Here is a 57,671-nt window from a genome sequence, read left to right as displayed (position 1 = left end):
TCAAAATCACTTCCTTTTCCTCAAAAAATCCGCTATAATCATTCGTATTGGAGGGATCGCTTTGCACACCCTTTTTGAAAATTGTACGCTTTGTCCCCGCGCCTGCGGGGTAGACCGCACGCGCGGGCAGACCGGCTTTTGCGGGGCAAGCGATACCATGCGCGCGGCGCGCGCCGCCCTGCACTTTTGGGAGGAGCCGCCGATCTCGGGTTCGCGCGGCTCGGGCGCGGTGTTTTTTTCACACTGTACGCTCGGCTGCGTTTACTGTCAAAACCGAGAGATCGCACGGAGAGAGGCGTTTGGTCGGACGATCTCCCCCGCCGCGCTCGCGGATACCTTTCTCGCGCTTGAGGCGGAGGGCGCGCATAATATCAACCTTGTCACGGCGGCGCATTACGCGCCCCATGTGGTACGGGCGCTTGCCCTTGCCAAGCAGAAGGGACTGGCCGTGCCTATCGTGTATAATTCCAGCGGTTATGAAGCGTTGGAGACTTTGCGCCTGCTGGAGGGGTATATCGATATCTATCTGCCGGATGATAAATACTACAGCTCCTATTATGCCGCCCGCTATTCGGCCGCGCCCGACTATCACGAGATCGCCATTGCCGCGATAACGGAAATGGCGCGCCAGACCGGCGCGCCTGCGTACGGCGCGGACGGCCTGCTGCTGCGCGGCACGGTGGTGCGTCATCTGATGCTGCCCGGCCTTGCGGGCGATACCGCGCAGGTACTGCGCGACCTCGCTTGCTGCTTTGGCGACAGCATACTCGTCAGTCTGATGCGGCAGTATACCCCGTTTGACATGCGGGACTATCCCGAGCTTGACCGCGCGGTGACCGAAGCGGAATACGCCGAAGCCTGCGAGCGCTTTCTCGCGCTTGGCCTGACCGGCTTTTTCCAAGAGGGCGAGGCGATCAGCGAAAGCTTTATCCCCGCTTTTGACGGCACCGGGCTGAGAGGAGAACCATAAATGAAAACCGTTTTATCCATTGCGGGCTCCGATCCCTCCGGCGGCGCGGGAATCGAAGCCGATCTAAAAACGATCGAGGCGCACCGCCTGTACGGCATGAGCGTGATCACCGCGGTTACCGCGCAAAACACGTTGGCCGTGCGCGGCGTGCATGCGGTGCCGCCAAAGTTTGTAGCCGAGCAAATAGACTGTGTGTGCGAGGATATCCCGCCGGACGCGGTAAAGCTCGGCATGCTGTACGGTGCGGATACGATCGCCGCGGTCGCGGAGCGTCTGCGGCTGTATAGGGCGCGAAACATAGTTTTAGACCCTGTCATGATCTCGACCAGCGGCCGCGCGCTACTCGCGCCGGACGCGGTGCGGGCGCTGGTCGACGCGCTTTTGCCCCTTTGCGACGTGGTAACGCCCAATCTGGCGGAAGCCGCCGCGCTATGCGGCCACCCGGTCGAAACACGCGAGCAAATGGTATCGGCCGCCAAGGAGATCAGCGTCAAAACGCCGGGCGCGGTACTCGTCAAGGGCGGCCATTTGACGGACTGCGCGGATGATCTGCTGTATTATAACGGCGCGATCCAGTGGTTGGCCGCCCCGCGCATCGAAAACCCCAACACGCATGGCACCGGCTGCACCTTGTCCTCCGCCATCGCCTGTGGTCTGGCGAGCGGACGTTCGATACCGGCCAGTGTGCAAAGCGCCAAACGCTATCTGACCGCGTGTATCCGCGCGGGACTAGACCTTGGGCAAGGCGCCGGCCCGCTTTGCCATCATATCGAGTGGGAGGATTAGGCATGGGCGAGCTTCGCAAGATCCCCAGTGTGGGCAAGCAAACGGAAAAAGATTTACTGGCGCTCGGTTATACGACTATCGATTCCCTGCGCGGCGCGGACCCGGAAGAGATGTATCAGCGCGAATGTATCCTTCGCGGGCAGCCGGTCGACCGATGCGTGCTCTATGTATACCGCTGCGCGGTCTATTTCGCGGAAACGGAAAACCCCGATCCCGAAAAATGCAAGTGGTGGAACTGGAAAGATCAAGCTTGATGCGGCCTTCCGCGCATAAGATACAACAACACAGCCTGCCGTTTTTCGGCAGGCTGTAATGTTTATAAAAGCAGTTCCAGCGCGGCGTCGCAGTAGGGGCAGCGCTCTCCCGCCCGGCCCGCGAGCGGCAAATAAGGCTCGGTATGGGTGATACACTTATAGTTGGAACATTTGACGCCTTGCGCGCCGATCGGCTGCCGTTCCGCGTGGATAAAAGGCAGCTTGGACAGCGTCAGCAGCAGCGCCATGCGGCCAAACATGCCGAACCGCGCTTGACGGAAGTAGACCGCGCGCGGATCGTCGTCCACGTCCTGCGCGATCTCGTCCACACGCGGCAGCGGATGCAGCACGAGCAGATCTTTTTTCGCCCGCTTTAGCTTTTCAGCGGTCAGCTGATAATTGCCTTCAAGATTTTCATATTCCTGCGCGTCGGTAAAGCGTTCGCGCTGAATGCGCGTCATGTACAGCACATCAAGCTCGGGCAACGCTTCATCCACACTTTTGACCTCGCAAAACGGCATGTTTCGCGCTTTTAAAAACTGCACCATGTAATCCGGCAGCTGCAAAGCGTCGGGCGCGATCAGATAGATCTGCACGTCTCGGTAGCGTTCCAGAAAGTGCAGCAGCGAATGCACGGTGCGCCCATATTTCAAATCCCCGCACAGACCGATCTTCATATGATCCGCCGAGCCGCGCAGACGCAAAATGGTGACCATGTCGGTCAGCGTCTGCGTCGGGTGCAGATGGCCGCCGTCGCCCGCGTTGATCACCGGCACCGGAGAATACAGCGAAGCCGCCGCCGCCGCGCCCTCGCGCGGGTTGCGCATCACGATCAGGTCGGTGTAGCTCGATACCATGCGGATGGTGTCCTTGAGCGTTTCGCCCTTGGCCGTGGAGGACGAGCCGGGATCGGAAAAGCCGACCACGCTGCCGCCCAGCCGCATCATCGCGGTGGAAAAGGAAAGGTTGGTACGGGTCGAAGGCTCGTAAAACAGACTGCCCAGCACCTTGCCGCGGCAAGCGTCCGTATAGCCCTCCGGACGGTCGATGATATTGGTGGTCAGCTTATAAAGATCGGAAAATTCCTTTTCCGTCAGGTCGCTTAGATCGATGATGTGCCGCATGTGGCGTCGCCCTTTCTCTACTTTTTTCTCGTTTTATTCTACCACAATGGGTAAGAGAAGGAAAGGGCTATTTCCGCATCGCGTCCACGGGGCTGAGCCGGGCCGCCCGAACCGCGGGCAAAAGCCCCGCCAGCGCGCCGCACCCGGCGGAAAGCAGCAGGAGCGCCGCGCAAAGCGGAAGGCCCGGCGGCAGGATCGACGCGCCGAAATACAAAAGGCCCGCCGCCAGTCCCAACCCGCACAGGCCGCCGAGCAGACAGAGCAAGACGGACTGTATCAGAAAAATACGCAGGATATCGCCCCGCTGCGCGCCCAAAGCGAGAAACACGCCGATCTCCTCGGTTTTTTCATGCGCGGCGGCCAACATGCTGCACGTGACGCCGATCAGCGCGACGCATAGCGTAATGCCGCCCACCGCGATGAAAAGCGCCGTGACCAGTCCCGTAAGGCTGCGCACGGTATCCACCATGCCGGTCATGTTTTGTACGCGCACCGTGCCGCTCACCTGTTTGCGGTCGGTCAAATACCGCTCCACCTGCGTGCTGACCGTACCGGGTGCGGCATCGGCCGTGCATTTGACGAATACCTGATCCGCCGTATCCTCGGGCGTGGCAAGGCATGCATAGGGCAAATAGACCAAATGCGGCGCGAACGCGCTGAGCGTGCCGCCAAGCGCGCCGGTCTGCGCCTTGACGACGCCCTGCACGGTGTAGTACGCGTCGCGCCCCTCAATTCGCAGCCGCACCTGCCGGCCCACGATATTATCCCGCCCATAAAGCGAACGGGCCAGCCCGTCGTCTATGATCACGGCGTTTTCCCCAAACGCAGCCTGCCGTTCGGAAAGGAGCGAGCCCGCCACTAGTTCTAGCTGCATCACCTCGCCCAGCTTCTCGTCCACACCGAGAAACACCGCGTTCGCATTGCCGTGCCCCGCGCGCACCGAGCCGGTCTTGGCTTTGATCGCCATGGCGCGCGCGACCTGCGGAAGGGCCTTTTCTATCTCGTCCGCCGTGCCGGAGGAAATCGTATTGCCTCCCTTGTGATCATCCAGATACACGGTCAGCCCGCTTACGCCCAGCGTGCGCAGACTGGTCTCTACCTGTGCCTGCCCGTACAGGCCGAGCGCCGCGATCAGCATCAGTGCGCCCGTGCCGACCGCAACGGAAAGTGCGCACAGCAGCGTGCGAACCGGATTTTGCCGCAGGCCAGAAGCGGCCAGACGCAGTTGGTCCGCCGCCCTCACGCTGCCGCCTCCACCGCGTCGCCGTCCCCCAGCGTTTCGGGCGGCGACAGGATGACCGCGCAGTTTGCTTCCAAGCCCTCTGTCACCTCGGTCGCCTGTTCGAGCAAATACCCGGTCTTTATCGCGGTACGACGTGCACGGCCGTTTTCTATGGTGAACACATATTCCTGCTCCCCCTGCTGGAACACGGCCTCATAAGGCACGACCACCGCCGCGGGATGATAATCGGTAAAGATCTTTGCGGTCACGGAGTAGCCGGGGCGCAAACCGTCCAGATTGCCGTTCAGCGAAAGCAGCGCTTCCACCTCGGCCGTGCCGCTTTCTCCGGTCAGGCTGACCGCCCGCGTCGCCACCGGCGCGATCGAGCCCACGGTGGCCGCGTATACCCTGTCCCCCGCCGCCGTCGCGGTCACATTCGCGTTTTGGCTCAGGCTCAACTGCTGCACATAGGTCTCGGGCACCTTTGCACGCACGCAAAGGCTGCTCAAATCAGCGATACGCGCCGCCGGCAGGCCCTGATACACCGTTTGCCCTTCCGCCGGCAGCGAGAGCACCGTGCCCGCGCAGGATGCGCGCACCACACCGTCCGCGCCGCTCACAGCCGTGCGGCCTTGGTCCGCGCCCGCGAGCACCTGCACGGCCTGCTCCAGCCCCGCCGCCGATATGGCGGGTGCGTTGCTTTCCTCCGACGGTGCGACGGTAAACAGCGCGTCGCCTTCCCGCACCGTATCGCCCACCTGCACACACAGGGCGGCGACCTCTCCCGTTATACCGGACGCAACGGCGGCCGAGGCTTCCGCTTCCACCGTGCCGGGCACTGAAATGCTGTTGTAGATATCCTGTGAAAAGGACTTTGAAACCCGCACCCGCTGCGGCTCGGGCGGGCGCTGCATCCACGCCCAAGCAAGCACACATGACAAAAGCGCCGCGGTCAATCCGAGCACGGCGCGCGCTTTTTTATCCATATAAAAACCGACCTCCCGCTGCTAACTATCCATAGTTTGCAGCAAAAGGCCGATTTTACTCTTGGAAAATTTCAGTTACAGCACCGCGCTGATCGCCTCGCCCACGGTTTTGACGCGCACGATATTCATTTTGCCCGGCAGCTTATCGCTTAGCTCCTGATCAGGCATGACACAGGTGTGGAAGCCGAGCCGGTACGCTTCGCCAATGCGCTGGGAAGCGTTCGATACCGCGCGCAGCTCCCCGGTCAGTCCGATCTCGCCAAAGCTCATCACGCCCTCCGGCAAGGGCTTGTCCCGAAAACTCGATGCAATGGCGAGCACCATGGGAAGATCGACCGCGGGCTCGTCGAGCCGCATACCGCCGACAACGTTGACATACACATCCGAAGAAGAGAGGAACAGCCCGCACCGCTTTTCCAAAATGGCGAGCAGCAGCACCATGCGGTTGTAATCCACACCCGCCGCCGTGCGTCGCGGCATACCGAACTGTGTTTTAGCCGCGAGGGCCTGCACCTCCGCCAGCATGGGACGGCTGCCCTCCATCACGCAGGCGATACAGTTGCCCGAAGCGCCGCTCGGGTGTCCGGCAAGCATGGCGGCGGAGGGATTCTGCACCTCAAGCAGGCCGTGGTCGCTCATTTCAAACACGCCGATCTCATTCGTCGAGCCGTAGCGGTTTTTCGCCGCCCGCAGGCAACGGAACGGGCCCGCCTGTTCCCCCTCGAAGTAGAGCACGCAATCGACCATGTGTTCCAAGATTTTAGGGCCCGCGAGCGTGCCCTCCTTATTGACATGGCCGACGATAAAGATCGTCACGTTTTTATTCTTTGCATATTGCATCAGGCTCATCGCGCATTCCTTGATCTGCGTGGTGCCGCCCGGCGCGGCGGTCAGATCGCGCTTGTAAACGGTCTGGATCGAGTCGACGATCAGGATATCGGGCGAAAGCATCTCGGTTTCACTGAGAATTTGCTCCATATCGGTTTCAGCCAGCACGAACAGATTGGATGAGGCTATTTTAAGGCGCGACGCGCGCAGCTTGATCTGCCGCAGCGATTCCTCGCCTGAAACATATAGCACCTTGGCGTTTTTACACATCTCCTGACACATTTGCAGCAAGAGCGTCGATTTGCCGATACCGGGTTCGCCGCCGACCAGCACGAACGAGCCGTGAACCGCGCCGCCGCCGAGCACGCGGTCCAGCTCGCCGATGCCGGAATAAAAACGCGCCTCGTCGTCGACCGCGATCTCCTGAAGCAGCGCCGGGCGCGCCGCGCCGCGCGCAAAGCTGGTCACACCGCGCGTGGCGGGTTCCGGCCGCACCTTATATTCGCTCATCGTATTCCATGCGCCGCAGCTTGGGCATTTGCCGTACCATTTTGCGCTTTCATAGCCGCAATCGCCGCATAAATACACCGTTTTTTGTTTCATAATTCCTCCGTCAAGCGCCGTTTTGATAGTGCAGGTATCCGCTGACGATACAAACGGCGAGTTTTTTATGGTATTCCTCCTGCGCAAGCAGCTTTTCCTCCGCGGGATTGGATAAAAAGCCGCATTCGACGATCACCGCCGGGCAGTTGAGTTTTTTCATTAAATAGATCGTTTTTTCGGCCTGCTTGGCCTGCCGGTGGTTTTCCGGGTCGGCGCCCGCGATCAGATCGTTTTGCAGCAGTTCGGCCAGTGTCTTGCTGTCCGCGTGGTTGGGCGAATAGAACACCTGCGCGCCATGATACTGCGGATCGGTGAACTTGTTGAGGTGAATGCTCAAAAAGACCGGATTTATCGTGTCCGCCACAATCATTTCCCGCGCCTTGATATCCGTCACCTTATTTTCCCGCACCGACCGGCCCGCGTTATAATCAAGCGCCTCGCTGCTGTCCCGCGTCATCGCGGTACGCACGCCGAAAAAGCCGGCGAGCGCCTGTACGCGCTGCGCGATCGACAGGTTGATATCCTGCTCGGTCGTACCGGTCGCGCCGATCGCGCCGCCGTCAAAGCCGCCGTGACCGGCGTCGATCACCAATGTCGGCGGCGTTTCCGCCGCTTCCGCTGCGGCGCGGACCGCCCGGCTCCCGCCGCGCGCGGCAAGCACCGCGAGCACGGCCAAGCCGCCCGCGAGCAGACGCTTCCCAAATTTATGATTCAAACCCGCGCACCCCCTTGGTTTCCAGCCTATGCCGGTACCGGGCGCGCTATGTTACTTATTATATCCCGCTTTCGCTCCAGACGCAATAAATTCATTGTGCGCGGTGCAAAATCATGGTACACTTAAGAAAAATGAAAGGGAGTGTGACCGGCAATGCCCAAGCTGCTTGCTGTGATCGATTATCAAAACGACTTTGTGACGGGTTCGCTCGGCTTTGAGGGCGCGGCCGCGATTGACGGCGGCATCGCGCGTTTGGCCCAGCAATATCTGGCGCAGGGCGATCACGTACTGTTCACCTACGATACGCACGACGATGAATATTTAGAAACGCGCGAGGGACGCGCGCTACCCATACCCCATTGCAACCCCAAGAACAGCGGCTGGCGGCTGTACGGCAAAACGCAGGAGCTTTGCTGCGAAACGTGCTGCAACAGCCAGATCCACACCGTCAATAAGCACACCTTCGGTATGCCGCCCGCCGAGTTGTTACGACTTGGAAAAGAGCTGCCCGATCTGCGCGAGATCCTTGTGGTCGGCGTGGTCACCAACATGTGCGTCATTTCCAACGCGGTGCTGATGCAGGCGCAGTGGCCGGAAGCCGTCATTACGGTGGACGCCGCGCTCTGCCGCAGTTTTGACCCGATGCTGCACGATAAGGCGCTGGATGTCATGGCCAGCCTGCAAATGATAGTGATTAACCACGAAACGAGAGGTATCATATGAAGCGTAAGCTCATTTTATTGCCCCTGCTGGGCGCTTTGCTGTTACCCAGTGCTTTCGCAAGCTTTGACGATGTGCCGCAAAGCCGCTCCGACCGCGCAGCGATCGACTATGTGACCGGAAACGGACTGTTCTCCGGAACCGAGGAGAACCTCTTTTCACCCGACGCGCCGCTGACCCGGGCGCAGGCCGTTGCCGTGCTCGCGCGCATGGCCCACGCTCCCGGCGTCCCGACCGACGTCTTTACCGATGTGCGGGGCGATGCGTACTATACGAAGGATCTCGGGTGGGCCCATCAGAACGGCATGGTGCGCGTCGCGACCGACGCCACGTTCGAGCCGGACCGCACCGTTACCCACAAAGAGCTTGCCGCCATGCTCACGCGGTATCGCGCGTGGCTGGGTCTGCCCGAGAAAGGGCTTGCCCTAAACGGACAGGATAGCAACGCCCCGATCACACGCGGCGAAGCCGCCGTTTATTACGCCACAGTCGATCAAGACCTAATGCGCCGCGACGCCGAAGTGAAAATACATACGGCGGCGGACGGCGTATCCCTCACCGGCAAGCTGGACCTGCCCGCTGGCGACGGCGCAGTCGATAAGCTTGTGCTGTTCGTCAACGGTTCGGGCCCCAATACCTATGATAACCGGCGCAGTGAAGGCACGCTGGACGCCAAATACTTTGATCTGTTTGCCGAGCAGTTCGGCGCGCGGCGGATCGGTTTTTTCCGGTATAATACGCGCGGCGTCAGCATTGGGGATCAGCCGCCTATGTATGATTCGATCGACGAGAACGTCTACCGCACGTATCTGCCTGAAACCAGCGTCAGCGATATCGGCGAGTGGATCGGTGTTTTGCGGCAGGAGCCTCGTCTGAAAGACGCGAAGATCTATCTGCTGGGCTGGAGCGAGGGTACGATCATCGCGCCGCTTGCCGCCGAACGGTTCAGCGACCAGATCAGCGGCTTGCTGCTTGCGGGGTACTGTAACGACCGGCTGGACGAAATCTTGGAATGGCAGCAATCCGGCGAATCGAGCATGATCTTCTATCGCCTATATTTCGATACCGACGGCGACGGCGCGATCTCGGAAGCCGAATACAAGGCCGATCCCTATGGGATCGTTACAAGCGTGCTGCAAAACACCGACTTTTCCGCTATCGATCTCAATCAGGATGGGACAATCACCACCGCTGATCTGGCGATCATGCTGGAACCCGGCAAAAAGGCGCTGTATGACGCGATCGAGCGCGGCGACGACGAATGGCTGGCTCAAAACTATCCTGTGCGCCTGACCAGCGCGTGGTTCCAAGCGCATGAAAAGCTGGCGCCCAACCGGGAAACCTTGCCGAAGCTCGATCTGCCGATCACCATTTTCCACGGCACAGCCGATCAGAACTGCGATGTGGCCGGGGTGCGCGCGATCGAAAAGAGCTTTGCGGACAAGGGAAAAACCAATTTGACCGTTCATATCTACGAAGGATATGATCACAACCTGCTTTACAACATTTATCCGCCGACCGGGCGCATTTCTCAGGCGTTTGAGGACATTTTTCAAACAGCCGTAGCGCAATAAGAAAAAGTGCTGCACCATTTTGGTGCAGCACTTTTTCTTATCTAAATGTTAAAAGAGGGCGGCTGGCTTTTCGCCGGATCAAAACTTTGGCCGCCGGGTGTGGACAGATCAAAATAAATGCGCGCATCCTTCGTCGTGCCCCAATCCTTCTGCGAACCCGTATCCTGAATACGGTTGAACGCTTCACGGAACATGGTATTATGGGCCTCTTCGCGATTGAGCAGGAAATCGATCGTTTCACGCACGCCCTTGTCGTCAATCTGGCGGTACAGGTATTGATAAACCACCTTGGCGCGTTGCTCCGCCGCGATATCGGACAGAATATCGGCGGCGGCGTCGCCCGTCTCATTGACATAGGCCGCCGTCCATAGAAAACCGCTCGCATTGGCCAGCATCGGGGTAAGGCCGGTCAGCACATGCGCTTCCACATTGCCTACCGTTGCGTTTTCAGCGTCTAAATGATGGCCGTTGAGCATGTTCACTGTTGCCGAGATCATTTCCAGATGGCATAACTCCTCAGCAGCGACGTCGAGGAACAAATCCTTGATCTCCGGGTCCTTGATGCGCATGGACTGCGACAAATATTGCAGCGCAGCCTTCAGTTCGCCCTGCGGGCCGCCAAGCTGTTCCTGCAGCATCGCGGCATAATTGGGGTTGGGGCGATCGACGCGCACCGGCTGTAAATACTGTTTTTCATGTTTAAACATATAAAACACCTCCCTACCGCTATTTTGCCAAGCAGTAGGGAGGTTTATACCTTATCAGGCCGGTTCCTGAGCGGGCCGCGTTCAATCGAATCGTTCGTCGCCCCAGAAAAAGAGCGCGACCGTCCCCGGGCCCGTATGTGCGCCGATCACCGTGCCAATACTGTTGATGCATACCTTGCCGTTTAGATTTGGGAACTGCGCCTGCACCTGATCGGCTACCGCGCGCGCATCCTCCATGCAGGCGGACTCGGAGATAAAACATTTGCCGCTGTAGCCCAGCCCGTTTTCCGCATGCTCCTCCATCATCCGTACGATCTCACGAACGACCTGCTTTTTGCCACGGATTTTTTTGCGTGGGATCAGGTGCCCTTCCCTGTCCATATTGAGCAGCGGGCAGATGCCCAGCAGCGTGCCGAAGGTCGCCGCGGTGGGTGAAATACGGCCGCCGCGCTTATAGCTGGTCAGATCTGTCGAGAAAAACCAGTGATGCAGACGCAGCTTGTTCTGCTCCAGCCAGTTGTATAGCTCGTCAATGGGCATGCCGGCGTCGCGTTTTTCGCACGCGGTATCGACCAGCAGACCGTAGCCCGAAGAGGCGCCCAGCGTGTCCACCACATAAATACGGCGTTCAGGGTATCGCTCCTTTAGTTCATCCCGTGCGATGCAGGCCGAGGTATACGTGCCCGACAGACCCGAGGAAAGCGTCAGGTGTAAAATATCTTTGCCGCGCTTGAGCAGGGGCTCGAATAACGCCTCGTACTCCTCGGTGTTGACCTGCGACGTCGTCGGCATGGCGCCCGCTGCGATCGCCGCGTAATAATCCGGAAAGGAAATACTTTGCCCTAGGTCGTCCTGATAATCCTTTCCCTCTAAATGAAAATGAAAGCAGGCGTATGGCACGCCTTTTTCTCGAAAATAGTCCGCCGACAGATCCGCTGTGGAACAGCAGGTGATCATATAATCCGGCATCCACGCACACTCCCCTTCTAAAATACGCCGCCGGTGCGGCGGTCATTCTATATGGGGCTATTATACCACAGCGGCAAGCATTTTCGAAGTGTTAAAATACACTTATGCGCCGCTGGTGGTATAATTAATTTAATCCGGGTATAATAGCCGTTTTACGGCTATTATACCACAGCGTCGAAAATTTGGAAAGACCGGCCGCTCCTACCCTGCGTATTCCTTTTATTTGTGCGTTTTCTTGTCCTTACTTTTGGGTACGCGATATTTCATGATAAACGCCTTCAGCTCGTACTCCCGCGCTGTAACCAAATCGTTAAAGAACCCCATGCGTTTCACCTCCTGCCCTCAGTTTGACCATTCACGGTCAAAACATGTGCGGCCGTGATCAGACGCAATATGCAAGCGAAGAATCAAATGCGCACATACTATCTTTTGGGTGATAGTTATGTGCGCATTTGATCCTTCCAGCGGCAATGTTTCCAACAAAAAAACAATAGGGCGCTCGGCCGCGGCCGAGCGCCGCGCGTTGGTTCGCATACAGGTTGTGACCCGCACCGAACAAGGACTGCTGCTGCCTGAACGTATGCAGCTGCCGGGTGGAAAAGCACTTTCTGTTTCGCGGGTATACGGCTGTCGGTATGATGGTATGCGGCAGAATATGCTGCGGTATGGCGTTCGTATTGGTGGAATATCGGCAGCCATGTGGATGCGCGATGACAGGATCTGGTTTATAGAAAGCAAACTGGCCGATCGACTCTTACAACAGCCCTAGGGCAGTACGTTGAGGACCGCATCCTGCAAATGGACCGGACGGAGCTGCATTTGCGTCAGCAGCCTGACGAGTCCGGAAACACACGCTTGATTCGTTGAAACATCCGATAGTTTGGTAATGAAGCGTCTGCCGGCGTCGCCCTCTTTCCAGCAGAGGATGCTAAAAGAACGGTAATAGCCATAATCTTCCAAAAAGCAGATCTCTCTAATATACAGATACCGATACCGAATCACTATTCACCTCGCTTTTCAAGGAATCCAAGCTGATATCCAATTTGGCGGCTATCAATACGGCATTGGTCAAATTAGGCAGCGACCGGCCCATTTCCAGATCCTGATAATGGCGCAGCGAAACGCCGCAAAGCTCAGCCATTTTTTGCTGGGTCAAGCCATTGCATTTGCGGTACTGAAAAAGTTTCCCCGAAAAATTTGATTTAATCGACATAAAAACCCTCTTTATGAGATTTTACATCAACCCACACTTTCAAAAAACGATCTCGAGTTCCTATTTTAACAGAATTTACATGATTGACATAGGTGGCGACTTGGGATGAGGTGATCATATGTCTTTCCTCCCGAAACATATGCACACTGCGCTTGATTTGCAGCCTTTGCAATATATTTTATGAAACGCCGACACTGCCGCAGCAGTTCCCACGTTACCTCTTCATAAAGGAACACCCGCCCTTGGCGCCTTTCGGCACCGAGGACGGGTGAGAACAGCCCAACGCTCTCAGAAGGTTCGGTCCGTATATCCGAAAACGCCTTGTCTATTTGCCTTTTATTTTCAGTTATCCGTTTCTTACATGATATGGCTGGTATAAGCTTCTGCAAATCACTCCTTCCTTCCTGTATCGTCCAATCTGAACAAAATATATTTTATGTGTTATCATACCACATCGTGTGTGCGGTGGGCAATAGCAAGGCCTGTTGCAAAATGCGCAGATTGCACAATCGGTCGGCATTTTTGCGTGGCAACCTTTATATTTTTTTCTCAGCCGCAGCGCTATCTATCGCGTTTTTACAAATATGTGTCAAAAGGGCTGGTTTTTTCTGTGCAATTCGATTATACTATAAACTATCAAACACCATCTGGCAAAAGGTAATTGTCCATATGGTTTCCATTTAAAGGAGGGCCAGAGATGATGAAACGCGCCATTGCGGGCGGTATTCTCTTGTCGGCCCTTCTTTTGTTGTTTTACGGCTGTTCGGCCGCAAAACCAAAATCGCCCGCGCCTGCGTACGAGGAACCGCAATATGCGTGGGGCAATATTACGGGCCGCACGCTGACCGTGTGGGGGCGTGAGACCGACCTGAGCCGTAGTTATATGACGCGGGCCTTTGCGCGCTATGAAGAGCTTACAGGCAACACGATTGATGCTGTCGCCTATACGCCGGACCAGCTCGAAGCTGCCGCCGCGGAAGCGCTCCAACGCGGTTCCAACACGCCCGATCTGATACTCAGCTTTGGCGGTACCAATATTGACGCTTTGGACCCTGATCAAAACCTATATGATTTCAGTGCGGCGGAATGGGTGGATGATCTGACCGAGGTGTCCATCAATCAGACCATTTACCACGGCAAGGTGATCGGCCTTCCCCATTGGGAAGCTTCAATCGCGGGCACGCTCTACAACAAGGAGATATTTGAAAAGCTGGACCTAACGCCGCCGCGCACGCAAGCGGAATTTCTTACCGCTTGTGAAACCCTGCTGCAAAACGGTGTAACGCCCTTGTATCTTCCAGCAGCCTCCCCCACCATGCTGCTTTATCAACTGCCGCTGGATACACTGGTAGAACAAACGGATACGCTGGAGAAGCTGAATAACGGCGAACTGAGCTACGCCGATCTACCCGGCATGCAGCAAGTGGCGGACTGGTACCGGACGATGGCAGAGTCAGGCTATCTGGGCGCAAGCTATCTGACAAACGACTGGGACGGTATGAGCGACGCTTTGGAGAGCGGCGAATATGCGATGATGCTTTGTTGGGATACCTGGCTTTATACCGACTTTCAGGGTGACGCTTCTCGCTTCGGTTTGATGCCGGCTTTTGTCGGAATACCCGAAAACGGCACCTTTGAAGGACCCAACCTATCGCTGATGCTGGTCAACCGGCATAGCGAGCAAATGGATGCGGCGCTGGATCTGATCACCTTTATGGCCGATCCCTACAATTATAACGCTGCATTTGAGGGAATCTACACAGCACCAGTCTTTAAGCGTCAGGTAGCTGGAATTTCCACGCCGCAATATGTGGAAGCCGAGCGCTGGGTCGAGGAAAACTATCGGGATTCTACCGCTTGGCTGCGCATCGAGGGTTTCTCTCAGTCGGACGCCACATGTATCCTACATTATATGCAGGCTCGCGAGGGATACACGGCGGAGCAGTGCCTGCGGGATATGGACAGGCTGCGGACGGAGCGTATTCATAAACGATAGAAAACGGCAAAGGAGGAAGCGTGCGTGAAAAAGCTGCATCGGGAACAGACACGCATGGTATGCGCGGTCGCGGCATTAATATGCGCCGCTGTAATCTTCACGCTGCTTTTTACCGCCTATGCCCGGCGCTTTGAACGGACATTGACGGAGGAAAACCGTTCCCGCTTGGAGGAGGTTTCCGAGCATGTAGCCGTTTACATGGAGCGGGCGGTGGAGCAGCAGTGGGAAGAGCTGCGCGTCGCTGCGGCCGCGGCCTCGTCCCTGCCCGATTTGGAAACACGCGTGAACTATCTCGGCCAAATGGCGGACCAGCTGAATTTTACCTATATCGGTCTCGCGGATTCGGTCGGCCATCTTTATACCACGGCCTTTTCGGAGCCGCAGGATATTTCACAGAAGGATTATTATCTGGCGGCAAGCGGCGGCGAAACCTATATCACCGGTCTAAAACGACAGATTTTCTGGGATAGGGCGGTAAGCGGCGTAATTTTATCCATACCCGCGCCGGAGGATACCGGTACGGCGGTAGTCGCGATGCTGAGCACGGCTAAGCTTGGCGCGGACATACAGGTGGACAGCTTTGGCGGCAGCGGCTTTTCCTACATTATCGACGCGGATGGCAACCAAGTGCTCCACGCCCGCAGCATGGTATATAATAATCTGTTTCAGTCTATGGCCAATTTGACCTTTGAGAAAGGCTATAGTTTAGACAAGATGCGCGAAGATATCGCGTCCTGCCGCTCCGGAATGACGGCCTATTCCGATCTGGGTGTTGAAAAGTATGCTTACTACCGTCCCTTACGTTTTAACGATTGGACAGTCGTAAGTTTCGTACCGAAGGGGGTCGTCACAGCGCGCACGTCGGCGCTATCCCGGGAATTGATCATCATGTGCACGCTCGCCGCGCTGGTGTTTTTGGGTCTGCTGATTATTGTCGGGCTTTTGTTCCTCCGCTTGGAAAGCCGGCGGCGGACCAACCGCGCCAAGTCGGACTTTTTGGCCAACATGAGCCATGATATGCGCACCCCCATGAACGCCATTATAGGAATGACTGCCATTGCCGAGACACACGCTGAAGAGCCCGGCACGGTGCGGGACTGTATGCGCAAAATCGGCTTTTCCAGCTCGCACTTACTGGGCCTGATTAACGATGTGCTGGATATGTCCCGAATCGAAAGCGGCAAGATGACCCTATCACAAGAGCCGTTTTGCCTTTCCACGGTGCTGGAAAGTGTGGAAAACATGACTTTCCCCCACATGCATGCCAAGGGACAGCATTTCGCTGTTCGGCCGCACCACGTAAAAAGCGATTCTTTCCTAGGCGACAGCCTCCGACTCAGCCAAATCTTTATTAATCTTCTCACAAACGCCATGAAATTCACGCCAGAGGGCGGCCGCATCACCGTTGACGTGGAAGAACTACCTGCGCAAAGGCCAGACACCGCGCGGTTCCGTTTCACCTTTACGGATAATGGGATTGGCATGAAACCGGCGTTCTTGAAAGAACTGTTTGTGCCCTTTGTCCGCGAGCGGAACAGCCGTGTGGACAGCACCGAAGGCAGCGGTCTAGGCATGACCATCACCAAACGAATCGTTGAACTGATGGGCGGCTCCATCGAGGTAAAAAGCGCGGAGGGAAAAGGAAGCGTTTTTGTGGTGACGCTCTCCTTCCTTGTTGACCGCGCTGCGCCAGAGGAACTTTCACCGCCGGATTGGCGTGTTCTGGTGGTGGATGGGCACGAAGACGAAGGCGACGAGACCGTACGCACACTGAAAGCCATGGGTGTATCCGCTACGTGGGTGCCAGAAATAGTATCCGCCGTACAGCGGCTGCAGAGCGAAGCCTTCCAAGCGGTCTTTGTCGATCGCGCCGTCTATTCCGCCAAAGGGATCGCTGCCCTTCGTTGTGCCGGCGAATCGCCCCCGGTCCTGCTCCTCGCCGCTTACGATTGGGAAGACATTCGGCGTGAGGCCACAAAGGCCGGTATTCGTTATTTCATTCAAAAGCCGCTGCTGCGCGCCACGCTTAGTCATGCGCTGAGAAACGCGGCTGAACCAACGGCGGAGCAAGCGTCCAACGAAACGGCAATCGACCTTTCGGGCACCAATATTTTGCTGATCGACGATAATGAACTTAACTTAGAAATTGCACGAACAGTATTGACCGAAGCAGGCGCCGCGGTCATGTGGGGCATGGATGGCGCGGATTGTGTTTCTATATTCACCGCATCCGCCGAAGGCAGCTTTGACCTTATTTTAATGGATATACAGATGCCGCGGATGAATGGCTATGAGGCCGCGAAACACATCCGCTCGTTAGCGCGCAGCGACACCTCGCTACCCATTCTAGCCATGAGCGCCAACGCTTATGCCGAGGATATGGCCGCCGCTGCCGAAGCCGGCATGAACGGCTACCTCACCAAGCCCATTGACCTATCGGTATGGATGAACGAAATTAAAAAGTGCCTGTAGCGCTGAACCGCGCAAAAACAGAAAAACCACCTCAAACGAGGTGGTTTTTGTATGGTGGACATTGACGGGTTCGAACCGCCGACCTTCCGCACGTCAAGCGGATGCTCTTCCAGCTGAGCTAAATGTCCATTGGAAGGACGGCGAAAATACACCGTCCATTTTGTGCGGATCAGCCCTTGGCGCGCTCAAGATACTCGCCGGTGCGGGTATCAATTTTGATGCGGTCGCCGGTCTCGAGGAAAAGCGGTACCGGAACGCTGGCGCCGGTTTCAACGATAGCGGGCTTGAGTGTGTTAGTCGCGGTATTGCCCTTGAAGCCCGGATCGGTCTCGGTAATCTCAAGTTCAACGAACAGCGGCGGCTCTACGGCAAACACGCTGCCCTTATAGGAGCAAACCTTGACATTCTCGTTTTCCTTAACAAAGCGGAAACCGTCGCCAAGTGTAGACTTGTTAATCGGGATCTGCTCGTAGGATTCGTTATCCATGAAGTAGTACAGGTCGCCTTCGTTATAGAGGTACTGCATATCGCGGCGCTCCACAAAAGCTTCCTCGTATTTATCGGTAGGGTTGAAGGAACGTTCGGTTACCGCGCCGGTGATGACGTTCTTCATTTTTACGCGAACAAAAGCTGCACCCTTGCCCGGCTTAACGTGCTGGAACTCAACAACCTGCTGCACCTGACCGTCCATCTCAAAGGTCACGCCGTTGCGAAAATCACCTGCGGAAATCATATCGTAATTCCTCCAAAAGAAATATCCTTCGTTAAGCTGTTCCCCTGAACAGCGCTTATTTATTCTAACCCATTTTTTTCACTTTTGCAAGAGGAAATTTCAAAAAAATAAAAAAAACTGCGGCGCGGCCCAAAAGCCGCGCCGCCGCATAGGAAAATTTACCTGGGTATGTGGGGATGATCAGCAGCAGCCACAGCCGCAGCCATTATTGTCGCAGCAACCGCCGCAGCCACAGTTATTATTGTTCGAGCCGCAGCTACCACCCTGATCACAGCAGCAGATCCAGATAAGGATGATCACGATGATGATCCACCACCAGTTTGAAAAACATACCGATCCGTACCAAAATGCGGTAACTTGTGCTAAAACAGCCGATAAGTAAATGTTTTTACGCAGTTTACCGCTCGTTCCTTATTTGAGGAGTACGGTAACGGTACGTTCCCGCTGTCGATCATTCTTCGGCCATAAGCTCTATGGCCTCAAGCGTAAACTTTTCGATCAGCGCATCGCTCACAAGGTCTAGCAGCGGGGACGGCTCGGTATCCGGCGTATCGTCATCCACAAAAATATTGTGACGGGCAAAGCGATTGAGTGTTTCATAGCAAGGTTCCGCCCCCTCTATTCCGGCGTTTTCATTAAATAGCGTATAGCGCGGCAATGAAAGCGCCTGCTCGATCCTCCATACGGTAGAAAGCGTCGGATTCATCTCTCCTCGTTCATACTTGCCATAATTCCCTTCCGCCATTTCCGCCTTGACCTCGATCTGGTTCTGTTTCAGATCCAATCTTTTTCGGGTTCTGGCCATCGATGTGCAAATCAGTTCTTCTAGCATTGGGATACCTCCTTTTGTAAGGAGCATCTTATCGCATTTTGGAGAATATTGCTAAGTATCCAAATACTTGGCTATTTATAGTACCAAAAGCGCGCCGGACGCATCGCATACAGCAGAGCGTCCGGCGCGCTTTATTTTGGTGAAAATTTTCGTTTGGGTAGCTCTTACCTTTATACGGATCCGCCGTTCCCATCTATTTATGGAATCGCTCTTCCAAATACCCGCGCGGCACTTTGCCGCGAATGACAAGGTATCCTTTTTGCTCTAGTTCCTGATTCAGCTGCTGCATAATTTCATACGCTTTGCTTTTTCCAATACCGCCGAGTACTTTTTGAACTTCTTTGACATCGATCAGCTCCATTCAATCGCCTCCTGCTTTGTTTTATCTTATGCTGTCGCGGGTTGTCCTTTTTCGTACGCGTATGCAAAAAGAATTACATTGCCGCCGGACGAGATCCTGCGGAAGCAAATCCTTGCGGACTACTTTTCCCTGCCCCAATCATACAATTTTCAGAACAGTTATGATATGGAGAGGGGTTTCGTATGTCCGTAAAGAAAATGACCGACGGCAGTGGCCGGTGGTATGCGTCCTTTTATTACCGTGACGCATTCGGCGCCGTGCACCGCAAAAAGAAGGAGGGCTTTGCCCGCCAGTCGGACGCTAAGAAATACGAGGATGCCTACGCCAAACAGCACAGCGGCAGCTGCAATATGACCTTTCGCAGCATGTATGAGCTTTACCTTGCCTCCTGCGAAACGCGCCTCAAGGAAGCAACGATCATCAAAAAACGGCATATTTTTAGGGATAAGATCTTACCTACCTTTGGCGATATCCCCGTCGGATCGATCACACCGCTCATGATTCATCAGTGGCAAAACCAAATGATGCGGCAGAACTTCAGCAGCACCTATCTGCGCACCATCAATAATGATCTGGCCGCGCTATTCACCTTTGCCGAGCGCTATTACGGCCTATCGCTTAACCCTTGCCGCAAAGAACCGCGTATGGGCAAGCGCGACGCTAAGGTCATGCAATTTTGGACGCTGGAGCAGTACCGCAAGGTCATCGCCGTCGTGGACGATCCCGAGCTTCGTATGATCTATGAAATTTTGTTTTGGACGGGTATGCGTCGCGGCGAGTGCCTCGCCCTGACCGTATCCGATATCGATCTCGACCGTAAGACCGTATCGATCACCAAAACACTCGACCGCCGCCATGGACTGGACGTCGTAACGTCTCCCAAAACGGAGAACAGCAACCGAACCGTCACCCTGCCCGGTCCGCTTTGCGATGGGCTGCGCGCTTATATCGAGGGCTTATATAAGCCCTCCCAAAAGGATAAACTGTTTCACCGTTCGCCAGGTTTCGTTTCCGCCGCTATCAAACGCTATGCGGCGCGCGCGCAGACGCCCGCCATTCGCGTGCATGACCTGCGGCATAGTCACGCTTCCATGCTGATCGAAATTGGCTGCTCGCCACTCCTGATCGCCGAGCGCCTTGGCCACGACAGCGTGGATACCACCCTTCGCATATACAGCCATCTTTACCCCAACAAGCAGGCCGATGTGGCCGCCCAACTCAGCGCACTCACCTAACCGTACGAATTTGGTACGATCCTATGAAAAGAAAAAGCGCGTAAGCCTTGACCGAGCAGGCTCTACGCGCTTTTTGATTATAGTTCACCACCAGTTATTTTCGCCCCAAAGACCATTAGAAGAACACATAAGTTATTTCCTCCTATCAAAGATTTCACTTCATCCTATGGTCGGAAACAGAGATATGTGCCTAATCGCTCATAATATTTTTTCTGCGCGTAGGCCGTCGCGGTATAATTCGGTGATACGCGCCGAGACCGGAGTGTTTTTGGACAGCCCGCCGCCGGATAGATAGACGGGAAAGAAAAAACTGCTGTGGCAGGCCCACAGGCCACCGGAAACGGGATGCTCCGGCAGGACGGAAAGCGCACGCCCAACAAACCCCGCGCGGTAACGCTCGCTGAGATGCTCCGCCAGCGCTTTGGCGCGTGCGGCGCGCGCTTCCTTGACCGGCTGCGGCACCTGCCCCTCCATTTGATCCGCACGCGTACCGGCGCGGCGTGAATAGGGGAAAACGTGCACGGAGGCAAAGGCGCAGCGCTCCAAAAAAGTCAGCGTTTCTTGAAATTCCGCCTCGGTCTCGCCGGGAAAGCCGACGATCAGGTCGGTCGTAATCGAGCAGTCCGGAAAAGCGCGGCGCAGAGATGATACGTTTTGATGAAAAAGCGCCGTATCATATTTCCGGTTCATCCGTTGCAGCACGCTGTCGCAGCCGCTTTGCAGGGACAAATGGAAGTGCCGGGCGAGATTGTCGTACCCGGAAAGCTCGTTGCAAAAAGCTTGATCTGCCGTGCGTGGATCGAGCGACCCAAGGCGAAAACGCAGACCGGGATGCGCCCCAAGAAGCGAGCGCAGCAATGGTACGAGCGATATATCCTGCGATAGGTCACGCCCATAAGAGGAAAGCTCGATACCGGTGAGCACGATCTCGTGCACGCCAAAAGTTTGCAGCCGGTTTACCTCGCTTTCCACCCGCTCCGGCGGCATCGAACGCACCCTGCCGCGCGCATAGGGAATGATACAGTAAGCGCAAAAGTTATCGCAGCCATCCTCGATTTTTAACAGGGCGCGCGTTCTGCCGCGCGGTACGCCGGCCGGCAGAACTTCAAAGCGTTCATCTGTATGCGTGGCCGCAGGCTCCACATGGCCGCAGACCGCCTGCTCGCACTGACGGAGGATAGCCGCGCGCTCGCGCGTTCCGCAGATCAGATCGATCTCTCCGCTCGCGCGTACGCGCTCGGGTTCAAGCTGGGCGAAGCAGCCGCAGGCGGCGATCACGGCATCCGGATTATCGCGCCGCAGCTTATGAAAAGCTCGGATGTTTTTATGATCGGACACAGCGGTCACCGTGCAGGTGTTGACGATTACCGCGTCCGCCCCCTGATCGACGATCTCATGCCCGCGTTCGGCGGCAAGCTGCATCAGCGCCTGCGTTTCAAATAAGTTGACTTTGCAGCCGAGCGTGTGGAAAGCAAATTTCATGGTATGTCTCCCAATATAACGAAACTTGGTGTTTTGTATCGCATTATAACACAAAATGCGCAAAAATCCAATGTTTCCGAAATACAATTTGACAAATCGCCCATCACGTGGTATACTGTTTCCATAATGTAACTTTGAAATGTAACCGTTTTGTAACTATAAAGGAGTGCCAATATGCCGACCACTGCAAAGAACACCGATCTTCTTCAATATAAAGGCCACCCGCTGATGCGCAAGGAAAACATCATCTATTATGGCAGCATGAGCGATTCTCATATTATTATGATGCAGATCCTCGAATCCGGCGATATGAAGGGTATGCCTCTTGCAAAGCGCGTTTCCGTGCAGCTGCAGCAGACCGATCCCAACGTTCGTATCAAGGAACGGATCGTGAAGAAAACGGAGAAGGACAGTCTTTGGGCCGCTATGGATATAGCCTCGATCTGGCTGAACCGCGCTCTGGGCAGCAAGTAAACCGGCTGTACGCGAAACGGAGGTTTGACCCAATGAAATTTTCTAAACGACTTTCTCGCATGATGATTTCTGCGGCGCTTGCCGCTTCCATGCTTTTGCCGAGCGCGTTTGCGCTCTACCCCGCGCAGGTAAAGGCGGATTCGCTTTATCTGCGTTCCGCCCCCGGCGGCGATATCATCACCACGCTTCCGAACGGCACCAAGGTCGCCGTTATCAATAACAGCAACAGCTGGTTCAAGATCGCTGTCGGCGGTAAAGAGGGCTATGTCAGCGGCGAATTCCTGACCGGCGCTCCGAACAGCGATTTTAACCTTGGCTCCGGCCGGATCGCGTGCGATACCACGGTTAATCTCCGCGAGCAGCCAAACATGTCCGCAAAAGTGCTCACCACCATGAAAAACGGCAGCACGGTCAGCGCGCTGGGCGTGTACAGCGGTTGGTACAAAGTAAGCTTTAACGGGCGGACAGGCTATGTGCACCCCGATTATCTAACCTTTGGCGGCGCTCAGGTTGCCTCGGACCCGGAAGAAACAAAAACGAACGAGCCCACCGCAGCGAAAGTATCCTATACGGGTGATAACGCGCAGCGCGGCGAAGTGCTAGACTATGCGGCTCAGTTCCTCGGTACGCCCTATGTTTACGGCGGCTCCACACCGAGCGGCTTTGACTGCTCAGGCTTTACCTCTTATGTTTTTAACAACACCGTCGGATCGATCCCGCGCGTCGCGCAGTCCCAGTTTGATGCGATTGCACATGTGGAACGCGAAGAACTGCTTCCTGGCGATCTAGTCTTCTTTGGCGCAAGCGAATATTCGATCAGCCATGTCGGCATCTATGTGGGCGACGATCAGTTCATCCACTCCCCCCACACCGGCGACGTTGTCAAATACGAATCGCTTTCCGGTACATATGCCTCCCGTTTCCAAGGCGGCGGCCGCGTGATCAACGATTAAATGGCATACCAAAGAGCCTTCCTATTCGTAGGAAGGCTCTTTGTTTGTCGAAGAAGCGCTCGCACCCCAGTATACCTATGCCATATCAACGTCGCTTTTTCAAAGGCGGCGTTTTTTGTGTGTTCGGATCCGGTCCTTGAAACGAACGACTGCTTAAAAATGTGAAAGAGTTTATTGAAATAGTAAAGTATATTGCGATTGCAGTCAAAGAAGCGTCATGATAACGTTAAAATAGATAGGACGAAAGGAGAACTTAGATGATGGAAATGATGAAGGCAGTTGCAGTGTTGAACGCAGGCGACGTACGCGTGGTGAATGATGTTCCAAAGCCAGTGCCGGGTGATTATGAAGCATTAATTCGGGTACATGCTTGCGGCATATGCAGCGGAACCGATCAGCAGATTATTGCAGGCACGTTGGAAAACGGTTTTGGCGGATTCCCTACCGTGCTGGGACACGAAGGAGCTGGCGAAGTCGTTTCGATCGGTCCAAAGGTACGTCATATTCATCTTGGCGAGCGCTTTATTCACCCTAACCTCCACACCGATGTTGGTAATGGCTATTCCAAAACTCACGGCAGCATGGCGCAATTCGGACTGGTATGCGACCGGCAAGCTATGCGAGAGGATGGATTTGACGAATCTGAGATCCCATTTCCTAAGCAGCACGCTTTCCCGGACAGCATCAGCTATGTAGACGCGGGAGTTTTGCTGTCTCTGGCGGAATGTCATAGCGCAGCAAAAAACTTTGGAGCCGGACCCGGTATGGAAATATTAATTTATGGTGCCGGACCAATGGGGATAGCTCTGGCCCTGTTTTGTAAGCTGCGGGGCGCGAAAACCATTGTACAGATTGACGGTGTAGCCGACCGGTTGGAGCAAGCAACTCGTGTAGCTGGAGTAGACCAAACCGTGAACTTTTCAATAGATGACAAAAACCGTTTATTAGCGGGCCGTTATTTTGATTTGGTCATCGATGCGGTCGGTTCAACAAGTATTTTATATGAAGGCAGCGGTCGACTGAAATCTGGTGGAAAGGTGTGCTCGCTCGGTGTATTAAAGAAAGACGATCGTATTGTGGATACTGCACGCCTACAATGCAACACGTCCCTGCATATGCTGAATTTCCCGTATGGGGAATATAAAATTATGGACGAAACGATCGCGTTGATTGAAAGCAGTCGGGTCGACCCAAAAGATTTTTATTCACATGTGTTTCCATACACACAGCTGGACGAGGCGTTGCGTATGGTGCGCGAACGAAAAGCTCTCAAGGTCATTTTAACTTTCACGGATTAATAGCCGCCCGGATATTATTCTTTTTGATCAAACACCAGCCGCCGTATCTCCTAGACGGCGGCTGGTGTTTGATTACACAAATTTTCCATTGAGTAAAAAACCGCTTCCGACTATAATAATACGGTGAGACCGCTAAAGCGTGTCGCCCAGACGTTCCGGTGGTCTGATTCCGATTCTTGTGTGCGTAAACGACATTCGGGAGGGACATTATGGTCAATATGAAGAAAAAATTTGAGAGTTCCTTTCAAACGCGAATGACGATTTATTTCTATGTGCTAACACTAATCCCTGTACTAATCACCAGCCTACTGCTTCATCAGGTTTCAATAAATAATATTGTTGATATGGCAGCTTCTTCAAGCCGTCAAATTGTAGACTCTGCTGGTAAAGAGCTGGATGAATTGATGCTCAGCATGTCTTCCCTCCCCCTGATTATTCGTAGCGACGCCTCTTTCCAGCGTATGTTGCGCACGGAATATCAAAGTGAGACCGCACGTGTAACCGATGAGTCAAAAGGGACGGCAACACTGGCATCACTCAATGAGTTTCAGCCTGATATTTACGGGATTTATGTGCTGATGGACAATGGTGCTGCGATGAAATCTAGGTATTTTGATTTCCAAATGGAGGATTTCCGAACTTCCACTCTATACCAAAACGTACGAGCGGCCGAAGGACCGGTATGGTTCACACCTGATCAAGGTTCCATGCTGGCAGAAACAGTGGGCGATCCTATTATCGCCTGCGGTATGCCTATGAGAGACATTATCACCGGGGAGCCACGCGGCATCATCATGGTGGAAGCGCGTAAATTTCTTTTACAGAAAAAGCTTGCGTTGGATATCGGCAAGGGGGGAGAACTTTTTCTGTTGGACCAGCAACTGAACACCGTGGCGCTGGCACGACAATCCCCCCAAGAAGATTACTTAAAGAAATTGATTGCCAGCTTGCAGAAGGAACAGTTTGATGGGGATTCTAACACTCTGTCCGTCAAGGACGGTATATTAGTCTATCATCGACTGAGTGCGAACGGTTGGTATGTGGCTGGTTTTATTCCGCAGAGCGCACTAAGGGAAAAAGGTAAGATTATTTCCTTGCTTGTTGCGGTGCTGGCGATATTTTTTTGGGCAATGATTTGCTTTGCAGCGACAAGGGTAAGTCGTTATGAACTGAAGCCGATCCGCATCATTGTGCAAACCATTAAAAAAATCGAAAAAAATGATCTACATGCGCGCTGCGAGGTAGTAAGGCGAGATGAAATTGGTGCAATGGCTGCAAGCTTTAATCAAATGACCGCACATGTACTGCAGCTCAACGAAAACATTCGTCTAGAGCAGGAGCGGCTGCGACAAGCGGAGTTCCGCGCCTTACAAGCGCAGATTCAGCCCCATTTTCTGTATAACACGCTCGATTCAATCGTTTGGTTGTCACGTAAACAGGAAAACCAAAAAGTAATTCACATGGTCATGGCGCTGACAGATTTTTTTCGGACCTCACTAAGCCGCGGTGCGGACATTATTCCGGTGTCCGTCGAGGTGGAACATGTGACCAGTTATCTGAAAATTCAGAAAATTCGTTATGAAAGCCTGTTTGACTATGATATATTTGTGGATCCGGCATCAGAACAATATCTGATTCCCAAGCTGATACTGCAACCAATCGTGGAGAATGCGCTATATCACGGAATCAAACCGAGCGGCCGGCACTGTATGATCCATATCAATATATTTGACCAGCCGGATTGTTTGCTATTTGAGGTGCTGGACGACGGCAACGGTATTCCGCCGGATAAGCTGCTTCAGCTCAAGGATGCGCTCAGACATTGTGAAACCACACCGAGCCACGGTCTTGGTATGGTGAATGTTAACGACCGTATTCAAAGCTTTTCGGGCGGTAAATTTGGTCTTTCCATCGCCAGTGACTCCGGTATGGGTACATTAGTCACACTGCGGATTGGCAAAATGGCTCCGCGCCAGCATGAATAAAATGTGAAATATTATCTTGAATATCTTGATTTCTTTTGTAGTGCGCAACGGATATCATAAATACATGGAAACCAGAAGAAATCAAATGAAAGAAGGTATTATGGTGAAGCGAACAATTAGTTTAGCGTTATGCGGTGCCATGCTGCTGGGGGCATTGGCAGGCTGCGGCAAAGGCGGAGAGGAAGCGCCGATTAAAATCGGTTATTTTGGTCCGCTAACAGGCGGTACCGCGCAATCTGGACAAGCTGCGCGAAACGGTCTGCAAATTGCCGTTGATGAGCTGAACGCTGCCGGCGGCGTACTCGGCAGACAGGTTGATGTGATCGAATATGACGACAAATCCTCGCCGGAACAGGCGGTACGAGCAGCGACAAAGCTGGTACAAGTCGATAAGGTTGACGCTATCTTCGGTTCGCTGCACAGCGGCAATGTTTTGGCGGCGGCTCCTGTGATCGAGGACTCAAAAACATTGACTGTTGCGGGTGGCACTTCCCCCACCTGGCTGCAGCAAGGCTATACCTACTTGTTCCGTGCGTTGGCGAACAGCGATGTGGCAGCGGTACAGCTCGCAAAATACGCACAGAGCCAGAACTTTAAGCGTATCGCTATCTTTACTAGCAACGACGAGTATGGTTCCACTGGCGGGCAGGGATTTATTCAGGCTGCCACGCCGCTTGGCATAGAATTTGTGGCGAACGAAACGTTTACTGTGGGCGACCGGGACTATACCGGCCAGTTTGCTAAGATTAATGCGGCAGAGCCGGAAGCCGTACTAGTCTGGAGCGTTGGCGAGGAGTTGGGAGCGGTGACCAAGCAGCTAAGACAGTCCGGGTATACCGGTCCGATTCTTGGGCCTGAAGGCTATACGCTGCCGGAAATTTATGAGATCGCAGGCGATGCAACGGACGGTGTCTGTTTTGCCGCACAATATCTGGTATATGCAAATCCGGAAGACGCAGAAGATCCGCAGATGCAAGCATTTCTACAAGCCTATCTGGATTCCTATAACGAACCACCCGCATCGGACAATGCTTACCGCGCTTATGACGGCATGAAGATGATCGCTCTAGCAATGGAGACCTGTGGCAAGGCCAACGGCCCGGAACTGCGTGACGCTTATAATGATATTGATGGTTATAAGGGCTTGGCCGGTACGTTCAGCTACAAAGGCAAAAATGGCGAGGGTATTGATACCATGCGCATCTATAAAATGCAGGGCGGCAAATTTATCGAAGCCAATTAACGGTCGGCGATATAACCGGGTTGTGCGGAGCAATCCGGTTATATTTTTAGGACGTTTGTATGAGGAGGTAGCTTATGTTTTGGCAACTGCTGGTCGGCGGGCTGGCCGTCGGCTGCATCTATTCGCTAATCGGTTTAGGATTCAACCTGATTTACAGCGCTTCCGGCTTGATGAGCTTTGTTCAAGGCGAGATATTTATGTTGGGCGCGTTCGTCGCGTTTACGATTCACATATCTTTTGAGGTTCCCTTTGCGATCGCGGCAGTGCTGTCCATGCTGGTCATGTTTCTTTTCGGTATGCTGTTGGAGCGCGGCATGATCGGTCCGTTGCTGCGTAAAGGCAGCAAGCAGATCCATATCGTTCTGGCAACGATCGGTCTGTCAATCTTTTTACAGAACTTTGCCATGCTGGTATGGGGCACAGATATCAAGAACTTCCCTTCTGCGTTTGGTGAAACGCCGATACGGATTGGTCTAGTCTCCATTATCCCCCAGCAGATCGCGATCATCTTTGTGACGATAGCATGCATGATCGGTATCCATTTTTTCATGACGCGCACTAAAATGGGAACCAGTTTACGTGCTGCGGCGCAGGAACCAATGGCTGCCGGTGTAGCCGGCATTAATGTACCGCTTACGGTCGGTTTGGCATGGGCTTTGGCGGCGGTGCTTTCTGCGATTGCAGGCATACTGCTCGCGCCGATTTATGGTGTATATGCGAAAATGGGCGCACTTTTGTCCACCAAGGGCTTTGCAGCGGCCGTACTTGGCGGCTATGGCAATATGTACGGTGCGATGATCGGTGGATTAATCTTCGGTGTAGTGGAAACAATGGCGGCAGGTTACCTGTCTTCTTCGTTGAAAGACATTATTTCCTTTGGAGTACTGATTGTGGTGCTGTTTGTTATGCCAAGCGGTATTTTGAAGGTGAAGGCGGATTGATAAAGGAGGTGTTATCCGTGCGTAAAATAATGAGCTGTCTTGCAGGAAAGCGGATGCAAAAACACATTTTATTTGTGGCGCTCGCCGCAGCCCTGTTATATCCAATCTTATTCAGCAGCGAAACCTATATGCTGTTTCTTCTGTGCATGTTTGGGATTTACATTATCGTCAACACAGGCTTTGATCTGGCGTTTGGATATTCCGGACAGATTTCGTTGGGCCAAGCGGGCTTCTACGCCATCGGTGCATACGCTACTGCGTTCTTAAGCTTCGCTGGTGTGCCGGTCGTTCTCTCGCTGTTTCTTAGCGCAGGGGTTGCGGCGTTGGTCGGCTTTGTGCTCGCCAAACCCTGTGTTAAGCTAGTACATCACTTTTTGGCGATTGTTACGATCGGCTTTGGCGAGATTGTTCGACTAGTTGTTTTGAATGGCGGCGCAGTGACCGGTGGACCGGACGGTCTAATCGGGATTCCGGCGCTCAGTCTATTCGGTATAGAGTTGCGCGACTATGGAAAATATTTTTACTTTGTACTGGCCATGGTACTCCTATTCGTTATCGTCAAGTCCCGTATTGTCAATTCCCGTGTTGGTCGCGCGTTTGTCGCGATCCGCGACAACCCGGAGGCAAGCGAAGCGTTTGGATTAAAACTATCCCGGTATAAATCGCGAGCATTTACGCTTTCCGCGTTTTATGCCGGTTTCGGGGGTGCTCTTTATGCGCATTTGGTACGGTTTATTAGTCCAGAATCCTTTTCATCCGAACAATCCAATATGTTTCTCGTCATGATCTTGATCGGCGGTATGGGAACACTGCTCGGTCCGATTCTAGGCTCCGGCATTATCATAACGGTGACCGAACTTTTGCAGAAGTTCGGCAATTATCAGATGCTGCTCTATGGCTTGATTATTATCTTCGTACTCTTTGCCATGCCCAACGGCATCGCGGGCACCTTGCGCAACCGGTTTTATCATGAATTTGTACATGTGCCTGTTCGTGTGAAAGAAGACACGATGCCAAACCATAGCGCAGAGGGAGGATAAACGGATGGAACTGCTGAAAGTGGAGAATGTGACCATGCAATTCGGCGGCTTGAAGGCGATCAACGCGCTGACCATGTGTGTTCGCAAGGGAGAGATCCACGGGCTACTTGGTCCGAACGGCTCGGGGAAAACTACCTGTTTCAATGTAATCAGTGGCGTCTATCAGCCGACGCAAGGCGAGGTGTTGCTGGAGGGTAATCGCATCAATGGCAATCAGAGACATGAAATCAGCGGCTTGGGCATCGCCCGCACTTTTCAACATATCAGCCTGTTTGGTGAGATGAGCGTATTGGACAACATTATGGTTGGACAGCACTGCCGCACCAAAGAAGAATTTATCGGCGCGATCTTTCGTACAAAGGAGGAACGAGCTGAGGAAGCGCGTATCGTTGCGAGAGCATATGAGCTGTTGGATTTCGTAGGACTTGCGCACCGTGCAGGCGAAAAGGCGTGCAATTTACCCTATGGCGAGCAGCGTCTTCTGGAGATTGCGCGCGGACTGGCCAGCACGCCCAAGTTGCTAATGCTGGATGAAGCTTCCGCAGGTATGAATTCGGTGGAAAAGGACAACTTGATCCGCATTATTCGTGCGATTAGTGCGCAGGGCATCACGATCCTGATGATCGAACATGATATGAAGCTTGCGATGGGACTTTCAGACGAAATCACTGTACTCGACCATGGCGCAAAGATCGCTGAAGGTCTGCCACATGTGATACAAACAAATCCTGCAGTAATAGAAGCCTATTTGGGTAAGGGAGGTGCGCCGCATGCTCAAAGTAAATGATCTGCATCACAAATACGGTGCGATCGTCTCACTCAAGGGCGTCAGCATGGAGGTAAATGAGGGAGAAGTTGTCGCGTTGATCGGGGCAAACGGCGCAGGAAAGACCACGTTACTGCGCTGCATCTCGGGTATTCTCAAGCCGTGTGGCGGCGATATCTTGTATCGCGGCGAAGCGATTAACGGTCTGCCTTCCTATAAGGTGGCGCACAAAGGTATTTCACAGGTTCTGGAATCGCGCCATGTATTCCCCAAGCTGACGGTTATGGAAAATATCCAAATGGGCGCCTTTATGCGAAAGGATAAGAAAAAGATTCCGGATGATATTGAGGAGTTATTCGAAATTTTTCCGCGGCTGCGCGAGCGCGTGGATCAAAAAGCGGGTACGCTATCCGGTGGCGAACAGCAAATGCTGGTCATCGTACGCGCAATGATCGCAAACCCGACGCTATTAATTTTGGACGAGCCATCTCTAGGCCTTGCACCGATTTTTATTGAAGAAATCTTTCATATCATACCGCGATTGCAGCGGATGGGAACTACGATATTACTGGTCGAGCAAAACGCCAGTATGGCGTTGGCGATTGCAGACCGTGGCTATGTAATGGAAACCGGACGTATCACCTTGTCAGATACGGGACAAAATCTGCTTCACAACGACGAGGTGCGCAAGAGCTATCTTGGAGAACAATAAGCAAACATGGATCAGATTGACCTAAAAGTCCTGTGTTCACCACAGGACTTTTGGTGCGTTCCACTGAACCGAGCTGAGTAAAGGAGACTAAGAGATGTATCAGGTCTTTATAGCGGATGATGAAGATATCATTTTGGATGGGATATGCTCCACCGTTCGGTGGGATAAGCTGGGGTTTTCTATTGTAGGTACGGCACGGGATGGCTGCTCCGCTTATCGGGGCGTTGCAAAGCTGCGGCCTGACGTTATCCTGACCGATATTCGTATGCCTGGCATGGATGGCTTGCAAATGTTGCAGCGAATCAGCGAGCTATGCTATCACCCGATCATCATTATTATTACAGGACACAATGAATTCTGTTATGCCAGAAAGGCATTACAACTTGGAGTTTATGATTATATTTCTAAGCCGATTGATATCATGGAACTTGAGCAGTTGCTTATTGAGATTGCGGCACAGCTTGATCAAAAGCGGGCAGAGCACGATAAAATGGAAGAGCTTCGCAAACGCATCGAAGAGGCGAACAACTGGGAACTGCAAAATGCGCTGCGGCGCTATATGTTGGGTGGAGTAGACGCGCATAGCCTGATAAAAGTACTGCCGGAGAACATTCGTTCCAAAGACTATGTCGCGGGTGTGATTGTACAGCTGGAGCGATTCGATGATCTGACTCGCCGTATGAAGGGTGAGGAGATTTTCGATCTGACAGAGCGGTTTGAGCAAATGATTTTCTACAGCAGCCTTCGTCCGCCAATATTGGTCGAAGAAACTGCAGGAAAATACGTTCTACTTTGGACGAGTGGTGAGGAACAAGAGACGGCGGCGCTGCGAGACGCTACCATTCGCCGTCTGCGAATGAACTGGAAAGAATGCGCCTATGTCACCTCGACCACGGGGGTCAAAAAGGGGCTTGCTGCTTGTGCACAATTATATAATGAAGCTTCTGAAGCGTTGTATCAGGTCTTTTTGAAGGGCGGCAACTGTGACTATATGTACCACGAGCCACTCTCAAATAACGCATTGAGTCGCTTTGATAACGGTTTGATCCTGCAGACGATATCCAGCTTCGACAAGACGAAAATCCGTGAAGAGTTTGACCGTGTTGAACAAACGATCCGCCAATCCGGTGTCAATTCCTTTTTGCTCACGCGCATGCTGGTGAGCAACGTATTTATGGAAATCATCCACCTTCTCAGCGATATTCGGCGTCCGCTAGGACACCTTTGCGAATCACCTGAGACCGCGTATAAACAAATATTGAGTTGCACGACGCTATCTGACATGATGCAGGAGCTTTATCGATTCGTTGCGGCTATCTGCGACGCTCTAGCCGAGGAAAAACGCAATGCATCCAGCGTGATGATCGAGCAGGCAAAGGTTTTTCTTCGAGCGAATTTTCAAGACCCAAAGCTAACATTGGAGATTGTGGCAAAGCAAGTTAACGTATCGACTAACTACTTTAGCCTGCTGTTCAAGAAGACGATGGGACAGTCCTTTGTCAGTTACCTGACCGACCTACGGCTAGAACACGCAAAAAAATTGCTGGAATCAAGCGATTATCGCTCATATGAGATCAGTTACCGGTGCGGATATGAAAATCCAACGTATTTTTCAACGATTTTCAAAAAGCATTTTGGCCTCTCCCCTAAGGAGTATCGGGAACAATTTAGTCGTCTAACGACGGGGTAACATTTTAAACAGGCATGGCGGCGTCACAATTAGACGCCGCCATGCCTGTTTAAAAAGAAGAAGAGGAAGAAAAAAGAGAGGTTTTATTGAATTATTCAGCCTTTCCGCATGACATGCACATGCGAATGGCGTTTGTAACAACTTCTCGAATTTTTTGCTTGGCAAATTCGTTTGCATCGATCGTATGGATCAAGCCTTGCTCGCGGAATACTGTTTCCAGAGCTTGCACATGGGCGTGCCAAATTGCCGTACCAACATTCACCTTGCACATGCCGAGCCGAATGCTATGCTGCACGTCGACTTCCGGGATACCAGTGCCGCCGTGCAAGACAAGCGGTATATCAAGCTGATCGCGTACTTGGGCCAAACGCCCAAAATTAAGCTTGGGTTCGCCCTTGTAAAAACCATGCGCCGTGCCGATACCCACAGCAAGCGAATCGGCGCCGGTCTCCTCTACCAGCCTGACTGCTTCCGGAACCTGTACCAGATAGTCCCCACCTTCAAAATTGCCTTCATAGCCGCGCCCCATGATCTGTCCGATCTCACCTTCCACGCAGATGTCGCGCGCATGCGCATAATCGACCACAGATTTGACAGATGCGATATTTTCCTCTAGCGGAAGTTTAGAACCGTCAATCATAACCGAATCAAACCCACAATCGACCGCTTCCTTGCACATCTCAACGCTGACGGAATGATCCAGATGCAAAATGACAGGCACTTGAGCTCTTTCGATCATAGGCCGTGCCATACCAGCCAATACCGAACAGCCATGTGCGTCTACCACTTTGGGGATACTGGCGACCATCACCGGAGATTTTTCCAGCTCCGCAGCTTCAATAATGGCTTCCAGCTCCCAGATGTCGGCATAGTTAAAAGCCGGGATCGCATAGCCCTCATTTTGTGCTTTCTTAAGCATAGGTAATAGTTTGGACATTTCATGCTCCTTTTATAAAATAATATTTTGTTTTTCCCAAAGCCACTGAAGCATCTGATCTGCGCTCTGCACCGCACCAGTCGCGCCGATCGCTCCAATACTGATCGACGCGGTGGCCGAAGCAGCAAGTAAGCAGCGGCGCTCGTCCCAGCCGTTCAAAACGCCGTGAAGAAACCCGGCGATAAAATTATCACCTGCACCCGTCGTATCCACTACGGGTGCAAGGAATGCCGGCTGAAGCATTTGCACGCGGGCATTCTTCAGCAGGCAGCCCGACGCGCCTAGCTTAATGACGACATTTTTAACTCCGTAGGACAGTAGCTTGTCCGCCATGCGCTCCGGATCATCTTCCCGCGTTAGATATTTCGCTTCATCGTAGCTTGGTAGAAAATAATCCAGATGCTGTAGAACAGGTAGCATATTTTCCGCACCGATACCGTAGGAATCATACATTGCATCCGCGCTGGTGATGATGCCGTGTTGCTGCGCATTTCGTAACAATGCGGCGAGATCGTTGCCGAACAGTTTCTTGAAAGTAAATACGCTGCCGATATTCAATATTTTGGCGCGAGTGCATAGATCCTGATCAATGTCCGCAAGCGTAAAACTGTCACAGGCGCCACGCTTGACGATAAAGTTCCGTTCACCGTCCGGCCCGATCATGACTAAACACACGGCGGTCTGTGCCTGTGGATTAACCGCCACTTGAACGGTATCGATCGCCCGCTCATGCAGCAGTTCCATGGCGAGATGGCCGAAATGATCCTCTCCAATGCTGCCGCATACACCCACGCTATGACCGAGACGAGATAAAGTTACCGCTTGATTGGTGCCGTCTCCGCCTACGACCACATTATAATTCGATACAAGCGTGGCATCGCGGTCGAAAACACCGCGGTCGACGGGCTTAACGAGAATATTTAAATTCAACAAGGTCACGCATAAAACGTCAAGTTTTTTCATGACAATCATCCATTCTCAAGGGATGCAGGCGGAAAGTCCGCATCCGCGTTCCACCGCAACATAATTTTTCCATGTACCTTTTTGGCACGGGCATCCGCCAATGCGTCGAAGATCTGCTCAGGTTCGATCAACCGATCTACTAATCCGCCGACCTGTACCGTTTTCAGCAGTATAGCCGCAGTTGGCCATTCACTGCCAGGGAATGGTGTGGAATAGGATTGCCATGCTCCGCGAATCCAGATTTCCTTACGGTTGATCTGTTCAAACTCCTGCGGTTTAAAGTGGACATCCGAAAACGGCGTGCCGATATAGACTAACGTGCCGTGCGCTGCAGTTAAGGATATAGCGGCCTTTTCTGTAAATTCCACGCCACCGGTTTCAAACACATAATCGAACAAGTGACCACCGGTGATCTCGCAGGCCTGTCCAAACCAGTCTCCTGCGGTACTAACAGTGTAGGTCGCTCCCAGACCTTGCGCAGCTTGCAGCTGATGTGGGCTGATGTCAAATACCGAAAGGGATTCTGCACCCATAGCGGCAGCAGCCTGCAGAGTCAGAGCGCCGATTGTGCCGCACCCCACAATAGCAGTCCTTTTGCCCTGTTCAAAATTTCCCATACGGATACCGTGCACAGCTACGGTCAGCGGTTCGAGAAAAGCGCCTTCAAAAGTAGAGACGCCGTCAGGTAGTTTGACAATATTGATCTCGTCTACCTTGCAGTATTCCGCCCAGCCGCCCGGCAGCTTAACGCCAATGAAGCCACGCGTGTTAGCGCACTGACCGACACGATCGTTACGGCAGTCCTCACACACGCCGCATACGGTTTTAGGCGCGATCGCGACACGGTCTCCGACCTTGACGCTTGTCACCCCCGCCCCGACCGCCTGAACGGTGCCGGCGAATTCATGTCCGTGCGGCACGGGATGCTCTAGCGGGATCGGATAGTCACCGATGATCCGCGCCAACTCTGATCCACATACGCCGGCATAATGCACCTTCACGATCACGTCGTCCCCTTTTTCAATCACAGGAGTAGGGAATTCCTCCAAGCGCAGATCCTCTTTGTCGTAATAGACTAACGCTTTCATGGCCTCGCGTCCCTCCTTTGGACGGTGGTAGAACGTTATTTGGCTGCATTCAAGAATAGTTTTTGATAAGTGAGCACGCCGGAAGCGCTGGCGAAACGTGATAGGTATGCAGGCGGTGCCGTGACGACGACGCGATGGACCATATCTTCAAACTCAGGTTCTGTCAGCATCTTGTCAATACTTGGATAAAGCAGTTCGCCGCCCATTGAGCAAATGATCAGCCGTGTATCCGGCAGGTTAGAAGCACGCAATACACGCAAGCTGTGGCGAGTGGCATCCAGACCATCAGCCCCTTCACTATCTTGCGCATGACGGTAAGCGATCGTGCGCTCAGCCTTTTCCAGAATGAAGGCAATCGGTCCAGCTACTTCCGTCGGCGAGAGCATATCTTCCTTGCGCATATAATTTCGGATGGCCTCTGCGTACCGCATATCATTCGTCAAGCTATAATTATGCAGCATGGATCGTAACGCATCTGTGGCGAAAAACCTCTGTTTCAGGAAGGTATTGATGAAATAGGGCTTTGCCTGAAGGGCCAGCGCAGTCTGGTGTGGCTCAAACATAAGGGTAAAGTTAGTGCGGTAGCCGTGCTGTTCGAGAAAATACGCCAGATTATGTCCGTAAAAATTGCTGTCTACCGTTCCATCTTCAAAGCCCTTCTCAAACGCTCCCGCGATCAGTTTATCAGCGCTGTCGGCGGTGATCGGCCCGGTGTGCGGCACCTTTACGACCAGTCGGTACGGCGTAAGAATCTCCTCGAACTCGGCTACCTCTTCCAGAATCTCGCTGCGCGGTGCGAAGGGGTTGTCGATCTCTACACTGATATCCACTCCGGGTCCAAGAATACTGCATAGTTCGCGCATGACCTCCTGTCGGTTCTTGAATTTATTGCCGACATTTGCCGCTGGATTATTGATAAAGCTATTATAAATGATTGCAGGATTGCAGGTGAGATTGGCTACAAAATTTTTGATTGGCGCAACTTCGTAGGGATTGGCACTGTCGGCAGAGAAGAGGACGCGAGTCGGACGCTTATGGCCGTTTTCGCCATAGGAGATATCGCGTATTAGGTCCACCCTTGCGCTTCCGTCATCGCTAAACTCAAATGCGGGGCGGAAACCAGCCGGAATAACGCCGTCAGCTGGATGAAAGGTTTCGATGACATGCTCAAATTCCTGCGTTACCCCTATAACGCCAACACAGCGGGTTAAGACCTCCAGTTCTCCGAAGGCCACCTCCAGTTGTTCGATACGCCGCCAATTCTGCGCCGGCGTATTGGGATCGACTTTAAGTTTTCCGGACGCAACAAGCGCGCCAAGCGTGATTTTCATACTGCTCACAGAAATCATTGTTATTCCTCCCCGATCGGTTATCATAATCTAATCTGTCAAAAGCCGCTTCTATTGGCCCACGTTTCAATCCCTCCCCGTATATCTGCGAAACACTTGGCTCGCCTATTTACCGTACCTTTTCTATGCTTTCATTATAGGTTCTCGGGTGAATCGCAACAAGATGAGAATACTTCACATTTTTCACAACCTGTTCTACTTTCTTATGATGGTTTGGGACGACCCCTTTAAAGAACAGGTACGACCGTACCACTCTCGACTGTATAGACGCGAGGATAGTCGATTCCGTCGCCGCTATTATTAAAATTAAAAATACCGGCCATTCCCTTCACGTTCTGGATCGAACTGACGGCCTGCTGTAGCGTGAGTTCCGGTCGTTCGGTCCGAATAGCAAAAGCCTTCGAAAAAAGTAGCATTTGATCGTAACCCGAAAACAGCGCATGGGACGTAGGATATTCACCATAGCGCCGGACATAACAGTCGGTTAAAGCGCTTAATACCTCGCTTTCAATCTCCTCAGTCGAACGCGGTACACGGTACTGCGCCGTAAACACGACATTATTGGATGCAATACCAAGAGCATTGATTACCGCTGGTTCTCCACAGTTCGAGGAAGCTAAAATAGGCCCTAAGTACCCTGTATGACGCAGCATACGAATAGTTTGTATCAGAAACTGCTGATCGCCCCAGACGGCAAACGCTTCCGTTGCCAATTCACCGTCGATTGCGAGGTACTTCGACTGGTCGTTTGATAGCTGTGTATTGCTTGATATCTGGCTATCTTTTAAGCACTGCAAAAAAACTTCTGCCTGTTCTTTGCTGCACGCTTCATCAGACATAAGCACGGTAACGCATCGATAGTGCTGTGACAACGCATATCCGGCAAGCGCTTCGGTCATAGCGTGATTCGTGCTTACGACGCGAAAAGGACCGAACACGTTCGTGGGATAGTTTTGATCCGTTGCGATAAAAAACGGGCAGCCTCTCGTTTCCAATGCAAGACGCAACGTAGCATCGGGCAGCGGCGTACCGGGGGCAAAAAAAAGCGCGGATAGCTTTTCTTCTCGAACCGTCTTCAGTAAAACATCTTGCCATCCGGCATCTCCTGCTACAGGCAAGGCGTGTATCTCAACTTTATGCCCAACAAAGATACCCGCTTGCTCCGCCTGTTCAGCCATAAGCTCCACACCACCAAGTCCACATTGTGCAGCGCGCTGTTGTGACAGATCAGCCTGCTGTTCGGAAATACTGATATATCCGATTCGAACCATGTCAATCTTTGCATCGCACACCCGATAGAGGCGAGACAGTGTAAACAGCAGCACTGCCGTGGTTGCGGCAATGTAAGAAAGCCGCTTCATCATAGCCTCCCGCCCCCCTCCCCAGTGCGCGCACCGCAGTAATCGGATGGAGAAAGCCCGGTATGGCGCTTGAAAATTGTGCTGAAGTATGCGGGATTGTCGTAACCGCATTGATAGGCAACCTCATAAGAGCGAAACTGTCCGGTCAGCAGAAGCTGCTTTGCCCGCTCTATTCTGATCTGCGTTAGGCTGCTGATAAAGGAACGCCCGGTTGTCTGCTTGTAAAGAGAACTGAAATAATTTGGTGAAAGGTTAACCGCTGCTGCGGTCTGCTCCAGTGAGAGTTTGGGATTCTGATAATTTGCTTGCAGATAGGCGTTTGCCGCTGCGATAGTCGTCCGATTGGATGGCGTGATATCGGTGGACAATGCGTCACAAACCTGAGACACGAACTCATAGAGAGAAGCTACGGCGTCCGACAAGGTTTGACAGCGCAAAATTTCTTGATACAGCCTAGTCGGATCATTGACAATCCTGCCTATCGGAAAATGCAACGTGACCAGTGTATGTACAATTTCTGAGTAGACATGGCTGATTGCCAGACGTGTAAACAAATAGGAATTGTGTCCTGCATTGCGGACGGATTGCTCAAATTGTTCGAGTTCCTGCTTGATCTGCCGCTTGTTCAGAGTAGGAATGGCCTGCAGAATACCACCGATCTCGATAGGGATAAACGTTTCGCTTATCTCCCCGAAATCGGTCGGAGTCAGGTCGGCGTTACCACTGCTGAGAAAGGCGGCTAATAGCACGTCACAAGCCTGCTCGTAGGACTGCACAGACTGAACAATGCCCTGAACGGCATGTCCGCACGCCGTAGTATAGGCATAGGGCGGATCTAAACAACGGAGCATATGCAGGTAAGAATCCCGCGTTGATTCCGTCTCCAGCGCATCGGCACCTGAAAACAGCAGCGCATATCGTCCGTCTACATCGGTTGAGAGCGACAAAGGACCATTTTCGCGAAAAGCCCAGCTTTCCACCTGCATGGATAGGGAAAAAACGCGCTCCTCGTCTAACGCATTGGTGAGATGGTGAAAGTCGTCGATTTGCAGCAGCGCGCAGCTATACCATGCGTTGGCATCAATATGAGCAGGTAGTTTATTGAGTAGGGTTGGCGCGTCCATCCGTCTCTGCAAAAATTGCTGCATATCCAGCCGAAGCAACTGCGCACTTTGTTCCTCCAGCCGCCGCTGCATCTGTTCCAGTTTGGAGGAAGCCGTATCACGGGAGCGCAGCACCTCAATTGCCCGGTGCAGTGTCTGGTCAATCTGCTCGATCTGAATCGGTTTTAGGATATAATCAAGCACGCCTAGCTGTAGGGCAGCGCGGGTGTATTGAAACTCATCATATCCGGTAATGATTACAATAACGGCCCGGCAGTCCTTCTGTCGCAATTGTTTTATCAGTTCCAGCCCATTAACCAGCGGCATCATGATGTCGGTCAGTATAATGTCCGGTTGATGAAGTAGCGCCTGCTCGGCAGCCTCTCTTCCATTGCCGGCCGTGGCGGCGAGCTGTAGGCCAAGCTGACCCCAGCAAATTGAGCGGCAAATATTATCGCGGATGATCGGTTCGTCATCGGCAATGAGCACCTTATACATTCGTCTGCCCTCCCTGTGTCTTTTGAATACGGACAATGACCGCTGTTCCAAAGCCCGGCTCGCTCTCGAAACGCAACCCGTATGATTTCCCCATCAGCGCCCGAATCCGCTCATCCACATTACGCACACCGAAACCTTCGGACGAAAGAGTCGCGTCCGGGACAAGGCTAGCGCGCAGATCCGTCAACTGTCTCGCGGACATCCCGACGCCATTATCGATAATCTCTATTTGGATTGAATCTTGATAATCCAGCACGTTGATCTGTAGCAGGCAACGGTGTGCGCAAGGCTTGATACCGTGATACAGCGCGTTTTCCACCAGCGGCTGGAGGGTCAGTTTTGGAACAGCACAATCGACCGCGCTGGGAACCATATTTATTTGATAAGAAAAAATATCAGCATATCGAATCTTCTGTATAGCAAGATAGCTTTCCGTATGTTTCATTTCTTCCGAAAGCGTAATGATGTCACGCCCACCGCTTAAACTGGTCTTAAAAAAAACGGTCAATGCGTCGACCAGCCGAACCGCCTCTGCTGCGCGTCCCATACGCGCCAAACCAGAGATCGAATCAAGCGTATTGTAGAGAAAATGCGGCTTGATTTGCGCTTGCAGGGCGCGAAATTCCGCCTTATGTAAATGTTCCTGCTTTTCGGCATTCTGCGCAACCAATGTGTGCAGCCGTACAGTCATCGTATTAAAGGACGCCGTCAAATTGCCAACCTCGTCTCCTCGCTCAACTGGTAAGGTGATGTCGAACCCACCCTTTTCAAGGCGTCGGATACCATCCGCCAAATGAGTGATCGGACGAAGCTCATACCCGACCGCACGCCGAGACACCGGCAAGGAAACGATCAAAAACAGTCCAAAAACGGCCAGAATCGTCAGCGTAAGCATACGGCCGCTTTGATTTAAATAAGGCTTTGGGATCACACCTGCGACGATCCAGTTGCTTTGCTCCAGACGCTGACATATAAACACACAATCCGACTGGTCGATCAACACGGGCTCGCGGCCGATCGCAGACTTGCCGGTCACCGCAAGATAGGACTTTATGCTTTGCTCGCCCAGTCCTTGTTTGCCTGCGGCAATCAACTCATTTTGTTCATTGAGCAATAGTAACACCCCTGCTTCCGGCTGCATGCGTAATGCCTGTTCAAGCCAATAGTGCTGAATCTCAATGACCGTAACGCCGCGTGGCTGATCTGTGACGGCGCTTCGCACCTGCGCACACAGCGCAATCACAGACTGCCCTGCATTCTGCACGGCCAGCGAACGATTTGCAGATGCAATCCATACGTCGTAATAATTGGTATGAGCTCGATTGAAGGTGTCGCTCTGCAAAAAATCACCCACATCCCACGCAAAATAACGGGATTTTAGCTGCATTCCATTATCCATCAGTACGTATATACCAAAGATATCCGAACGGTATTGATTGAGTGAATGCAGCTTTTGATCACCCATACGGGTATCCTCGACGAAGCGCTCACGCGAAGTATAATTGCGATCTGACATCGCTTGAATATCCGGATCGGCATTGATCAAAGAAGGCAATCGGATCGCTTCATTTAGCAGACTGTCAATAGCAACTACGGTTTTTCCAATAATCTGTCGGCTAGACTGCAGTGACAATTCAAAAATGCGGGATACGGAAACATGGTAGAAAATAAGACCTGTGGCGATCAGGGGAACGATCATCCAAAGTATGAAATAGGCGCGCAGCCTGCGCTGCATGGAATTGCGAAAAAAAGATACAAAACGGGACAAGAAAACACCTCCCCTATTAAAACCCCAATTTTTGCAGAAAATACCGGACAGCACGAAAGCCCGCAACCTGAATTGCGGGCTAAACATGCGCTTATTTTCTTTTTTCACGAATGGTAGATAGAATAACAGCCGCCACGATAATCGTGCCCTTTAGCATCATCTGCGGATATTGCGGTACGTTCATCAAATCGAGAATGTTATTAATGATACCTAGAATAAAAACGCCGATAACCGTTCCACCAACGTTTCCGATACCACCGTTAAAGCTCGCGCCTCCGATTACGACAGCTGCAATACAGTCCAGTTCCAACCCATCGCCGCTTGTTGGTGCACCAACACCCAGACGTGCGGTCAATAGGATACCGCCGATGGCACAGCATAAGCCGGATAGCAAGTAAGGAATCATTTTCCATCTACACAGGTCAACGCCGCTTAACTTGACCGCCTCTTCATTGCCGCCGATAGCGTAAATAATACGTCCGGCTATGGTATAGCGCAGAAGCAAAAAGGTGAGAATGATCATTAACAGCCAAATGAGGGCCAGAATAGGCACGCCAAGAAGCTTGGCGCCACCTAGCCAACTCATGAAATCGGCGCCCGGCAGTGAGGACCATATAATAGGCGTTGAATTCGTATACCAATAAGCGATTCCTCGGGCAAAGCTGAGCATGCCCAATGTAACAATAAATGGAGCGATCCGCATACGAGAAACGATAAGGCCATTAAACGCTCCGATCAAAGTACCGACCAACATCGCAAGCAGAATGGCAATCCCAATAGGCAGCGAACGCATAAAGCCGGCAACGAGCACACCGCAAAGTGCGACGATGGAACCGACCGAAAGATCGATGCCACCAGTCAGGATCACAATAAACATCCCCATGCTGACTACCATATTCATCGCAATTTGAACAACGAGGTTCTGCGCATTGGCTTTAGATAGAAACACAGGGGAAAGCATGGACGCAATGACGACCATGAGCAGCAGAACGATCATAGGGATCGCCTGATCCTTTAGGTATAGGATTAAATTGATACGAAAGCTGGTATGTCGTTCGTCTTTCATGAGGGATCACTCCTATACATCAAGCTGAGAATATGCTCACTGTTCTCCAAATCTTGTTCAACCTCTCCCACAATCGCGCCGTCACGCATTACGAGGATACGATTACACATGCCCTGTACCTCTTCTATTTCTGAGGAAATCAGAAGGATCGACATGCCCGCTTGCCGCATTTGCTCAAGTAGCGCATAGATTTCGCTTTTTGCACCGACATCGATTCCCTGAGTGGGCTCGTCAACTATCAGGATGTCGGGCTGTGCCGCAATTGCCTTGGCAATGACTACTTTTTGCTGATTGCCTCCGCTTAGGTTACGCACAAGCGTTTCAATGCTTTGCGTTTTTATACGCATTTGCTCGCGCAGCCGCTCAACGAGAGTGCGCTCATCAGACTTTTGACACCACCCCCATTTTGAGATGCGTTTCAGATTAGAGAGCGTGACATTTTCTCGTATTGGCCGGACAAGCACCAGCGCTTCTCCCTTTCGGTCCTCTGGGGCGAGAAAAATTCCGTTTTTCATAGCGTCACGCGGCGAACGGATGTTTTTTTGCAGTCCGTTAATCCGTATTTGCCCTTCCAGCAACGGATCGAGTCCGTAAATTGCCCGCGCCATCTCCGTACGGCCACTGCCCACAAGCCCAGTTACCCCGAGAATCTCTCCTCGCCGCAAGCGGAAGGTAATACCACAGACTTTCGAGGTAGAAACGTTTTTTACCTCTAGCACAGTCTCATCGCACGTATAGTTGGATCGTTTCGGAAACATAGCGCCCATCTGACGGCCAAGCATATGGGTAATTAAATCGGTCTTACTCACATTTTGATTCGGCAATACAGTCACTAATTCGCCGTCGCGCATGATAGCAATCCGGTCGCTGATCTGAAAAATTTCTTCCAATCTGTGAGATATGTAGAGTATGGTTTTCCCGCGTGCCTTGAGCTGATCCAGCAGTGAGAATAGCACGCCGACTTCCTTGTTGGAAAGCACCGCTGTTGGCTCGTCAAAGATGAGAATCGCTGGGTCTCGGTTCATGACCTTAACGATCGCTACCAGTTGTCGGTAAGCCACATTCAAATTTTTCACTTTTTCATACGGGTCGATATCGACCCCGCAGCCGCGAAGCAGACCTTCCGCTTTGCAGAAGAGATCCGGCCAGTGTACTAGTCCTTTTTGTGCAAATCCCTGTTCGCCTAAAAAAAGGTTTTCTGCAACTGTCAACTCGGGGATCAATTCGGCCTGCTGGTAGACCTGCGCGACGCCAAATCTTTTGGCTTCGAGCGGTGACCGATATTCCGCCTTTTTTCCGCTGATCCATATCTCTCCGCTGTCACGAATGTATGCGCCGGTTAAAATCTTCATCAGCGTCGACTTACCCGCGCCGTTTTCGCCGACAAGGGCCAGCGTTTCGCCCGGGTAAACATCCAGCGTAACCGCTTTTAGCGCGTGGACCATGGTAAAGCGTTTATCAATTTTCTTTAGTTGTAGAATCGGCTGCATGGCCCGCTTCTCCTTTCCGTGATCGAGTGAAGAAACTCCGGCTCCGGTGCTCCGCATCGAAACCGGAGTCATTGGTTCAAAACGCGGAATCAGGATTGTAATAATTGTCTATATTATTAGGAGTTACAAGAGTTGGCTCGGGTGCAATCTGTCGCGAAGCCGGATATGACGTGCCGTTGAGTGCGCTGATAATCGTACGGGCGGCCATTTGCGCCACCTCTGTAGGGCTGTTCAGACCGACTGCCTGAATGGGTCCGTTCTCCTTCATGATGTTTAGTTCTGCCTTGGAACCGTCAACACAGCCCATGATCAAGTTCTGGTCGACTCCCTGCCGCTTAGCCGCGGCAGTTGCGCCTACGGCATGTCCGCCGCAGGTACCAATGATCGCTTTTAGGTTCGGATGGGCGACGAGCATGTTCTCCGCTGTCTTTAGGCCCGCTTCCTCTGTATACGCGCCGGCATATAAAAACGCGCTTTCAACGATCCGTCCCTCTTTATCCACAGCCTGAATGGCATCGCGTTCACCTTTGTTTCGGTTAGAGGCGATGTAGTTGCCATCCGTGCCGCCAATCAAGCCATATTCGATCTCGCCTTCCGGATACATTTCAAGCAGGCGGGTCGCCAATTCCTCGCCAACCGCATAGCCGAGCGAGTATGCGTCCGTAATACAGGCAGTCATATACTTTGCACCGTCGTCTGGGGGCAAATCGACGGAGATAACGGGAATGTCGGCGTCATAAGCTTTATTCAGAGCAATGTTGATTGCTGCTTGCGGATCCGCAGGATTTACGATAATTGCATCCACCCCCTGTGTGATGAAATTCTCAATCTGCGAGACTTGCTTGGTGGCATCGCTATCGCATTCAACCATAAGCACCTTGCAGCCAGCGTCCTCCAGCTCAGCAGTCAAATCATCTGCCAGTTGCCGAAACCAATCTGAACTTACGCTTACCATCGCGAGGCCGATTGTGTACTCCGTCGCGGCTTTCTCCAATTTTAGGCTAGAAAGATCAACATATGTCATTTCGCTCGAAATGTTATCGTAAATACTTGCTAGGTCAAGTGTATCCGCCGCAGGGTCCGGAGCCGTGGCGGCATTGCTGCCAACATCTTCATCGGCAGGCAATGCTGTCTTTTTTGCATGTTCGCCGGAACAGCCGGTAAATAGGCACAGCCCAAGTGTACTTGCCAAGATTACGGAGAGAAATCGTTTCGTTATGCTTGTCATTTTTCAGTCCTCCTTACATGAATCCTTTGGGATGATAGCAATCGGACGGATCGGCGAGCCTGAACCGTTTTTGATTTTGAGAGGAAGTGCTGCGAAATAACTGCGTGTGGGAAGCTGATCCAACTGGTGCAGCATTTCCATAATCAAAATATGATTAGGTAGCCAATACGCAAAATGTCCATAAGAGCGCTCTTCAACCCCCGCTTTTACCGGCGTATCACAGGCGATCGTATCACTCCCGACCGCTTTAACCTTTCGTTCGGCAAATAGCTTGACCGCATCCTCGGCAAGACCGGGCTCATTGAGCGAATAATACTTTCCGGTTTGATCTAGCGTCCAGTATTTCTGCCAGCCAAAGTGCAGCAGCACGATGTCGTTTGGTTCACATCGATCCCCCATGACTTCCTCAAGCTGCAAAATTTGTTCCGCTGTGATCCGTTCGCCGGGTTGAGCATTCAGTTGAGACAGATCGTATAAGATTGCCCGTCCAAACAGCTTGTTCGGCGAATAGGTGTCAATGGTATGCTTCATCATATCTGAATGGATATGTGCTGGTGCATCCACATGTGCACCAGAATGCTCACCGAGCACCAGACATTGACAATAATATCCGTCATGCTCATGCGTAATAGTCTGATCCACGATGATTTGAGGATGGGTGGGCCATTTGGGCATGTTGTGCTCGATGGTGGGCGAAAGATCGACGAATCGCGCTTCATCAAGCAGCTTGGTCAGGATCTTTAACGAGTCCGGCATGTACATTCCCTCCTTTTTTCACGTCCGGTACTATTTATGGTGCTTTTATTATAGGCTATATACGCGATTGTCAGGAATTAAAATTTTTATCATTATCTTTTATATTATTACGGGAACATCGTTGTATCCTCTCCATAAAAACTATAATTACAAATCTGCTGAAGCCAAAAAAGCCCTCCTGATTTACAGGAAGGCTTTCTCTGATGTACTTATGGTCTGAACAGCAGGCAGCCGTTTTCGCTTGCGATCTCGTTGACGGACAGGCCCCAATCCGCCAGCTTTTGATTGACCGTTTCGGCCAAGGAATTCGTAAAAGAGGATACGACCTGATCGGGCAGCGCGATACCCGCGATCTCGGCACGCGTTGCGGCGAGGCACAGCGCACCGTCCTTTACCGAGACTTGCCAAGAGCCGTACAGCTTGCACGGATCGGGCAAAAACATAGCGGCAGTGCGCAGCATGCCGGCGTCCAGCCCACTATCTGTCAGCGCCTGCTTGGATACGCTGGCGCTCACCTCTACCGTTGCATGCGCGCCAATGCGCACGGTCATTGCATCAGGCGTAAGCGGCAGCGCTTCGCTGATCAGCGCCCCTAAATCATTCTCGCTAAGCTGTAATTCCACCTGCTCATCCTCCCCTTCCTCCTCCGGCGGTTCGGCAGGCTGCCGTACCGGCTGTTGCAGCAGCATTTTGCCAATGAGCAGCAGGCAAAGCAGCATACAAACGCCCAGAATCAGCGTGTAGACCACACTTTTTTCCTCTTTCATGATCGCCCTCCCCCGCACAGTCTGTTATACTGTATGCGAAGGATCGGCCGAACATGCCTGACATGGATCTGTACGAAAAGAAGGGCGCCTAAGCGCCCTTCTTTTATGCGATTGATCGGTTATTTGCAACCGCAGCCGCAGGTGTTGCTATTGTTGTTGCCGCAGCCACAGGAATTGTTGTTGTTACCGCAGGGATTGCAGCCGCAGCCGGGGCCGAACTCCGGGCACTCCTGCTTGGGCGGGAAGAACTCGTCGATCGGGAACTCAAAGTTTGCGAATACGGCGCAGGGATCCTGCTCGCCGCCGGTGCCGCTGTTCGAGCAGTCGCGGCGCGGCATGCAGATATCGTATGCAGGCATCAGCAACTGGATATCGCGCTCCAGACGGATGATCGAGAACTGGCCCAGCGTGACGAACAGCTGGTAACCGCGGTTGTCAAGCACGATGTCGTCGCCCGCGAAGCAGCGGCAGAGCGAAGAAGGAACTTCGTTCAGGGCGCAGCAGCAGCAGTTGCACGAGGTTTCGGGAGAAACGATGCTGGCATCCAGCAGAATGGGGTCGACAACTTCGACGACAGCCTGCGGCATATTGCTGTTCTGGCAGAGCTGAACATCCATGCCGTCCTCGATATAACGGGACGAGAAGATGCGGGCGCCGCCTTCGCTGCCGAACAGGATGACGCGCTTGTCAAATACGGAGAGGCCGTCGATGATGCGCGGGCGGCCGATCGGGCAACTGACTTCGACTTCGATCTTGTAGAAGAAACGGATATCGACGGTGTAGAAGCCACGGTTAAACTGGACCTTCTCCACATCGATCTTGACGCAGAGCAGCTCGGCAGAGCGGGGCTTTACCGACGCGATACCGCCGGCATTGAGCAGCTCCTGCCCCTCGCGGCACAGGTAAACGCGCAGGTCGCGCAGGCATTCTTTGCTCTTGCAGGAATCGTAAACTTTATTGGTGTGAACGCAAACCGCTTCGCGGAAACCGCCTGCAGCAGCGTTGTTATTGCCGCAGACGGGGCCGGGGCAACATACTTTATCAGCCATGTGTAATCTCCTCCGAATAGTGATTGAAGAAATCTTCAATAACAGCCTATGCGAAGAAAATCGGGGCGTTACTCAATCAGATCGTCATCTGAAATAAAAAATTCATTGTTCATGGCGTCACATTGCCGATCCAGCTCCGACGTCGTGCCGAGCGCCCGCCTTACTCCCTCATAGGCTGCGCGGGCGCGCGGATCGTCGCGGCCGGTGCGCGTGGCGCGAATCAGCAGGTTTTTCGGGGTATCAAGCGGCGAAATGTATTCGACCACGGAAACCTTATACCCTTCCGCTTCCAGCTTGAGCGCGCGCATGCTGTCGGTCATCACATCGTTCAGGCGCGCCTTGAACACACCGGACTTTGCGAGCGGGGCGAGCGCTTCGGGCAGACGGTACTGCTCCAGCAGTTCCTTGTGGCAGCAGGGCACGCAGGCAATGTACTTTGCTTTGGCCCGAATGGCCGCGGCCAGCGCCAGATCGGTCGCGATATCGCAGGCATGCAGCGAAATCACGGCGGTGACCCGCTTTGGCGGCTGATAGACGCGCAGATCGGCGCACTGGAATACCATATTATGATAACCAAGGCGTTTTGCCATCGCCCGGCTCTCCTCGATGACGTGCTCGTTGATATCGACGCCGATCACGCGGCAGCGGCGGTGCAGCACGTCGCGCAGATAGTAGTTCATGACAAAGCTCAAATAGGATTTCCCGCAGGCACAGTCGAGCAGCACGATCTCGTCGCTTTCATCGCCCTCAAACATGGGGGCGACCAGTTCGACATAGTGATCGATCTGGTTGTACTTCCGGATCATATCGTTGCGGAGCTTGCCCTCCTGCGTCAGGATACCGATCTCCTTCAAGAGCGGCGCGGCCTGATCGACACGGATCAAATACTGCCGCCCGGCGTCCAGCAAGGGGTTTGCCGCCGCGGTTTGCTCTTCCGCCGTGGCTTCACGTTCGGCCTGCTTCATGGCAACGCCCTTTGGCGTGACCGACAGCGTCACGACCGAGCCGCGCTCCGTATAGGTCATGACAGCCTCGTCGAACCGCCCTGCCTGTTCGGTAAAAAACGCGCACACGCCGGCCGCGTCGATGGCACGGCTCGCGCCCTCAAACGTCAGCATATAGCCCTGCTCCGCGCGCGTCAGCTTGGCCGGAAACGTTTTTTTACCTGAAAGAAATCGGAAGGACGCTTCCATGAAATAATCTCTGTTTTTTGTCATACGGGCCGAAATGCCGGTCAGCAGCAGCTGCAGCTTGGCCAGATCGCCTTTTTGCATATTCTTCACAACCTTTATCGCTATAGCTATAGTATAATACACGCCGAAATCATTTGCAAATCCGGGGCAACCTTCGTCTGCTTATATGCGCAGACGAAGTGTTTGCATGCCCGGCGTCGACGCGCCCGCGCCGTGGGACACAAGGATCAGCGCGCGGCCCTTACGCGCGTCAAGCACGACCTCGAACGCGCGCTGCGCGTTCGCTTCGTCCAGCCCGGCGAACGGTTCATCCAGCACAAGGATATCCCCCTCTGCCGCGAGCGCGCGCGCCAGCGCCACGCGGCGGCGCATGCCGCCGGAAAGCGTGCGAACGGGCTGCGCCAATGCGTCTTTTGGCAAAAGCGCGTCAAGCAGCGCCTCCCCCGTCTGCCCGCCGACAAGGCGCACATTTTCCAGCGCGCTCCAATGCTCGACCAACCGATCCTCCTGAAAAACCGGATCGAACCGCAGCCCTTTTATACCTTTGACCGTGCCCGCGTCCGCTTCAACAAGACCCATCAGCAGGCGCAGCAGCGTGGTCTTGCCCGCGCCGGAAGGACCTTCGATCCGCCACAGCTCGCCCGGCTTTACGCTTAAACTGACATCGCGCAGCACGGGCTTGCCGTTAAACGACTTGCAAACCTTATCCAACAAAATCATGCGGCGCCCTCCCATCTGCGCTGGGCGGCGGATATCGCACGCACCATCAGCTTTTCCAGACCCACGCTGACCAGAATGATCGCGCACGACCAAGCGAACAGTCCGCTCATATCCAGATACAGCTTGCTTAAATAGAGCTGCTCGCCGATGGTATAACGCGGCAAACCGATGATCTCGCCCGCGATCCCCGCCTTGAGCGCCATGCCGACCGTGAGCCTTGTGGCGGAAAGCATATAAGGCATCACACCCGGCAGGTAGATCGCGCGCAGTCGCCCGGTGGGAGACAGGCGAAATACCCGCGCCATCTCCAGCATTTTAGGGTCGATGCTTGCCAGCCCTTCGCTCAAATTGATGTAGAAAATGGGCAGCACCACAAAAAAGGCTGTGATCACCGATATCCACGCAGAGCGCACCCAGATCAGCGCCACGACAATAAAACAGGCGACCGGCACGCTTTTCATGATCTGTACGGCGGGCGCGAGCAGCAGACGGAGCGCCGAAGCGGTATGGCAAAGCGCCGCGAGCAGACAACCCAACCCAAGGGCGAGCAGGTAACCGAGCGCGATCTTGCCGATCGTGTGCAGCAGCGACAGCCAGAACGAGGCGGTGAACAGCATAGAAAGCAGGCTCTGTACCGTTGGTACAGGGCCTGCAAATAACAGCTTTGGCAGGATGAGCGCCAGTGTCTGCCACACGCCGAGCCAGAATAAGGCGGCAATCGTGCGGCGCAGCCACGTCTTATCCCAGATAGTAGAACGCCTCATCGGGCATTTTTCCTCCCACCGCCTCGGGCGCGATCTCGTACAGCGCGCTTAAATAACCGTTTACCGAAGTCTTCATCTCTTCGCCGGAAACGGAAGAAATAGGACTGAAATAAGCCAGCACTTCCTCAGCCACAGCCGCTCCCACAATACCGTATTCCTCGATCAGCCGCGCGCCGTCCGCCGTGTTTTCCGTCATATAGGCGACCGAAGCGGCGTGATCGTCCAGAAACTGCCGGAGGGCCGCGGGGTGCTCCTCTGCAAACGCGCGCCGCACGATCGTAACGCCGGTCACGGTGCCGCCCGCGCCGCTTTTCGCGGCCCATTCATCGCTGAGGGAAAAGTTCATCGAAAGCTCCTGATCCTGCATCATGGCGACGGTCGCGAACGGCTGCGGCAGAATGGCCGCCGCCGTGGGATCGGCGCTGAGCGCGGAAAGTACCTCGGCGGATTCCGGTTTAAACTCCAGCGTGATATCAGCGTCCGTCAGGCCGTTTAGCTGCATCAGGTAACGCACCGTCCATTCCGGGGTCGTCCCCTTACCGGTCATATAAACGGTTTTGCCTTTCAGTCCCTCCATGTGCTGTAATGATTCATCATAGGAGAGCGCGTACAGCACATTGCCCGCGTTTACATTGATCACCTGAACGCCGCCCTCGGTCTTTTGGTAAAGCGTCGCCGCGAGATTGGTCGGGATCAGCGCGATGTCGGTCTCCCCTTTGGCGATCAAGGGAACGATCTCATCTGCCGCGGTGTACATGGCACCCTCATAGCGCTGTACTTCCGCCGCCTCATCGTCCGCTAACAGCTTGACCAGCCCCATCGAGGTTGGGCCCTTTAGCGCGGATATACGGGTAATCAGCCCGTTTTCATACCCCGGGGCAACATTTTCCGTCGCTTCCGGCCGCTCCTGCTGCGGCTTTGTGCCGCAGCCCGCGAGCAAGGAAAGCGCCATAACGGCCGAAAGCAGCCGTATCCAGTGTTTTTTCATGAATTTCTCCTTATTTTGCAAGCATTGACTTGACCTGCACATGCTGTAAACGGCCCAGCTTGCCGCACAGCGCGTTGATGGTATCGGCCGGGCAATCCATCACAATGGTGATGATGGAGCAGCAATGGTCGTGGTGCGGAACGCCCATGCGGCCGATGATCTGGTCGCCATAAGCGTGCAGCAGCTCATTCACCTGATAGCTCGCATCTCTGTCTTCTACGATAATACCCAGTATCGCAATGCGGTTTTCCATAAAAAGCTCTCCTTCTTTTGCGCAAAAAATGTCCTGTATCTTGCGATACAGGACGTCAAACGCTTATTTTCCGTTCTTTCATCGCAGAATGAATCTTTGACAGCAGATCATGTCGGTTAGTTTGGATCGCTCGCCCGTCAGCATACGCTTTCGAGAAAGATTTGTCCATGGAAAAAGTATAGCTTGTTTCCGTTTTTTTGTCAATGCATAAATCCGGAGCGCTGCGGCAACACTATTCTCGAAATCAAAAAAGGAGGTCTTTTCTCATGGATAAGTCTAACTGCAACAAGTCCATTCGCTGCACTGTCGATCAGTGTGCCAACCACAGCAACTGTGCCGAGTACTGCGCTCTCGATTGCATCACCGTTGGTACGCACGAGGCCAACCCCACCGTTGACCAGTGCACCGACTGCCTCTCTTTCGAGAAGAAGTGCTGCTAAGAAACGGCCATAGCCATTTCTTAGCGATTTCCAGCATGCAAGAGCCGCCAGAAGCGTGTTTACCACGATTCTGACGGCTCTTCGTCTGTTTAACCGGTCGTAAAAGTGATGGCCCGCGGATTGTTATCGATCTCCGCGTGCCGGGTCGCGCCGCCAAACTCTCCGTCCAGCGTCCACGGCACCTCTTCCGGCGAGGAAAAACGGATATGAGAGGTGCGGAAATAGCGAAACCTAGAGGAATCCTCGTTGCGCGTCAGCAGATCGTTAACCAGCCACTGCAATTCCATGGGGTTGTAAACGGGATAGACAAGCAGCACTTCATAGAGCCCATCATCCAGACGCACGCTTTCCGGCGTGATTGTCTTGAAGCCGCCCACCTGCACCGAGTTGGTGACCATACCATAGATATAGTCGTCCTCCTCCTCGATCTCGCTGCACTCGACCGCGATGTGGTGCTCCTTGATACTGGTCAGCGATTTAACGCCCTCGAAAATATAGGCCGCCCTGCCAAATATATTTTTGCTTTGCTGCGGCGTGGCATAGGAAACCTCGGTAAATACGCCGAAAGCGGCGATATAGTTAAAATAGCGCTCGTTAAAGCGGCCGATATCGATGGCGTGCAGCGATGCGCCCACCGCTGTCTGCGCCGCCTCCAGCTGGTTTTTGGGAATACTCAGGCTGGAAGCAAAATCGTTTGTCGTGCCCGCCGGGATATAGCCAAGAATGGGCCGCAGGTCGGTCTGCATCAGGCCGGTGACGACTTCGTTGAGCGTGCCGTCTCCGCCGGCGCACACGATCCGGTCGAATTCGCCGGCGCGGGCCCGCACCACCGCGGTCGCGTCGCGCGCGTTTTGCGTAACATAGATCGTCACATCATAGCCCGCGTTTTGAAACACGCTGACGCAATCGACCGCCTTATTGACGATCTCGCCGCGTCCGGCGTGCGGATTGACGATAAACAGCAGCTTTTGCATGGGCCCTTCTCCCTTTTGTTACTTGGCGAGCAGCGCGCAGACCGCGTTCGCGTAGGCCACCGGATCATCCACCGGCATGCCCTCGATCAGCAGCGCCTGTGTGTACAGGATATCGGCATAGGCGTTTATCTCATCCGAGCCCTGCTGCTGCAAGTCGCACAGCTTTTTAAAGATCGGGTGCTCGGCGTTCAGTTCCAGCACGCGTTCGGCATGTACGCGCTGGCTGTCGTCCATGGCCTGCTGGTTGAGTACCTTTTCCATTTCCAGCGTGACCGGGCCTTCGGCGCGCAGGCAGCACGGGTGGCTCTTGAGCCGGCCGGTCAGTTCTACCTTTTTCACCTTGCCGGTCAGCGTTTCACTGAGCTTGGTGAGCAGCGGCGCGTTTTCCTCGGAAAGCTTTTTGATCTCTTCCTTCTCGTCCTCGCTCTCAAGGCCCAGATCCGCGTCGGTGATGGACTTAAATTCCTTCTCCTTATAGCTTGCCATCATCTTGATGCAAAATTCATCGATATCATGGTGCAAGCAGAGCACTTCGATGCCCTTGTCGGCAAGCGTTTCCATCGCGGGCAGCAGCTTGATCTTTTCGACCGTTTCGCCGCAGGCGTAATAAATATACTTCTGCTCCTCTTTCATGCGGGAGATATACTCATCGAGCGAAACCATCTTATTCTCGGTGGAGGAATGGTACAGCAGCAGATCCATAAGCAGATCCTTATGCGCGCCGTACTGGACATAGGCGCCGTACTTCAGCTGACGCCCAAAGGCGTTCCAAAACTTCTCGTAGTCCTCGCGGCTGTCGGTCATGATCTTCAAAAGCTCGTTTTTGATCTTTTTTTCGATGCTCTGCGCGATCGCCTTGAGGTGACGGTCGTGCTGGAGCATTTCGCGGGAGATGTTCAGCGACAGATCCGCCGTGTCCACCATGCCGCGCACAAAGCTGAAATGGTCGGGCAGAAGATCGGCGCATTTGTCCATGATGAGCACGCCGTTGGAGTAAAGCTGCAAGCCCTTCTCAAAATCCTTGGTGTAATAATCCATTGGCGCGTGGGACGGAATGAACAACATGGCGGTGTAAGTGACCGCGCCCTCGGTGTTCATATGGATATGGCGCAGCGGCGGCTGGTAATCGTAAAACTTGGAGGTGTAAAAATCGTTATAATCCTCGTCCTTTAGTTCCTTTTTGGATTTCTTCCAGATCGGCACCATGGAATTGAGGGTCTCGTTTTCGGTGTACTCCTCCCACTCGGGCGTGTAATCCTCGGGCGCGTCGGCCGGCTTTTCCTTCATGCGGCTCTTGACCATGTCCATGCGGATCGGGTAGCGGATATAATCCGAGTATTTCTTGACAAGCGACTGGATGCGATACGGCTCTAAAAACTCATCGTAGTTTTCGTTTTCGGTATTTTCCTTAATGGTCAGCGTGATACGGGTGCCGTTTTCGGCCTTTTCGAACGGCGCGATCGTATAGCCCGCCGCCCCGTCGGATTGCCAGCAGTTGGCCTCTTCGCTTCCCATGGCGCGGGATACGACTTCAACATGGCTTGCCACCATAAACGCCGCGTAAAAGCCCACGCCGAACTGGCCGATGATATCGATATCGGTCTGGTCGGTGTTTTCCTGTTTGAATGCCAGCGAGCCTGAGCGGGCGATCGTGCCGAGGTTGGCCTCCATCTCCTCCGCCGTCATACCGCAGCCGTGATCCTCGATCACAAAACGGCGGTTTTCCTTGTCGAGCGTCAGCTCGATCGGCAGGGTCTCGCGCGTAATACCGGTCTGTCCTTCCTTCATCGCGTTGTAATACAGCTTATCGGTCGCGTCCGAAGCGTTGGAGATCAACTCGCGCAGAAAAATCTCTTTGTGCGTGTAGATCGAATTGATCATCAGATCGAGCAGGCGCTTCGATTCCGCCTTGAATTGTTTTTTCGCCATGACAAAATCCACCTCTATGTTTTTTATTAGCACTCTGCTTGCGCAAGCGCCAACGTCTTTTGGCGTTAGCACTCTAAGCAAAGGAGTGCTAACGTTATTATGATAAGCTCACAAACAGGAAAAATCAAGCCCCTATACAAAATTTTATAGTTTATTCAAAATTGCAGCCGCCCCCGATCTGGAAACAACGGAGAGCGGCTGCGAATCATCGCCTGTTATTTGATTTTACCGGGCGCGATATGCCGTTCCCGCACACGCTGGCGCACGGTTTCCCGCAGCAGCGTGTAAATGACGGAAAAGAGCGGAATGGAAAACAGCATACCAATGATACCGGCCATACTCGCGCCGAGCGTGACCGCGGCAAGCACCCAAATAGACGGCAGGCCGACCGAACCGCCGACCACGCGCGGATAGATAAAGTTGCCCTCCACCTGCTGCAGCACCAGAAACAGGACCAAAAACCACAGCGACTGGATCGGGCTGATGATAAAGATAAGCAGTACGCCGACAAAGCAGCCGATGAACGCGCCGAAAATCGGAATAAGCGCGGTCACGCCGATCAGCACGGCGACCATGAGCGCGTACGGCATACTGAAGATCGACATGGCGATAAAGAACATCAGGCCGAGAATAAACGCTTCCAAACACTGGCCGGATAAAAAGCTGCTGAACGAACTGCTCGTCAGGTGGCAGACCTCCAAAAAGCGGTCGACGTGCTTTTCCGGGAAAAAGGAATAAAACAAGCGGCGGAACTGGCGGCCCAGATTTTCCTTCTGCATCAAAATATAGATGGCGAAGATCAGGCCGATGAAAGCGTTTGCCACGCCGCTGAGCGCCGAGCTGGCGAAGTTGAACGTGTCGCTCAGGAAGCTGGAATTGCGCAGGAAATCGACGAGCATGGTGCCGATCCCCTTCCAGTCGATCTCCTGCCAGCTGATTTTGAGCGAGGCGATCTCCTTTTCAAACATGGGCACGGCCTGACCGATCTGATCGAGCCATTCCGGCACGCGGGCGCGGGCTGCGGTAAGCTCCTTGCCGATCGCGGCGATGGAGTTGTACAGCTCGGGCAGCACCATGAACAGCACGATCGCGATTACGCCGATCACGACCAGAAGCGTCAGCACGATGCTGCACACGCGCTTCATTTTGATCAGCCTTTTATTTTTTGTGGCCTTGGGCCCGGTAAATAGGTTCTTTTCAAAAAAACGCAGGGGCACGTTCAGGATAAACGCGATACAGCCGCCGATCAAAAACGGCGTGAGCAGGCCGAGCACATACCGCAAAACCGAACCGACCAGCTTGGTATTTTGCAGGCCGACATACAGCAGCACGGCGAATGCGATCAACCCTAGGATCTTCTTTACGTTATTCCGATCTAAATTCAAGGTTTTACGCCTCTTCTTTTCATAAATTATTACTATCTAACCATGTTTCCCAGCTAAAGTCAAGAAGCGTCAAGAAAAATTTACAAATCGATGGTTACCCGGGCGATACCATGCTACAAAAAAGTGCGTACTTGCCAAAACGCAACAAGACGGCTACAATGAACATATCACGATTCATGCAAAAAAAGGAAGGATACCTATGAATGCACAAAACTGCCTCGCCATGCTGCGCGGCATACGGGACGCGGCCTTTGCGACCGTGGACGAAAACGGCCTGCCGCAGGTGCGCATGATCGACGTAATGCTGGCGGAACAGCAAGCTCTTTATTTTTGCACCGCGCGCGGTAAGGCGTTTTATCGGGAGCTGATGCGGGACGGGCATGTAGCCGTGACCGGCATGAACGAAAAGTATCAGATGGTGCGGCTAAACGGCATAGCGGAGCGGCTGGATGAGCAAACTAGCTGGATAGACCGCATTTTTAAGGCCAATCCTTCGATGAACGAGGTATATCCCGGCGATAGCCGCTATGTGCTGGAGGCTTTCTGTATCCGCGCGGGTCAGGTCGAGTTTTTCGATCTCGGCGTATCCCCGATTGAGCGCGCGCTGTTTCCGTTTGGCGGCGCCCGCGCGGAACCCAAGGGCTTTTTCATTACCGAAGCATGTATCGGCTGCGGAAAATGCGCCGCAGCCTGCCCGCAAAAATGCATTGCGGCAGGT

Annotated in this window: 54 protein-coding genes and 1 tRNA gene (1 of these 55 running past the window's edge); 21 read left to right on the top strand and 34 right to left on the bottom strand. The window is 53.3% G+C overall.

Going from position 1 to position 57,671, the window contains the following annotated elements; genetic code table 11:
• The first annotated feature begins 61 nt into the window (after positions 1-61).
• The 3 genes from NE562_RS01430 to NE562_RS01420 are packed head-to-tail and all read left to right on the top strand — an operon-like array spanning position 62 to position 2,010.
• Positions 62-970, top strand: a complete 909-nt coding sequence (locus NE562_RS01430; protein ID WP_280960605.1) for a radical SAM protein — start codon at positions 62-64, stop codon at positions 968-970.
• Positions 971-1,756: a bifunctional hydroxymethylpyrimidine kinase/phosphomethylpyrimidine kinase gene (gene thiD, locus NE562_RS01425; protein ID WP_280960604.1), complete on the top strand. Its 786-nt coding sequence runs from the start codon at positions 971-973 to the stop codon at positions 1,754-1,756. It abuts the gene before it with no gap.
• 2 nt (positions 1,757-1,758) lie between these two features.
• On the top strand, positions 1,759-2,010 hold the full coding sequence (locus NE562_RS01420; RefSeq protein ID WP_280960603.1) for a helix-hairpin-helix domain-containing protein: 252 nt from the start codon (positions 1,759-1,761) through the stop codon (positions 2,008-2,010).
• Between the two features lie 62 nt (positions 2,011-2,072).
• Here the strand turns inward: NE562_RS01420 and pyrB are convergent, their stop codons facing one another.
• The 5 genes from pyrB to NE562_RS01395 all read right to left on the bottom strand — a co-directional run bounded on the left by pyrB (position 2,073) and on the right by NE562_RS01395 (position 7,488).
• A complete protein-coding gene (pyrB, locus tag NE562_RS01415; RefSeq protein ID WP_280960602.1) occupies positions 2,073-3,134 on the bottom strand; it encodes an aspartate carbamoyltransferase in 1,062 nt (353 codons plus the stop codon).
• A gap of 67 nt (positions 3,135-3,201) precedes the next feature.
• Entirely contained in the window at positions 3,202-4,377 is a 1,176-nt protein-coding gene (locus NE562_RS01410; protein ID WP_280960601.1) for an ABC transporter permease, read from the bottom strand.
• On the bottom strand, positions 4,374-5,342 hold the full coding sequence (locus NE562_RS01405) for an efflux RND transporter periplasmic adaptor subunit (protein WP_280960600.1): 969 nt from the start codon (positions 5,340-5,342) through the stop codon (positions 4,374-4,376). The genes NE562_RS01410 and NE562_RS01405 overlap by 4 nt, the downstream gene beginning before the upstream one ends.
• 75 nt (positions 5,343-5,417) lie before the next feature.
• On the bottom strand, positions 5,418-6,773 hold the full coding sequence (radA, locus tag NE562_RS01400) for a DNA repair protein RadA (protein ID WP_280960599.1): 1,356 nt from the start codon (positions 6,771-6,773) through the stop codon (positions 5,418-5,420).
• A gap of 10 nt (positions 6,774-6,783) precedes the next feature.
• Entirely contained in the window at positions 6,784-7,488 is a 705-nt protein-coding gene (locus NE562_RS01395; protein ID WP_280960598.1) for an N-acetylmuramoyl-L-alanine amidase, read from the bottom strand.
• Between the two features lie 153 nt (positions 7,489-7,641).
• Here NE562_RS01395 and NE562_RS01390 point away from each other — a divergent pair, with 153 nt between their 5' ends.
• Entirely contained in the window at positions 7,642-8,211 is a 570-nt protein-coding gene (locus NE562_RS01390; protein ID WP_280960597.1) for a cysteine hydrolase family protein, read from the top strand.
• Positions 8,208-9,782, top strand: a complete 1,575-nt coding sequence (locus NE562_RS01385) for an S-layer homology domain-containing protein (protein WP_280960596.1) — start codon at positions 8,208-8,210, stop codon at positions 9,780-9,782. The genes NE562_RS01390 and NE562_RS01385 overlap by 4 nt, the downstream gene beginning before the upstream one ends.
• A gap of 41 nt (positions 9,783-9,823) precedes the next feature.
• Here the strand turns inward: NE562_RS01385 and NE562_RS01380 are convergent, their stop codons facing one another.
• Together NE562_RS01380 and NE562_RS01375 are read right to left on the bottom strand one after the other, a co-directional pair.
• Positions 9,824-10,489 (bottom strand): manganese catalase family protein, encoded by a 666-nt coding sequence (locus NE562_RS01380; protein ID WP_280960595.1) that lies wholly within the window; start codon positions 10,487-10,489, stop codon positions 9,824-9,826.
• Positions 10,490-10,570: 81 nt separating this feature from the next.
• Positions 10,571-11,458, bottom strand: a complete 888-nt coding sequence (locus NE562_RS01375; RefSeq protein ID WP_280960594.1) for a DegV family protein — start codon at positions 11,456-11,458, stop codon at positions 10,571-10,573.
• Between the two features lie 442 nt (positions 11,459-11,900).
• On the opposite strand from NE562_RS01375, the gene NE562_RS01370 reads away from it, so the two are divergent.
• A complete protein-coding gene (locus NE562_RS01370; protein ID WP_280960593.1) occupies positions 11,901-12,227 on the top strand; it encodes a hypothetical protein in 327 nt (108 codons plus the stop codon).
• 204 nt (positions 12,228-12,431) lie between these two features.
• Here the strand turns inward: NE562_RS01370 and NE562_RS01365 are convergent, their stop codons facing one another.
• Entirely contained in the window at positions 12,432-12,671 is a 240-nt protein-coding gene (locus tag NE562_RS01365; RefSeq protein WP_280960592.1) for a helix-turn-helix transcriptional regulator, read from the bottom strand.
• 697 nt (positions 12,672-13,368) lie between these two features.
• On the opposite strand from NE562_RS01365, the gene NE562_RS01360 reads away from it, so the two are divergent.
• Both NE562_RS01360 and NE562_RS01355 read left to right on the top strand, forming a co-directional pair.
• The gene (locus tag NE562_RS01360; protein ID WP_280960591.1) at positions 13,369-14,667 is read left to right on the top strand and encodes an ABC transporter substrate-binding protein; all 1,299 of its coding nucleotides are present in this window, start codon (positions 13,369-13,371) and stop codon (positions 14,665-14,667) included.
• Positions 14,668-14,691: 24 nt separating this feature from the next.
• Complete coding sequence (locus NE562_RS01355) at positions 14,692-17,139, top strand: response regulator (protein WP_280960590.1); 2,448 nt, start codon at positions 14,692-14,694, stop codon at positions 17,137-17,139.
• 52 nt (positions 17,140-17,191) lie between these two features.
• Here NE562_RS01355 and NE562_RS01350 read toward each other — a convergent pair.
• The 4 genes from NE562_RS01350 to NE562_RS01335 form a co-directional block, all read right to left on the bottom strand.
• A tRNA-Val gene (locus NE562_RS01350) sits at positions 17,192-17,267 on the bottom strand.
• A gap of 41 nt (positions 17,268-17,308) precedes the next feature.
• Positions 17,309-17,872, bottom strand: coding sequence for an elongation factor P (gene efp, locus NE562_RS01345; RefSeq protein ID WP_280960589.1), 564 nt, complete (start codon positions 17,870-17,872; stop codon positions 17,309-17,311).
• Between the two features lie 451 nt (positions 17,873-18,323).
• Positions 18,324-18,704 carry a helix-turn-helix domain-containing protein gene (locus NE562_RS01340; protein WP_280960588.1) on the bottom strand — a complete coding sequence of 127 codons (381 nt, stop codon included), beginning with the start codon at positions 18,702-18,704 and terminating at the stop codon, positions 18,324-18,326.
• Between the two features lie 193 nt (positions 18,705-18,897).
• Positions 18,898-19,065, bottom strand: a complete 168-nt coding sequence (locus tag NE562_RS01335; RefSeq protein WP_280960587.1) for a transcriptional regulator — start codon at positions 19,063-19,065, stop codon at positions 18,898-18,900.
• 182 nt (positions 19,066-19,247) lie between these two features.
• Between NE562_RS01335 and NE562_RS01330 the strand changes: the two genes are divergently transcribed.
• A complete protein-coding gene (locus NE562_RS01330; protein WP_280960586.1) occupies positions 19,248-20,300 on the top strand; it encodes a site-specific integrase in 1,053 nt (350 codons plus the stop codon).
• A gap of 198 nt (positions 20,301-20,498) precedes the next feature.
• Here NE562_RS01330 and mtaB read toward each other — a convergent pair whose 3' ends face one another.
• The gene (gene mtaB / locus NE562_RS01325; RefSeq protein ID WP_280960585.1) at positions 20,499-21,782 is read right to left on the bottom strand and encodes a tRNA (N(6)-L-threonylcarbamoyladenosine(37)-C(2))-methylthiotransferase MtaB; all 1,284 of its coding nucleotides are present in this window, start codon (positions 21,780-21,782) and stop codon (positions 20,499-20,501) included.
• A 174-nt stretch (positions 21,783-21,956) separates the two neighbouring features.
• Between mtaB and NE562_RS01320 the strand changes: the two genes are divergently transcribed.
• From NE562_RS01320 to NE562_RS01275, 10 genes are all read left to right on the top strand, one after another.
• Positions 21,957-22,256 (top strand): hypothetical protein, encoded by a 300-nt coding sequence (locus NE562_RS01320; protein ID WP_280960584.1) that lies wholly within the window; start codon positions 21,957-21,959, stop codon positions 22,254-22,256.
• A gap of 59 nt (positions 22,257-22,315) precedes the next feature.
• On the top strand, positions 22,316-23,209 hold the full coding sequence (locus tag NE562_RS01315) for a C40 family peptidase (RefSeq protein WP_280960583.1): 894 nt from the start codon (positions 22,316-22,318) through the stop codon (positions 23,207-23,209).
• Between the two features lie 257 nt (positions 23,210-23,466).
• Positions 23,467-24,507: a zinc-dependent alcohol dehydrogenase gene (locus tag NE562_RS01310; RefSeq protein ID WP_280960582.1), complete on the top strand. Its 1,041-nt coding sequence runs from the start codon at positions 23,467-23,469 to the stop codon at positions 24,505-24,507.
• 209 nt (positions 24,508-24,716) lie between these two features.
• Complete coding sequence (locus tag NE562_RS01305) at positions 24,717-26,492, top strand: cache domain-containing sensor histidine kinase (RefSeq protein ID WP_280960581.1); 1,776 nt, start codon at positions 24,717-24,719, stop codon at positions 26,490-26,492.
• A gap of 64 nt (positions 26,493-26,556) precedes the next feature.
• Positions 26,557-27,735, top strand: a complete 1,179-nt coding sequence (locus NE562_RS01300) for an ABC transporter substrate-binding protein (protein ID WP_280960580.1) — start codon at positions 26,557-26,559, stop codon at positions 27,733-27,735.
• A gap of 74 nt (positions 27,736-27,809) precedes the next feature.
• Positions 27,810-28,676 carry a branched-chain amino acid ABC transporter permease gene (locus NE562_RS01295; RefSeq protein ID WP_280960579.1) on the top strand — a complete coding sequence of 289 codons (867 nt, stop codon included), beginning with the start codon at positions 27,810-27,812 and terminating at the stop codon, positions 28,674-28,676.
• 17 nt (positions 28,677-28,693) lie between these two features.
• Positions 28,694-29,716: a branched-chain amino acid ABC transporter permease gene (locus tag NE562_RS01290; RefSeq protein WP_280960577.1), complete on the top strand. Its 1,023-nt coding sequence runs from the start codon at positions 28,694-28,696 to the stop codon at positions 29,714-29,716.
• 4 nt (positions 29,717-29,720) lie between these two features.
• Positions 29,721-30,503: an ABC transporter ATP-binding protein gene (locus NE562_RS01285; RefSeq protein ID WP_280960576.1), complete on the top strand. Its 783-nt coding sequence runs from the start codon at positions 29,721-29,723 to the stop codon at positions 30,501-30,503.
• Positions 30,487-31,194 (top strand): ABC transporter ATP-binding protein, encoded by a 708-nt coding sequence (locus NE562_RS01280; RefSeq protein WP_280960575.1) that lies wholly within the window; start codon positions 30,487-30,489, stop codon positions 31,192-31,194. The genes NE562_RS01285 and NE562_RS01280 overlap by 17 nt, the downstream gene beginning before the upstream one ends.
• Before the next feature lie 94 nt (positions 31,195-31,288).
• On the top strand, positions 31,289-32,884 hold the full coding sequence (locus tag NE562_RS01275) for a response regulator transcription factor (RefSeq protein ID WP_280960574.1): 1,596 nt from the start codon (positions 31,289-31,291) through the stop codon (positions 32,882-32,884).
• Between the two features lie 91 nt (positions 32,885-32,975).
• On the opposite strand, the gene NE562_RS01270 is transcribed toward NE562_RS01275, so the two are convergent.
• The 18 genes from NE562_RS01270 to NE562_RS01185 all read right to left on the bottom strand — a co-directional run bounded on the left by NE562_RS01270 (position 32,976) and on the right by NE562_RS01185 (position 52,225).
• A complete protein-coding gene (locus tag NE562_RS01270; RefSeq protein ID WP_280960573.1) occupies positions 32,976-33,803 on the bottom strand; it encodes a class II fructose-bisphosphate aldolase in 828 nt (275 codons plus the stop codon).
• A 30-nt stretch (positions 33,804-33,833) separates the two neighbouring features.
• Positions 33,834-34,784 carry a carbohydrate kinase family protein gene (locus tag NE562_RS01265; protein ID WP_280960572.1) on the bottom strand — a complete coding sequence of 317 codons (951 nt, stop codon included), beginning with the start codon at positions 34,782-34,784 and terminating at the stop codon, positions 33,834-33,836.
• 5 nt (positions 34,785-34,789) lie between these two features.
• Positions 34,790-35,872, bottom strand: a complete 1,083-nt coding sequence (locus NE562_RS01260) for an alcohol dehydrogenase catalytic domain-containing protein (protein ID WP_280960571.1) — start codon at positions 35,870-35,872, stop codon at positions 34,790-34,792.
• Positions 35,873-35,907: 35 nt separating this feature from the next.
• A complete protein-coding gene (locus tag NE562_RS01255; protein ID WP_280960570.1) occupies positions 35,908-37,221 on the bottom strand; it encodes a transaldolase family protein in 1,314 nt (437 codons plus the stop codon).
• A gap of 227 nt (positions 37,222-37,448) precedes the next feature.
• Positions 37,449-38,585: an ABC transporter substrate-binding protein gene (locus NE562_RS01250; RefSeq protein ID WP_280960569.1), complete on the bottom strand. Its 1,137-nt coding sequence runs from the start codon at positions 38,583-38,585 to the stop codon at positions 37,449-37,451.
• Entirely contained in the window at positions 38,582-40,183 is a 1,602-nt protein-coding gene (locus NE562_RS01245) for a response regulator (protein ID WP_280960568.1), read from the bottom strand. The genes NE562_RS01250 and NE562_RS01245 overlap by 4 nt, the downstream gene beginning before the upstream one ends.
• Positions 40,176-41,951: a sensor histidine kinase gene (locus NE562_RS01240; protein WP_280960567.1), complete on the bottom strand. Its 1,776-nt coding sequence runs from the start codon at positions 41,949-41,951 to the stop codon at positions 40,176-40,178. The genes NE562_RS01245 and NE562_RS01240 overlap by 8 nt, the downstream gene beginning before the upstream one ends.
• Positions 41,952-42,042: 91 nt before the next feature.
• Positions 42,043-43,017, bottom strand: a complete 975-nt coding sequence (locus NE562_RS01235) for an ABC transporter permease (RefSeq protein WP_280960566.1) — start codon at positions 43,015-43,017, stop codon at positions 42,043-42,045.
• The gene (locus NE562_RS01230) at positions 43,014-44,507 is read right to left on the bottom strand and encodes a sugar ABC transporter ATP-binding protein (RefSeq protein ID WP_280960565.1); all 1,494 of its coding nucleotides are present in this window, start codon (positions 44,505-44,507) and stop codon (positions 43,014-43,016) included. The genes NE562_RS01235 and NE562_RS01230 overlap by 4 nt, the downstream gene beginning before the upstream one ends.
• Positions 44,508-44,583: 76 nt before the next feature.
• Positions 44,584-45,735 carry a sugar ABC transporter substrate-binding protein gene (locus tag NE562_RS01225; protein WP_280960564.1) on the bottom strand — a complete coding sequence of 384 codons (1,152 nt, stop codon included), beginning with the start codon at positions 45,733-45,735 and terminating at the stop codon, positions 44,584-44,586.
• A gap of 3 nt (positions 45,736-45,738) precedes the next feature.
• Positions 45,739-46,491 (bottom strand): cyclase family protein, encoded by a 753-nt coding sequence (locus NE562_RS01220; RefSeq protein WP_280960563.1) that lies wholly within the window; start codon positions 46,489-46,491, stop codon positions 45,739-45,741.
• A 209-nt stretch (positions 46,492-46,700) separates the two neighbouring features.
• The gene (locus tag NE562_RS01215; protein ID WP_280960562.1) at positions 46,701-47,258 is read right to left on the bottom strand and encodes a hypothetical protein; all 558 of its coding nucleotides are present in this window, start codon (positions 47,256-47,258) and stop codon (positions 46,701-46,703) included.
• A gap of 119 nt (positions 47,259-47,377) precedes the next feature.
• Complete coding sequence (locus tag NE562_RS01210) at positions 47,378-48,307, bottom strand: hypothetical protein (RefSeq protein WP_280960561.1); 930 nt, start codon at positions 48,305-48,307, stop codon at positions 47,378-47,380.
• A 68-nt stretch (positions 48,308-48,375) separates the two neighbouring features.
• Entirely contained in the window at positions 48,376-49,581 is a 1,206-nt protein-coding gene (locus tag NE562_RS01205) for a class I SAM-dependent methyltransferase (RefSeq protein ID WP_280960560.1), read from the bottom strand.
• 81 nt (positions 49,582-49,662) lie between these two features.
• Positions 49,663-50,220 carry an ABC transporter ATP-binding protein gene (locus tag NE562_RS01200; RefSeq protein WP_280960559.1) on the bottom strand — a complete coding sequence of 186 codons (558 nt, stop codon included), beginning with the start codon at positions 50,218-50,220 and terminating at the stop codon, positions 49,663-49,665.
• Positions 50,217-50,984 carry an ABC transporter permease gene (locus NE562_RS01195; RefSeq protein WP_280960558.1) on the bottom strand — a complete coding sequence of 256 codons (768 nt, stop codon included), beginning with the start codon at positions 50,982-50,984 and terminating at the stop codon, positions 50,217-50,219. The genes NE562_RS01200 and NE562_RS01195 overlap by 4 nt, the downstream gene beginning before the upstream one ends.
• Positions 50,959-51,972 carry an ABC transporter substrate-binding protein gene (locus tag NE562_RS01190; RefSeq protein ID WP_280960557.1) on the bottom strand — a complete coding sequence of 338 codons (1,014 nt, stop codon included), beginning with the start codon at positions 51,970-51,972 and terminating at the stop codon, positions 50,959-50,961. The genes NE562_RS01195 and NE562_RS01190 overlap by 26 nt, the downstream gene beginning before the upstream one ends.
• 10 nt (positions 51,973-51,982) lie before the next feature.
• A complete protein-coding gene (locus NE562_RS01185) occupies positions 51,983-52,225 on the bottom strand; it encodes a TM1266 family iron-only hydrogenase system putative regulator (RefSeq protein WP_280960556.1) in 243 nt (80 codons plus the stop codon).
• A gap of 266 nt (positions 52,226-52,491) precedes the next feature.
• Here NE562_RS01185 and NE562_RS01180 point away from each other — a divergent pair, with 266 nt between their 5' ends.
• Positions 52,492-52,665 (top strand): DUF1540 domain-containing protein, encoded by a 174-nt coding sequence (locus tag NE562_RS01180; RefSeq protein ID WP_280960555.1) that lies wholly within the window; start codon positions 52,492-52,494, stop codon positions 52,663-52,665.
• An 89-nt stretch (positions 52,666-52,754) separates the two neighbouring features.
• Here the strand turns inward: NE562_RS01180 and NE562_RS01175 are convergent, their stop codons facing one another.
• The 3 genes from NE562_RS01175 to NE562_RS01165 form a co-directional block, all read right to left on the bottom strand.
• Positions 52,755-53,639, bottom strand: a complete 885-nt coding sequence (locus tag NE562_RS01175) for a diacylglycerol/lipid kinase family protein (protein WP_280960554.1) — start codon at positions 53,637-53,639, stop codon at positions 52,755-52,757.
• An 18-nt stretch (positions 53,640-53,657) separates the two neighbouring features.
• Positions 53,658-55,568, bottom strand: coding sequence for a molecular chaperone HtpG (gene htpG, locus NE562_RS01170; RefSeq protein ID WP_280960553.1), 1,911 nt, complete (start codon positions 55,566-55,568; stop codon positions 53,658-53,660).
• 215 nt (positions 55,569-55,783) lie between these two features.
• Positions 55,784-56,953 (bottom strand): AI-2E family transporter, encoded by a 1,170-nt coding sequence (locus tag NE562_RS01165; RefSeq protein ID WP_280960552.1) that lies wholly within the window; start codon positions 56,951-56,953, stop codon positions 55,784-55,786.
• 199 nt (positions 56,954-57,152) lie between these two features.
• On the opposite strand from NE562_RS01165, the gene NE562_RS01160 reads away from it, so the two are divergent.
• On the top strand, positions 57,153-57,671 hold the 5' portion of the coding sequence (locus NE562_RS01160) for a pyridoxamine 5'-phosphate oxidase family protein (protein ID WP_280960551.1). It continues 96 nt past the right edge of the window; only the first 519 of its 615 coding nucleotides appear in the window; its start codon is at positions 57,153-57,155; the stop codon falls past the right edge of the window.

It is taken from the genome of Butyricicoccus faecihominis, from assembly GCF_024462775.1.
Classification (GTDB): Bacteria; Bacillota; Clostridia; order Oscillospirales; family Butyricicoccaceae; genus Agathobaculum; species Agathobaculum faecihominis_A.
This window is presented reverse-complemented; position numbering and strand designations above follow the sequence as displayed.

Coding starts and splice junctions, on each gene's coding strand:
- NE562_RS01270 (WP_280960573.1), bottom strand. CDS start 33,803: ATGCTTAAGAAAGCACAAAATGAGGGCTATGCGATCCCGGCTTTTAAC.
- NE562_RS01335 (WP_280960587.1), bottom strand. CDS start 19,065: ATGGAGCTGATCGATGTCAAAGAAGTTCAAAAAGTACTCGGCGGTATT.
- NE562_RS01215 (WP_280960562.1), bottom strand. CDS start 47,258: ATGAAAGAGGAAAAAAGTGTGGTCTACACGCTGATTCTGGGCGTTTGT.
- NE562_RS01375 (WP_280960594.1), bottom strand. CDS start 11,458: ATGCCGGATTATATGATCACCTGCTGTTCCACAGCGGATCTGTCGGCG.
- NE562_RS01260 (WP_280960571.1), bottom strand. CDS start 35,872: ATGAAAGCGTTAGTCTATTACGACAAAGAGGATCTGCGCTTGGAGGAA.
- NE562_RS01300 (WP_280960580.1), top strand. CDS start 26,557: ATGGAAACCAGAAGAAATCAAATGAAAGAAGGTATTATGGTGAAGCGA.
- NE562_RS01275 (WP_280960574.1), top strand. CDS start 31,289: ATGTATCAGGTCTTTATAGCGGATGATGAAGATATCATTTTGGATGGG.
- efp (WP_280960589.1), bottom strand. CDS start 17,872: ATGATTTCCGCAGGTGATTTTCGCAACGGCGTGACCTTTGAGATGGAC.
- NE562_RS01320 (WP_280960584.1), top strand. CDS start 21,957: ATGCCGACCACTGCAAAGAACACCGATCTTCTTCAATATAAAGGCCAC.
- NE562_RS01305 (WP_280960581.1), top strand. CDS start 24,717: ATGGTCAATATGAAGAAAAAATTTGAGAGTTCCTTTCAAACGCGAATG.
- NE562_RS01245 (WP_280960568.1), bottom strand. CDS start 40,183: ATGTATAAGGTGCTCATTGCCGATGACGAACCGATCATCCGCGATAAT.
- thiD (WP_280960604.1), top strand. CDS start 971: ATGAAAACCGTTTTATCCATTGCGGGCTCCGATCCCTCCGGCGGCGCG.
- NE562_RS01235 (WP_280960566.1), bottom strand. CDS start 43,017: ATGAAAGACGAACGACATACCAGCTTTCGTATCAATTTAATCCTATAC.
- NE562_RS01340 (WP_280960588.1), bottom strand. CDS start 18,704: ATGCTAGAAGAACTGATTTGCACATCGATGGCCAGAACCCGAAAAAGA.
- NE562_RS01185 (WP_280960556.1), bottom strand. CDS start 52,225: ATGGAAAACCGCATTGCGATACTGGGTATTATCGTAGAAGACAGAGAT.
- NE562_RS01175 (WP_280960554.1), bottom strand. CDS start 53,639: ATGCAAAAGCTGCTGTTTATCGTCAATCCGCACGCCGGACGCGGCGAG.
- NE562_RS01250 (WP_280960569.1), bottom strand. CDS start 38,585: ATGATGAAGCGGCTTTCTTACATTGCCGCAACCACGGCAGTGCTGCTG.
- NE562_RS01200 (WP_280960559.1), bottom strand. CDS start 50,220: ATGATTTTGTTGGATAAGGTTTGCAAGTCGTTTAACGGCAAGCCCGTG.
- mtaB (WP_280960585.1), bottom strand. CDS start 21,782: ATGAAATTTGCTTTCCACACGCTCGGCTGCAAAGTCAACTTATTTGAA.
- NE562_RS01405 (WP_280960600.1), bottom strand. CDS start 5,342: ATGGATAAAAAAGCGCGCGCCGTGCTCGGATTGACCGCGGCGCTTTTG.
- NE562_RS01210 (WP_280960561.1), bottom strand. CDS start 48,307: ATGGCTGATAAAGTATGTTGCCCCGGCCCCGTCTGCGGCAATAACAAC.
- NE562_RS01310 (WP_280960582.1), top strand. CDS start 23,467: ATGATGGAAATGATGAAGGCAGTTGCAGTGTTGAACGCAGGCGACGTA.
- NE562_RS01180 (WP_280960555.1), top strand. CDS start 52,492: ATGGATAAGTCTAACTGCAACAAGTCCATTCGCTGCACTGTCGATCAG.
- pyrB (WP_280960602.1), bottom strand. CDS start 3,134: ATGCGGCACATCATCGATCTAAGCGACCTGACGGAAAAGGAATTTTCC.
- NE562_RS01295 (WP_280960579.1), top strand. CDS start 27,810: ATGTTTTGGCAACTGCTGGTCGGCGGGCTGGCCGTCGGCTGCATCTAT.
- NE562_RS01360 (WP_280960591.1), top strand. CDS start 13,369: ATGATGAAACGCGCCATTGCGGGCGGTATTCTCTTGTCGGCCCTTCTT.
- NE562_RS01225 (WP_280960564.1), bottom strand. CDS start 45,735: ATGACAAGCATAACGAAACGATTTCTCTCCGTAATCTTGGCAAGTACA.
- NE562_RS01280 (WP_280960575.1), top strand. CDS start 30,487: ATGCTCAAAGTAAATGATCTGCATCACAAATACGGTGCGATCGTCTCA.
- NE562_RS01370 (WP_280960593.1), top strand. CDS start 11,901: ATGTGCGCATTTGATCCTTCCAGCGGCAATGTTTCCAACAAAAAAACA.
- NE562_RS01220 (WP_280960563.1), bottom strand. CDS start 46,491: ATGCCGGACTCGTTAAAGATCCTGACCAAGCTGCTTGATGAAGCGCGA.
- htpG (WP_280960553.1), bottom strand. CDS start 55,568: ATGGCGAAAAAACAATTCAAGGCGGAATCGAAGCGCCTGCTCGATCTG.
- NE562_RS01380 (WP_280960595.1), bottom strand. CDS start 10,489: ATGTTTAAACATGAAAAACAGTATTTACAGCCGGTGCGCGTCGATCGC.
- NE562_RS01315 (WP_280960583.1), top strand. CDS start 22,316: ATGATGATTTCTGCGGCGCTTGCCGCTTCCATGCTTTTGCCGAGCGCG.
- NE562_RS01365 (WP_280960592.1), bottom strand. CDS start 12,671: ATGTCGATTAAATCAAATTTTTCGGGGAAACTTTTTCAGTACCGCAAA.
- NE562_RS01265 (WP_280960572.1), bottom strand. CDS start 34,784: ATGAAAAAACTTGACGTTTTATGCGTGACCTTGTTGAATTTAAATATT.
- NE562_RS01205 (WP_280960560.1), bottom strand. CDS start 49,581: ATGCAAAAAGGCGATCTGGCCAAGCTGCAGCTGCTGCTGACCGGCATT.
- NE562_RS01330 (WP_280960586.1), top strand. CDS start 19,248: ATGTCCGTAAAGAAAATGACCGACGGCAGTGGCCGGTGGTATGCGTCC.
- NE562_RS01390 (WP_280960597.1), top strand. CDS start 7,642: ATGCCCAAGCTGCTTGCTGTGATCGATTATCAAAACGACTTTGTGACG.
- NE562_RS01385 (WP_280960596.1), top strand. CDS start 8,208: ATGAAGCGTAAGCTCATTTTATTGCCCCTGCTGGGCGCTTTGCTGTTA.
- NE562_RS01255 (WP_280960570.1), bottom strand. CDS start 37,221: ATGATTTCTGTGAGCAGTATGAAAATCACGCTTGGCGCGCTTGTTGCG.
- NE562_RS01195 (WP_280960558.1), bottom strand. CDS start 50,984: ATGAGGCGTTCTACTATCTGGGATAAGACGTGGCTGCGCCGCACGATT.
- NE562_RS01230 (WP_280960565.1), bottom strand. CDS start 44,507: ATGCAGCCGATTCTACAACTAAAGAAAATTGATAAACGCTTTACCATG.
- NE562_RS01420 (WP_280960603.1), top strand. CDS start 1,759: ATGGGCGAGCTTCGCAAGATCCCCAGTGTGGGCAAGCAAACGGAAAAA.
- radA (WP_280960599.1), bottom strand. CDS start 6,773: ATGAAACAAAAAACGGTGTATTTATGCGGCGATTGCGGCTATGAAAGC.
- NE562_RS01190 (WP_280960557.1), bottom strand. CDS start 51,972: ATGAAAAAACACTGGATACGGCTGCTTTCGGCCGTTATGGCGCTTTCC.
- NE562_RS01285 (WP_280960576.1), top strand. CDS start 29,721: ATGGAACTGCTGAAAGTGGAGAATGTGACCATGCAATTCGGCGGCTTG.